This is a genomic window from Natrinema pallidum DSM 3751 (genome assembly GCF_000337615.1).
GTDB classification, from domain to species: domain Archaea; phylum Halobacteriota; class Halobacteria; order Halobacteriales; family Natrialbaceae; genus Natrinema; species Natrinema pallidum.
Window position 1 is genome coordinate 1 of the sequence record NZ_AOII01000089.1, and the last position, 57,037, is coordinate 57,037.

Consider the following 57,037-nt stretch of genomic DNA (forward strand, 5'->3'; position numbering starts at 1 on the left):
CCATCAGAGATGTGTATAAGAGACAGCAGTTGGATCGATCCCGAAGAGTTCGTCGACGAGCCCGGCGAACTCCTCGGCGTGGCGTTTCTCCCCGTTGGTAAACCCGACGTGCCCGGCAGCCGAAGAGATGTGGCCGTCACCCACGAGCAATCCCAAGAACCGACCGAACTGCTCGTCGATCGTGTCGGGAACGGCGATCGGGTCTCGCTGGACCAGTCCTCGATCTCCCCCCTGGAACTCCCCCAAGGCGTTCTCTACGGCTTCGGCCTTTCGTGCCCGGCCGACTCGTCGGTACCGCATGACCGTCCAGACCGAAACACCAGCTTCCTCGGCGACATCGTTCAGCGTGACGTTTTCGGGCGGCTGCCACTCGAGATCAACGTACGTCGATGGCCACGTTTCGTTCCCACCCGAGACTTCGATTTCGTCGCCGACCGACAGCTCGTCAAGGCGCGACCACGAGCCGTCCGGAAGCCGAATCCGGTGATTGTTCGACCCGGTCAGTTCGAAGCCGCGACGGGTCTCGATCGTCACGGTGTCGTGATCGTGAATGACGTTCGAGTCGTAGACCGCACGGGACGTTTCTCCGTCGGAGACGGTCATGTGGTTATCGACCACTTCACGCATCGAGACAAGTCCGTCGGCAGTGAATATTGGCGTGTCCGGATCGACACAGGCCCAGCCCTCGTTCATCACCTTCGTCATCTTCTGGGCGGCGAAGTAGTAGGCCTCCGCGCGCATCATATCGAGGATGTCGCGTTGCCACTCCTCCATCTCGACGCCCCGACCGGCTTCGTCGTCGTACTGCTTGCCGTGTTCGCGAACGAAGGCCAGCAGGTCCTTCTGTGGCTCCTCGGGGAAGGTCCCGGTAAGCTCCTCTTCCTCGAGTTGCTCGACCCACTCCTCGGTGAAGACTTCGCCTTTGATCTCGTCGGAGAGTTCGAGTTCGTCCAACTTCTCGGCGAGGTCCTCGTCGATCCCCTCGATCGCGGGTCCGTCGACGTCGAGCCGCCGGCTGAACACCTGATGCTGGTCGATATTGTCCTCGAGGGACAGGCAGTGGTCGATCCACTTCTCGACCTCGGCGCGGTCGATATCGGGGTCTGACATATACTCGTCGATCGCCCGCGCGTGACGCTCGAGCATGGCCGCGGCGTTGACCTGATCCTCGTCCGCGCGCCTGCTGGTAAACATGCCGAACCAGTCGTTGTTGGCGAAGAAGTCCGAGTGAGCCTCGACGTGGGTGATGACCGCCTTCTGGTCGGCGACCGTGTTGGACTCCTGCAGGAACGCGTGCGCGGGATTGTCGTTGTTGACGATCTCGAAGGCCTTCCCGCCCGCGTACTGCCCCTGCTTTTGTTGCTTGTCGTACTGCATCCCCCACCGCCAGTGAGGGTACCGGCTCTGGAACCCGCCGTAGGCGATGAGTTCGTTCATCTCGTCGTAGTCGATGATCCAGTACTTCACCGGATAGGGCTCGAGGCCGAGTTTCTCGGCGAGGGCCCGGGCCTCGTCGACCGGCTCCTCGAGTTCGCTGGCGATCGCCTGTTTGCGGAATCTGTCCGAATTACTCATTTGCAGTACCCTCCGTCGAGAGGATCTCGTAGATCGCGTCCGTCACGTCCGATTCGTCGTTGACGTACGCCACCGCGACATCGTCGGCGTCGGTACCGAAGTGACGCTCGAGTTCCTCGGCGTGGGTGGCGTTGATCGCGTTGCCGCTTGGCTGGGTCTCCACGTAGGCGTGGAGGTTCGCCGGGATTCCCTCCATCATCGGGACCACGCGCTCCTCGGTGTCGTTCGAGGAGTTCTCCGAGTCGCCCGCGGCGAAGACGTATCGGTTCCAGTCGGCCCAGGGGTAGTCCTCGAGCAACTCGGCGGCGAGCTCGTACGCGCTCGAGATTTTGGTGCCGCCGCCGCTGCGGATGCCGAAGAACTCGTCGCGGTCGACCGCCCAGGCGTCGGCGTCGTGGGCGATGTAGACGAACTCGGCGTTGTCGTACTTGCCCTGTAGGTACCAGTCCAGCGGGGTGAAGGTCCGCTCGACGAGTTCGCGTTTCTTCTCTCGCATCGAGCCGGAAACGTCGCGGATGTTGACGACGACGACGTTCTTCTCCTTCTCCTCGATGATTTCGGGGTGGCGGTAGCGTTCGTCCTCGCGGCGGAAGGGCACGTGTTTGATCCCCTCGCGGCGGATCTTCTGCTGGACGCTCTCGCGTTCGACGGTTGCCTCGACCTCCTCGATCGAGGCCCACTTCCCCCGCTCATCGTCGGGGATGTCCGCGTAGGCTTCTTCGATCCAGGCCATCGACACCGGCAGGTTCTCGCCGCGAGCCCACACGAAGACGTCGCGAGGTTCGATGTCCGCGACTTTACAGAGTTCCCGCAGGAACTCCTCGTCGAAGTCCATCGCGAGCTTGCGTTTGAGCCCCTCCTTGAACATCCGCTCGAAGTCGAGCGTGCTGTTGGGACCGGTCCGCGTGAGGTCGGTAAAGGGACCTTCCTTCTCCTCGACGACCGTCTTGCCCTTCGGATCGAGATCGAGCCCCAGTTCCTCGTCGAGTTCCGCGGCGAACTCCTCGGGGTCCATCTCGTAGTACTCGTGGTCGCCGCCGTCCTCGCCCGGCTCGCCGTCCTCGCCGTCGTCGTCACCCGGCTGCGGTTGTGGCTGGCCGACCGGTTGGCCGGTGTCGGGCGTGCCGTCCTCGCCTTGCCCGACGCCACCCTGATCGCGTTGATCGTACTCGAACTCCGGCAGCGAGACGATCTTGACCGGGATCTTGATCTCGCCCGGCCGGCTCTGGCCGAGGTCGCCGTACTGGATGAAGTCGGCCAGATCTTCGCGACGCTGTTCACCCACCTCCCGGAACCGCTCGAGGTCGTCTCTCAGTCCCATCTGTAGCTCACCTGTCCCATGACGTGTCTGCTGGTCAGTTCGGCCGACGCCTCGGAGTAGCCGAAGAGATCGACCATCGTATCGATCGTGCTCTCCTTGACGGCGGCCGTCTCGGTCCCGCTTGGCGGGTCGCTCCACTGGCGCGGGTCGAAGTCCCCGAAGGTCCGCTCGACGTCGTCCCAGTCGTGACTCTCGAGGACGGTCTTGATCACCGGGATCGCGGTGAGATCGACATCCTCAACGGCGAAGTCCTCGTCGCGGTGCTCCCAGGCGTGGCGGTTCAGCGACGTGATGACCTTCTCGCGCCGGAAGTTCCGGACGCTCTCGCGGGGCTGGTTCCCGTCGTACCCGCTCTCGGAGAACCGGCCGAGATGCTCGATCTCGAACAGCTTCATCGTCAGCGGATCGGGCTCGACGCGCTCCCCGCGGTCGTTGTACAGCGGCTCCTCGGTCTCCCAGGCGTAGACGTGTTCGACGTACTCGGCGACGGTCTCCTCGTCGACGCGTTTGTCGTGCATGATGGCCTCGATGACGTCGCTCTCCTGTTGATCGTAGATGTAGTTTTTCACGGGCACGACGCGGTTCTCGAACTCCGAGCGCTCGCCCGTCGAGAAGACCGGCGCGTCGATCAGCCCTTCGACCATGGCGTTTAACACGTCGCGGGGCATGACGATGTCCTCGACCGATGGCTCGGCGTGGTGGCGATCCCGATCGGTCTGGAGCAGTTCCGCGAGCGTGTCCCGCGTGTACGTGACCGGGATGCCGTGATCGCCGTCGTTGCCGTCGCCGTCGAAGTCGAACTCCGCTTTCTCCCGCCGGCTGTCGCCTTCCTGAAGGTAGCCCTGATCGTAGATCAAAGCCTTATCCACCAGATCGAGCCCGTTCGGGAGGTGTTCCTCGTCTAATCGCGTGACGACCGCGTACAGCGCGGCCGCTTCGATCGCGTGCGGCGCGAACTCCTGGACGCGCGTCTCGCCGTCGCGGTCCTTAACCGACATCGTCACCGGGGCACGAATCCGATCGGCGAGTTCGTCGTAGCTCTCGGCCTCCCAGACCGCCATCTCGTTTGTCAACTCGCGGCGAATGAGTTCCGTCTCGAGGCTCAGGTTCGTCAGATAACCGAAACGGTGTTTGTCCAACCGGCGTTTGAGTGCCTTCAGCGGGTCCATCCCGTTCCGATCCGCGTGCTGGTTGAGCTGGGCCTCGAGGTCGGGGTTCGAGATGATCAGGAGCTGGGAATCGACGTCCATCCCGACCCCCTTATCCAGTTTCACCGACTGCTCGTCGGGGACGTTCAGCAGCTTCTGGAGGAGATCGGCGTGCTGGGCTGCGTCCTCGACGATCGTCAGCACGCCGTTGCCCTGCGAGAGCACGCCGTCGTAGCTGAACGCCTGTGGGTTCTTCCGGCCCCGCGAGTCGAGTTCCTGGAGCATGCCGTGCATCCACGAGCCGACGAGGCGCTCCTTGGGCGGGCCGTCGTCCTCCGAGTGGAGGACCCCGACACCCTGGCCCGTATCGACGACGTAATTTTTCACGCGGAGGTGGCTCTCGTCGGTGATCGCCGAGAAGAGTTCCTCCTCGCCCGCCCGGCGGTAGCGCTCCTCCAAGAAGTCGTACGCTTCCCGGGAGAACGGATCGAGCTGTGCGTCGACCTGAATCGGTACGTGGTCGTCGAGGTCGGCGTTGAGTTGCTCGAGGAGATCGCCCCGCACCTCCGCGGGAAACACCGACAGCGGGTGGGCCTGGACGGGACTCTCGTACCAGTCCTGCTCGTCGGCGGCGCTGGTCTCGTCGCCGTAGCTCAGTCCGCGCTCGCCGCCCTCGGCGGTCGAGATGTTCCACTCGACGGTGTAGCGACGGCCCTCGGGCGTCTTCGAGTACTCGCGCAGGCCGTTGACCAGACAGCGTTTGAGTTCGGACTTGCCGGTCGCGGTCGGCCCCTCGAACCAGATGATCTTCTCGTCTTTCGCCCGGCCCGCGGCGATCGACCGCAGGTCGTCGACGAACCCGTTGAGTACCTCGGTGTTCCCGAGGATCGCGTGCTCACCGTCGTTGTACGGGTCGTCGAAGAAGCGATAGCGCTCCTTTTCCTCGCCCTCCTCGACGACCGTCCGGGTGCCCGCGGCCTCGATCGCCTCGAGCAGGTACTTCGAGGCATGGGAGGCGATCGACGGGTTCTCGAAGACCCGATCGACGTACGCCGCGAGGGACATCGGCTCCTCGTAGGTCTCCTCGAGCGCGCGGTCGGCCTCGGTGACGTAGTCGTGTCCGGTCATGTTAGTCGGCCTCGTGTCCGGTCATGTTAGTCGTCCATCTCCGCCTTGGCGACCTCCGCACCGGCGAACTCGAGCACCTCCTTGGCACCGCCCTCGGAGTAGCCCTGTTCGATCAGCGCATCGATCCACGCGGAGCGCTCGTCGTCGTCGAACTCGTTAGCGCTGACCAGCGCGGAGAAGTTGATATTGTGTTTCTTGTCCTCCCAGAGCTTGCGCTCGAGGGCGCGGCGCAGGCGCTCGTTGTCCTGGGGGTTGAACGCCTCGCCCTCGCGGGCGCGGCGGGAGACCCAATTGGAGACCTCCTGTCGGAAGTCCTCCTTGCGGTCCTCGGGAATGTCGAGTTTCTCCTCGACCGACCGGAGGAACGTCTCGTCGGGTTCCTGTTCGCGACCCGTGAGTTCGTCCTCGATCGTGTCGTCGTCGATGTAGGCCATCACGTGGTCCATGTACTTCTCGCCCTGGCGCTGGATCTCGTCGATATCGTAGGCTAGCGCGTGGCGGACGTCCTCGATGGCCCGCTCCTTGTACTCCTCGCGGACCGTCTCGAGGTAGCGGTAGTAGGTCTCGAAGTTGTCCTCCGGAATCGAGCCGTGGTGTTCCAAGTTCTCCTCGAAGAAGTTGAACACCGTCAGCGGCGAGAGGAACCCGCGCTGGCGGTGTTTGGAGTCCATGATGGCCTCGGCGATCTCGTCGCCGATGAACCGCGGTGAGATCCCGACCATGCCCTCGCCGATCTCGGCCTTTAGTTCGGCCTCTTCGCGGAGCTTCTTGGTGTCGATATCGTCGCCCTCGTCGATCTCGCCGTTGTAGGCCTTGGCCTTCGAGAGGAGTCCGACGGTCTCGGTGTCGGGCTCCTCGATGCGGGTTAAGACGCCGAAGAGTCCCGCCATCTCGAGGGTGTGTGGCTCGACGTTGATGTCGGGGACGTCGGCGTTTTGCAGCATCTTCTCGTAGATGCTAGCCTCGTCCTCGTAGGAAAGGACGTAGGGGAAGTCGATCCGCTTGGTGCGGTCGTTGAACGCCTCCATCTTCTCGTCGCCCTTCTTGTCCTTGTACTCGGGCATGTTCGTCCGGCCGACGATCACCTGGTCAATGTCGATCCGGGGGTTGTTCTTGGGCTTGATCGTCTGCTCCTGGGTCGCATGGAGGAAGTCGTAGAGGAACTCCCGCTGGAGTTTGAGCAGTTCCTCGCCGGAGAAGATACCGCGGTTCGCGTTACAGAAGGCTCCCGAGTAGTCGAACGCGCGCGGATCGCTCTCGCCGTAGATAGCGATTTTCGAGTAGTTGACGTCGCCGGTGAGTTCGGTCTCGTCCTGGTTCTTCTTGTCCTTGGGTTCGAAGGTCTCGAGGCCCTGTCGTTTGTTCTCGTCGGCGACGAACCGGACGATCTCGACGTGGTTCTCGAGGACCTGTTGGAGGTCGTCGTCGTAGTACGCCAGCAGCTTGTCCATGTAGAACTCGCTTTCAGGGTCGAGCGCCTGCTCGTTCTGAATGGTGTAGGGCGCGTCGAGGTTCTCGTTGAGATCGTCGATAACCCGCTGGCGCTGCTCTACGGGTAAGAGCACGAGCGGGTCCTGGTTCATCGGGGAGCGGACGGAGTCATCGGCCGGGTCCTGATCCTGAATCACGTCACAGAGGTTCGTCCACCGGAAGGTGTACATCCGGCCGTCGTCCCGCAGCGTGTAGTCCTCGAAGTACTTGCGGACCTGCTTGTCGAAGTGGGACTTCCCGGAGCCGACCGGCCCGAGCAGAAGCTTGATTCGCCGTTCGGGGCCCAGCCGGCGAGCACCCGACTTGACCTTGTTGACGAACTCGTGGATCGACTGGTGGATGACCTTCCCGTAGAAGGTGTTCTCGCCGTCGCCCAGCGGGTCCTCGCTGGCGAGTTGGTACTCGACCATCCCTTCGGTCTCGTCGTAGGTCGTGCCGTAGTAATCGAACATGTCCGCGACGCGCTGGTGGGCGTTGCGGGCCACCTTCGGGTCCTCGTAGACCACTTCCAGGTACCAGTCGAAGGACTTGGTTTCCCGAAGGTCTGCGGGCATCGATTCCTTGTAATCCGTACTGAGCTGCTCGAGTGTTTCGATGTCACCGGTCATGGTATCATTGCCAGTTGCGGGGTTCCCCCGTCTGCTGTGCAGTCGTCCGTGATCCGCGGACTGCCTGCGTGGACGTCGTTCGACCAGCCGTGGCGTCGTGTGGCCGAACCGTCGGAATCCGTCGCCTCGCGTCACCCGACGTGAGTGCGTCGTGCTCGTCGGACTCCTCGAGGGGGGGCTCGGGGAGCGCAACCCGTTCGTGGGCGGCGGCGATTTGCCATGTCATATGTCATCTACCACCACTCGACGTTGCGCGATGCCTCGTCAGGGGATCGGGCAACGCTGCACCGGGGACGGGCGCGGAGTGGATCGGCCCGGCAAACGGATACCGATAGTATTTAATGAGTGAGTAATCCAGCTACTTAACCTTAGCCCCAAAAGGTATTTGTCAGGACTTAATTCCGGGAGAATATTGCCAGCACGCTGTGTTGATGTTCGGTATCACACCCCACATTCGGCCCCATTCGATATAAGTTACCGGCCTGCAGCATCCACGTCGGCTCGCGCGCGCCCCATCCCCAACCGCCGTCGGACCAGCGGAACCCAGCGGCCACCCGACCGGCCCAGTGGCGACGGGGATTTACGGTGAGGGGACCTACCGACGGCCATGTCGGATACGGATGCGGATGGCGTGGGTGACCGCTCGCGGCTACCGGACGCATGGACCGTCTGGAGTCAGGGGGAGCAGGGACGGCTCGTTCTCGCGTACCGACCGGACGTGTTCAACGCCGCGGACTTTCCCGCACCCTGTCTGCCGACGCTGTATCTCACCCACGGCAAGCGAACCCGTCGACCCGGTGTCAACCCCGCGGACACCGCCGATTCCGAGGACTGGTTCGTCACGCTCTACCTCGAGCCGGACGTGTCGCTGAACGAGACGCTGCGATACCCCACCCGGGACGACGCCCTCGAACGAACGATCGCACTCGCCCGGCAGTTCGACGACGGCGAAATCGACTATCGAGGGCTCTACCAGGTCCCTCGAGAGACGTACTTCGAACGACTGGACGAACTCACCGGCGACGAAACCGACGGCTGAATCGGTCCGCCCGCATCGCCTGCCGATCCACACTCGAGTTCCCGGCGCTCGACGGGACGTGACGCTTAACCGCCAGTGGCGACTACCACGTCCCATGTCGACCGTTACGCTCATCGGCTCCCGGCTGGCCGAGCCGGGAACCGAGTTCGTCTACGAGGGGGAAGCCGACGCCTGTACCGGCTGTCCCTATCGCAGCCAGTGTCTCAACCTCCACCCGGGCACGAAGTACCGCGTCACGTCCGTCCGGGAGAACGCCCAGACCCTCGAGTGTGCCATGCACGACGGCGGGGTCCGCGCCGTCGAAGTCGAGCCAGCCGCGACGCGCGCGAACATCACGTCAAAGGGTGCCTTCGCCGGGAGCAAGACGAGCCTCCCCGGTCCCTGCCCGTACGTCGACTGTCCCAGCCACGAGTACTGCGAACCCGACGGCGTCGAGTTCGACGAGGAGTACCGCATTCGGGAAATCATCGGCGACCCCCCACACGAGGTCTGCCATCTCGACCGCTCGCTCGAACTCGTCGAACTCGAGACCGACGACTGACCTCGCGGTTCGCCGTCGTCCCCGCCGGCGCGGGGTGCCGTCGACGAGTCCCCCCTCGAGCGCTCGTTCCCCCCGCGCAACGCTTAACACGGCATTTAGTATCACAACACGTATGCAGGACGCAGACCGTGCGGCGGCGACCGGGAACGGCATCGAACGGCTGGGGAACCGAATCGCGAACGTCGTCGAGCGATGGATGCCGAGCCCGTTCCTGTTCGCGATCATCCTGTCCTACGTCGTCTTCGCGGTCGGGATACTCGTCGAAGGGCAGGGCCCGACGGAGATGATCCAACACTGGTACGACGGGTTCTGGGCTTTCCTCACCTTCGCGATGCAGATGGTGTTGATCATCATGACCGGGTTCGTGATCGCCTACCACCCGCAGGTCAACGACGCGCTCCAGCGACTGGCGGCGGTCCCGAACTCCAGCAAGCAGGCCGTCGTCCTGGTCGGGGTCGTTTCGATGGTTCTGGCCTGGGTTCACTGGGGGCTGAGCCTCGTCGTCGGCGCGATCTTCGCGCGTGAGATGGGGAAGGCCGCCTATCGGGAGGGACTCACGGTCCACTACCCGCTGCTTTGTGTGGCCGGCTACATGGGCCTGGGACTGACCTGGCACTGGGGCCTCTCCGGCTCGGCACCCCTGCTGCTCGCGACGTCGGGCAACGAATTCATCGAACTCGGCGTCATCGACGAGCCGGTTAGCACCGGCGCAACGGTCTTCAGCGGATACGCGCTCGCGCTCACCGCGCTATCGATTCTCTTCGCGGCGACCGTGCTCTCCCTGCTGACGCCCGCCGCGGAGCGGTCGCGGGAGATCACCGAGTACATCCCCGAGAGCGAACTGCTCGAGTCGACGGCCGGCAGCGCCGACGACGACGCGGCGGACGATCTGACGCCGGCGGAACCATCGGACGACGGCCGCGTTCCAGCCGAGCGGATCGACAACAGTCGGTTGCTGGGCGGTGTCATCGCGCTGACCGGGGTCGCGGTGATCGCCTGGGAGTTCGCGACCGGCGGACTGGACGCACTGGACCTGAACGTGCTGAACTTCGGGTTCCTGTTCGCCGGCCTGGCGCTCTACACGCGGCCGGCGCTCTACCGGGACCGGTTCGGCGACGCCGCGGACGCCGCCGCCGGAATCATCCTCCTGTTCCCGTTTTTCGCGGGCATTCAGGGCATGATGAGCGGCTCCGGGCTGGCGGAAACGATGGCCGAAGGACTATTGGCGGTCTCGACCACCGAGACGTTCCCGATAATCGCGTGGCTCACGGCCGCGGTCGTCAACCTCTTCGTCCACTCCGGCGGCGGCGAGTGGATCGTTCTCGGCCCGCCGGTTCTCGAGGCCGCACAGGAGGTCGGAGTGCCGGTCGGCCAGGCGACGATCGCCTACGCCGTCGGGGACGCACACACGAACCTGCTGAACCCGTTCTGGGCGCTGCCGCTGCTCGCGATCACGAACATTCGGGCACGGGAAATGTTCGGCTACGCCGTCACGATGTTGCTCGCGCTGATCCCGTTCCTGGCGGTCGTCTTGCTCCTGTTGCCGTACTGATCGGCGCGGACGACCGACCCCGCGGTTCGAAGACGGTCGACGCGTTACTGGGGCTCGAGTTCGCCGTCGTCGAGCCAGGAACCGGCCCAGCACTCGATCTCGCTGAAGACCGGTTCGAGGGACTCGCCCTTGTCGGTGAGGCTGTAGTAGGTCGCCACGGGGGCGTCCTCCTCGATGCGGCGTTCGACGAACCCCATCTCGCCGAGATCGTCGAGCACACGCGAGAGGGTGCGGGCGTTCGCGTCGGTCGATCGCTTGAGTTCGTTAAATCGCTGTTCGCCGTCCAGCAGTTCGTGGAGTACCTGTCTCTTATACACATCTCTGATGGCGCGANGATGTGTATAAGAGACAGACATCGATCTGTGTGTCCTACGTCGTGAACCGGTATAGTAGTTCCCATCCGAACCGGGTAACACTGTGTTATCAGGCTTCGGCAGGCCGCTCGAGTCGGCCCCAGTCGCGGACCGGTCGTCTCGAGATCGACGCTGACCGCGGCGGGGTACCGTCTCGGCCGTTCTCGAGCGCGATGGCTCGAGTTCGATCGATTACTCGGGTGAGAGAGGGGCGGAGCGTCGAACATCGGCGTCCGGCCACCGGCCGGCAGCGACGGCACCGCAGTGAAAGAGTCGATTCGCTTCGGATGGGACACCGCTGTACGCGGGTTCCGATGGCGCTTACTCGTGCCGCCCGCTTCGAATCGGTCAGTCGGCCCGACCCAGATCGTCCGCGAGCGCCTCCCGCCGAAGCCGTTCACCCTCCTCGGTGTCGACGGTCAACTCGGGTACCGTCGTCGGCGTGTTGTCCTCGTCGATCGCGACGTAGACGAAGTACGATTCGGTGGTCCGCTCGCGCTCGTGGGTCTGGAGGTTTTCCCGCTCGGCGATCAGACGGACTTTCACGCTCGAGGTGCCCGCATCGTACACGTAGGCGGTGATGTACGCCGTGTCGCCGACTGGGATCGGCCGCTCGAAGTTCATCTGATTGACCCGCGCGGTGACACACATCTCGCCGGCAAATCGCATCGCGCTCATCGCGCCCACTTCGTCCATCCACTTCATCACGTTGCCCCCGTGGGCCACGTCGAGCATGTTGGCGTGGTTCGGCTGGACCATCTCGCGGTTCTCGATAACCGTCTCCCGTAAGGCCGTCATTGGCCGGTATTACCCGACGGCACCAATCAGTCTTGCTTTCACCGGTCGGCGTCGGCTGACGGCCCCGATGGCTCGACGGCGAGACTGTATTGACATTTGATATTCCTTCGCGGTCCGATACTGGTAAAAGTCGCCGCCGAGTTGGGGGGTATAATGAGCGATGCAGGCGAGGCCGACGTGCCGGAGCCGCCAGCACCACCCGACGGCGACGGCGGCTCCGTCGAGGTCCTCGGCACGGCACACGTCTCGCAAGCGAGTGTCGACGAGGTCCGCGAGACGGTCGCCAGCGAGGACCCGGACGTCGTCGCCGTCGAACTGGATGAAGGGCGCTACCGCCAGATGCAGGGCGGGACGCCGGACGACATCGAAGCGGGAGACCTCCTCTCCGGCAACACCGTCTTCCAGTTTCTGGCCTACTGGATGCTATCGTACGTCCAGTCGCGGCTCGGCGATCAGTTCGACATCGAGCCCGGTGCCGACATGCGGGCCGCCATCGAGGCCGCCGAAACGAACGGCAGCGGCGTTGCCCTGGTCGATCGGGACATTCAGGTAACGATCCAGCGATTCTGGAGTCGGCTATCGGTCATGGAGAAACTGAAGATGGTCGGCGGGCTCGCGCTCGGCATCACCGACCCCCGCACGCTCGGGCTCACCGCGGGTGCCGTCACCGGCGCGTTGCTCGGCTTTCTCGTCGCCGTCTTTCTCGCCCCGATACTCGGCGTCGGCGACCTCCTGTTGGTCGGGCTCACCGATCCCACGACGCTTCAGTACATCGGCGGCGGCGCACTCGGCGCGCTCGGCGGCGCGTTCCTCGGTCTCCTCTTTTTACCCTCCTTCGAGTCCGCCGGCCGATACACCGGCGGCTACCTCTCCGGGTTTTCGACGCGGATCCTCGCGGGGATCGGACTCGGCATCGCTGGCTGTCTCACGCTGATCGCGACCGGAACCTTCGTCGGGCCGTTCTCGGCTGCGACCGTCGAAAGCGCCGGCGTCTCCGCGGTCCGGGGGACGGCCGGAACGCTGGCCGGCCTCGGTGTCGGCGTTACGCTCGGTGCCGTCCTCGGGCTCGCGCTCGACGGGCTCGGTGGTGACGTCGAGGAGATCGAGGAGGTCGACATCGAGGAGATGACCGACGGCAACGTCGTCGACGCGATGATGGAGGAGTTCCGCCAGTTCAGTCCGGGCGGCGCGAACGCCCTGATCGACGAACGGGACGCGTACATCGCGCACAACCTCCACGAACTCCGTGAACAGGGGTACGACGTTCTCGCCGTCGTCGGTGCCGGTCATAAGGCCGGCATCGAACGACACCTGCTGAATCCCGACGAGATCCCCACCCTCGAGTCGCTCTCCGGAACCGCCTCGAGCCGCCGATTCTCGCCGCTGAAAGTCGTCGGCTACCTCGTCATGGTCGGCTTCCTCGGGTTCTTCTTCCTGCTGATCATGGCCGGGGTCAGGAACACGTTCCTGCTGAAGTTGTTCGCCGCTTGGTTCCTGTTCAACGGGCTCTTCGCGTTCACGCTGGCGCGGCTGGCCGGCGCACGTTGGACCAGCGCGGGCGTCGGCGGCGCGGTCGCCTGGCTGACGAGCATCAACCCACTGCTCGCACCCGGCTGGTTCGCCGGCTACGTCGAACTCAAACATCGCCCGGTCAACGTGCGGGACATCCAGACGCTCAACGAGATCGTCGGCGACACCGAGCGACCGGTCGGCGAGGCACTCGAGGACATGTTTAACGTCCCGCTGTTCCGGCTGATAATGATCGTCGCGCTCACGAACATCGGCAGCATGATCGCGACGGGGCTGTTCCCGTTCGTGATCCTGCCGTGGCTGGCTCCCGATATCGGCGGCGTCGATGTGCTCATGGGGCAGTTGCTCCAGGGAGCCCAGAACAGTCTCGAGTTGATTCGGGGGCTGCTATCGTGAGCTATCGCACCGCTCGGCAGTCCGATCCCGAACTGCGCTTTAGCGACACGGAGATCCGCGATCTCGCGATCGCGTGGGTCACGCTCAGCATCGCGTTCGCGCTGTTGTTCGCACCGGTTCACCGCGGCAAAAGTATCGGCGCGTTCATCACGATGGTCGGGCTGAGCCTCGTGACCGTCGGCGTCGCGTTCCTCCTCCACGAGATCGCACACAAGGTCATCGCGACCGAACACGGCCAGATCGCCGAGTTCCGAGCCGACTACCAGATGCTGTTCCTGGCGGTCATGGGGGCGCTCGTCGGCTTCCTCTTTGCCGCACCCGGAGCCGTCTACCACCGTGGACAGGTGACCCAACGCGAGAACGGCCTGATCGCGCTCGCGGGCCCGGTGACGAACCTCCTGTTAGCGCTGCTGTTCCTCACGCTGGTGATCCTCCCCGAGCCGTTCGGGACGATCGGCCAGATGGGGATCTGGATCAACCTCTTCCTCGCAGCGTTCAATATGATCCCGTTCGGCCCGCTGGATGGCAAGTCCGTCCTCGAGTGGCACAAGGGGGTCTTCGCAATCGTCTTCGTCCCGACGGTGCTGCTCGCGGCGTACGTGATCGTGTTCGTCGGCCCATTCAGGTAACGCCGACCACTGCGGTCGCTCGCGCGGTCCCACGGGCGTCTCGAACGGACCGGTGACCTTTTGCTCGCGCCGGGAGGTGCTTCCAGTATGACCGACACGGACGACGAGAGAGGCGACGCGGAGGGACTCACCTACGCCGAGACCGGCGTCGACATCGACGCCAGCGAGGACGCGACGGCGGCGCTGCTCGAGGCCTTCGGCAGCGACCTCCGGACCGAGTACGCTGGGCTGCTCGATATCGGCGACCGGTATCTCGCGTTGGCGACCGACGGCGTCGGGACGAAACTGCTCGTCGCCGAAGCGATCGAGGACTTCTCGACGATCGGCATCGACTGCATCGCGATGAACGTCAACGATCTCGTCGCGGCGGGGGTCGAGCCGGTCGCGTTCGTCGACTACCTCGCGATCGACGAGCCGGACGAGGAACTGACCAACCAGATCGGCGAGGGGCTCGCGGTGGGACTCGAGCAGGCCGATCTCACCATGCTCGGCGGCGAAACGGCGGTCATGCCCGAGGTGGTGAAGGGGTTCGACCTCGCGGGAACCTGTGTCGGACTCGCCGGAAAGGACGACATTTTCGACGGCGACGCGCGAGTCGGCGACGCGCTCGTCGGGTTTCCGTCGAACGGGATCCACTCGAACGGGCTGACTCTCGCTCGCGAGGCGGTGACTCGGACCCACGACTACACGGACGAGTTCCCGCTAGACCCGGAGAAAACGATTGGTGAGGAACTGCTGCGACCGACCCGGATCTACACCGACTTGCTCGAGCCGATGCGCGATCACGACGTCCACGCGGCGGCTCACGTCACGGGCGGGGGGTGGACGAACCTGCTGCGGATGGGCGACCACAGGTACGATATCGAGGCACCACTCCCGGCCCAGCCGATCTTCGAGTTCGTCCAGGCGGAGGGGAGCGTGACCGACGCGGAGATGCATCGGACGTTCAATATGGGGACCGGGTTCGTCGTCGCGCTGCCCGAGGACCGGGCCGAGGAGTTGGCCGCGGTGACCGATGGCCAGGTCATTGGACGCGTCACGGAGGGCGAGACGGTCGAGATCCGTGGGCTCTCGCTGTCCTGAACCGAGCCGACGCGCCGGCTTTCTCGAGACGGCGCCGACAGCACGGCGACCGAGTCCGTCGGTCCGGTAGGATCGAACCGGCGGATGGTCGCCACTGGACCGACCGACACACCCATCGTACCCCCATCATGCGAGCAGGTGAACACCGAGGGACGGTTGCGACGATAGTGTGATGAAACGACCCAACGAAAGTTGTGTGGTAACATGGTTCGTAGCACCCGATAGCGGCGGGGTCGCATCGCGGACTCCGGAATAGCAGCCACGACTCGAGCATGAAAGGGATACGCTGTCCGAACTGCAAGGGGAACGCCGGAACCGAGATCGACGGGGAGCTGTTGGGGCCGGGGATCAACCGAACGTTCGAATGCGAACGCTGTGGCCACACGTGGGAACTCGTCGTCTAAGGCGACCGCTCACACCGTCGGTGCCGTTCACCGATTCGGATTGCTCTTCTCGGAGTTCCCGGTCGCCGTTCGAAGGACATCGTACTCCTCGTCGCCGTAGGCGATCAACTGGACGGTTGAGAGCGTCTCGGGCTCGTACCGCTCGAGTTCCGCGCCGATGATCTCGGCCCCCGCCGCGAGATCGAAGCCGGCGATCCCACAGCCCAGCGCCGGGAGGACGAGCGATTCGCAACCGAGTGCGTCCGCCCGCTCGAGCGCGTGTCGCGTCGCGTCTCGAATGCTATCCGCCGTCGCCTCGCCGCCATGCGGCATCGCTGCGGCGTGGATGACGTGGTCGGCCTCGAGGTCGTAGGCGTCGGTGACCGCGACCGCGCCGAGGTCGATCGGTCCCGTTGCCATCGCCTCCTCGGCGATCCCCTCGCCCGCACCGCGACGGAGCGCGCCGGCGACGCCGGACCCCATCCGAAGGCTGGTGTTGGCCGCGTTGACGAGCGCGTCGGCGGACTGTGCGGCGATGTCGCCTTGAACGATGTCGTACTGCATATGCGCCGCTTCCTGATCGACGCCAATGAAGCTGACTCCGGCGGATAGCGCCGTCGGCTCAGTCCGTTCTGACCCAGTCGTCCGGCACCGGCCGGGTCTCGATATCCGCGTTCGCGATCCCGTAGAACTTCTCGCGGCCGACCGGCGTGCGAAGTCGGAGGACGCAGGTGTAGTCGGTCACCTCGAAGGCAGTCACCGAGCGGGCGGACCGTTGATGGGCGAATCGGAAGAGCTGATCCGCGTCGGCGGTCACGCGGTTCCCGAGCGACCAACTGAGGGACTCGACGTGTCCCCGCTCGACACCAAAGAGGGACGCGATCAGTGGCCGACCGTGTCGGCCCAGTGTCCCCTGTGACCGGTTCTCGTGTGAACGCATACTGGAACGATATCACTGAGTCCCGAAAAAAGATACTATATTCGCATGAGCCGCGATCGCATGCTGGGTCGGTGAGCAGTGGCGAACCGGACGGCTCAGCGGTCGGTTCCGTGAACGATCGCAGCCACAGGAGATCAAGGGACGCCAACGGCATCTGTCCGGCCAGTGGTATCTCTGCCTTGCGCAGTCTTAGGTCGACCAAAACCTTTTTAGAATTAGGCTCACCTAACTTCACCTGATGGACGTACCCGCCCGCAGGGAGGAGCCCGAACTCGACGAGGAACTCGAGGAGCCGACGGCGGTCGTGAGCAGTCACGAGACCCGCCCCGGAAAGACCGTCTTTACCGAACGAAACAACAGCGATGGGTGGATCGCGACCGATCTCACCGTCGATCTCGAGCGGTAACTGCGTCGGTACTCGTGGCGCGTGAGTTCGCGACCGGAACCGGCCGCGAACGTCGCCGTCACGCGTGCTCGGCGACGAAAAACTGTCTGCCGTCTTCGATCGTCGACGGGCCCGTTCTGGACCCGCTCGCCGACGTCGCTCAGTGAGTCGCTTCCTCGAGCACCAGGGTATCGCCTTCGAGGTAGTGCTCGAAGTGGTGCCCGTCCTCCTCGAGTTCGACGAGGATCTCGCGCAGGATCTCGGCGGTCGCGTGGTCGCCGAGGTTCTCCGCGAGTTCGATGCTGCCGCGCATCGACTCGATGATGTCGCCGTAGATTTCGAGGTCGTTTTCGAACATCGTGCGGACGTCGTAGACGTCTTCGCCCTCGAACTCGACGGTCGCGCGCTCCTCCTGGTTCGACGGCCCGGAGACCGGGACGCCGCCGAGCGCCTGGGCGCGCTCGGCGATTTCGTCAGCGCCTTCCTCGACGTGTTCGTACGCCTCCTCCAGGAACTCGTGGAGGGGCAGGAACTCCGCACCCTCGACGACCCAGTGGTGTTTCTTCAACTGATGGTAGAGGACGTACGAGTTCGCCAGTTCCGTGTTCAGTGCGTCGACGATCTGCTCGGCTTTGTCCTGCTCGAGGCGAAGCGCGTTCTCCTCGACGCTGTCTGCCGATTGGCGGACGGTCTCTTGGGTGCTCATCCTATCTCTCAGTAGGTGCGCATTCCACTTAAAGACTTCCCCTGAGAAAACATTTCTTTGTCATACCTAAAGAGAAATTTCGTGATGTGGGGCTAAGCTTGCGCATCAACCATAGTGAACGTGTTGCCGAACGGCACCGTCAATATCGCCTTTGTTTTTTCGAGCCTGAGTAAACATTTTCAATGAGGGGGCCCAAGGAACTGGTATGGCAACGAGAATCGCACAGCGGCGGGAGCGCATCTACGTCGACGGCGAGTGGCTCGAGACCGACGCCGAGTTGTCGGTCTCGGACCTCGCCGAGGGCGGGACGTTCGCACACGTCGCCGCCGCAGGGCCGACTGAGGCCCGCACTGCACTGGCCGCTGCCCACGAGATCAAACCCGAGCTACGCCAGACGACCGTCGTCGAGCGGGCCGCATGGTGTGAGACGATCGCCGACCGACTCCGCGAACGCGAAGAGGAGATCGCCGAGGTCATCGTCCGGGAAGCCGGCAAACCGATCTCCTCGGCTCGCGGCGAGGTCGGCCAGGCCGCCGAACGCTTCGATCGAGCAGCCGAGGAAGCCCGCACCATCGTCAGCACCGGCGAGTACCGCGAGGGCTCGACCGAGGGCCACGAGGGCTGGCAGGCGATCGTCAAACACGAGCCGATCGGCGCGGTGCTGTGTATCACGCCGTACAACTACCCGCTGGCGACGACGGCGCTGCAAGTCGCACCCGCGCTCGCGGCCGGGAACAGCGTCCTGCTCAAGCCAGCCAGCAAGACACCCATCTCGGCGGCGATCCTCGCCGACGTCATCGACGACGTCGACGGGATTCCGGACGGCGCGTTCAACTTCGTCCCCGGCGACGCCAGCGAGATCGGCGACGTCCTCTCGGGCGACGACCGCGTCAACGCGATCGCGATGACCGGCTCCTCGGGCGCGGGCAAACACGTCGCCCGGGAGAGCGGGATGGTGAATCTGCACATGGAACTCGGCGGCAACGCCCCGGCGATCGTCTTCGACGACGCCGACCTCACCGACGTCGCGGGTAACTGCGCGAAGGGATCGTTCAAGTACGCCGGCCAGCGCTGCTCGGCGATCTCGCGCGTGCTCGCCCATGAATCGGTTCACGACGACCTCGTCGACCTGATCGACGGGCAGATGGACGCCTGGCAAGCCGGCGACCTCTTCGCGGAGGACACCGCCCTCGGCCCGCTGATCAGCGCCGATCAGGCCGATTGGGTCGAGACGCTCGTCGAAGACGCCGTCGAGAAGGGCGCGGAGATCGTTCGCGGCGGCGAACGACGTGCCCCCGACGGCGTTCCGGACGAACTCGCCGATCAGTTCTTCGAACCGACGCTGCTCGCGAACGTCCCCCACGACGCCCGCATCGTCGACGAAGAACAGTTCGGCCCCATCGCCGCGATCACGACCTTCGAGGACGAAGCCGAGGCCCTCGAGATCGCGAACGGCTCCGACCTCGCGCTCGACGCGGCGGTCTTCACGAACGACTACAAGCGCGCGATGCGGCTGGCCGAGCGCGTCGACGCCGGCGCGGTCCGAATCAACGGCGCGCCGAGCCACGGGCTGGGCGACGTTCCGTTCGGCGGCAACAAGGACTCGGGGATCGGCCGCGAGGGCCTCGACGCCTCGATCCACGCGATGATGCGCGAAAAGAGCATCATCCTGTAAGTCGGCAGCCACCACTGCCAGCCGTCCTGTCGGATCGGTCTCGAATCCATCTGCCCGTCCTCAGAAGGAATACGAGTGCGTCGCGACGACGGTCTCGGTCTCGGTCTCGGTCTCGCTCCCGACGGCGACGACGGTCAGTTCTCCCGACGCCCCCGCGTCGTACTCGAACGTCGTCGTCTCCCCGACATCGGTCATTTCGGCTTCGTTCCCGTTCTCATCGCTGATTTCGAGCCGCTCAACCCCACTTTTCGAGATATAAGCCACGGTCACCGTCCGATCCGACGAGTCGGAGTCGATGGACACTCCCGCCTGCGGTTGTGCCGGCTGACTCTCGTGTTGGGCGAACAAATCCAGGTACTCGTACTCCTCGGTCGGAACGGTTCGCGTTGCCACGCCGACGTTGCCGTCGATCTCGACCGTCACGTCGTCGAACCGCTCCGACATCCGCTCCTCGAAGTCGGCCATCCGATCGGCGTCGGGATAGACGGCGACCGCCGAGTTGGTCGATGTCTCGGCCCCGAACGACCACGAGAAGGCGGCACCGGTCCCGTCCGTATCGCCCTCGTATTCGCCCCAGAGGATCGTCCGGTCGCCGACGCGCTCGAGTAACTGCGCGAAGCGGTCGTGCTCGTCGGCGCGGCGACCAGTTCCCTCGACGCCCGCCGCGAGGATCGCATCGAGGGCCGCGCCGTCGGCAGGGCTCATGACGACCGTGTCCGCGGAGACCGCGACTGAGACACCGTCGCGCTCGAGGACTGCGAACTCGCCCGTCGACGACTTTCGGTCCGTGTCGACCGCGTCGCGATCGAACGAGCCGTCGACGACGACGTTTCCGGCGACCCCCTCGGACCCGAATCTGAGCACCGACTCCACCGCCGACTCGCCGTTGGCCACCCGCTTGACGACCTCGCTGCCGTCGGCATCCGGCATCGTTGGCACGTCTTCGATGACGCTCGGCCGCAACTCGCCCTCATGCTGTCGGACCTCGGCGAGGTCCCGGAAGTGAAAGAGCAGTTCCGTACTGCTCGAGGCCGGAACCCAGCGCTCGAGTGGCGACAGTTCGCTCCCGCCACTCTCGGCTGTGTTGGGTGCTTCGTCCGATTCGCCGGTCTGGTCGCGACCGTCGTTCGGGAGTTGATCGAGACAGCCCGCGGCGAACGCGGTGAGGCTCGCCCCCGTTGCGAGTAGCCCGCGACGAGAAGGGTGTTTCATACGGATATGTTGGGATTACAACCAGTGTCATATATAGATTGGTTGTCGACAGAACTACCGCCGTCGATGGTGGATACGTGACCATGTCTCGCGACGTGCTGGTCGTCGGCGAAACGCTCATCGACTGGGTCCCCGAGCGGCCGGGCCCGCTCGCAACCGTGGCCGGGTTCGAGCGCCGCCCCGGCGGAGCGCCGGCGAACGTCGCCGTCGCCCTCGAACGACTCGAGAACCCGCCGCTGTTCTGGACCCGCGTCGGCGACGACCCGTTCGGACGATACCTGGAAGGAACGCTCGCCGACCACGGACTCCCCGACCGGTTCGTCGAACGCGATGCCGCTGCGAAGACGGCCCTCGCGTTCGTCACCCACGACGAGAGCGGCGACCGCGAGTTTACGTTCTACCGGGACGGGACCGCCGACACACGCCTCGAGCCCGGCCGGATCGACGATGCGACCCTCTCGGACTGCGACTGGGTCCACGCCGGCGGCGTAACGCTTTCGAGCGGGCCGGCGCGCGAGGCGACGCTGGACGTGCTCGAGCGGGCCGCGGCCGCGGACTGTACGGTCTCGTTCGACCCCAACTTCCGGGCCGAGTTGTGGGCCGACGGCGAGACGTTCGCGCGCGTGGTCGGCGATGCGCTCGCACATGTCGATATGTGTTTCGCGACGGTCGCCGAACTCGAGGCGCTCGGGTTCAGCGGCGAGACCCCGACGGCGGTCGCTCGAGCGACGGTCGACGGGAGTGGGACCCACGCTGTCTTCGTCACACGCGGCGAGGAGGGTGCCCTCGCGGTCGCGGCCGACGACGCACCGTGGCCCGCGGCCGCGGTCGACCATCCCGGCTTCGCGGTCGAGACCGTCGATACGACGGGTGCCGGTGACGCCTTCGTCGCCGGCGCGATCACTGCCCTCCGAGAGGGCCGGGGGCTCGAGGACACAGTCGCGTTCGCGAACGCGGTCGCGGCGACGGCCACCACCGCCCCAGGTGCGATGACGGCGCTCCCGACTCGAGACGAAGTCGCTCCACTGCTCGCGGACGAGTCGGACTGACGGCGGCGAACGCGATCAGCTACGGAACGGTCGCGACGCCGAGCGGGCGCGCCGCTACCGACTCGAGGATCGGGTTGCCGACCTGGAAGCCACGAACCGGGACCTCGAGGCGGAGACCGAGCGGCTCCGCCGCGAACTCGCGGCCCGCGAGGGGTCGCCGTGGGGACGCCGGTTGCGCGGCGCGATCGCACGGGTTCGGACGCTGAACATCGGCGTCGTCGAGGAACGAAACGAGTAGCGCGCCCGACTGTCCGATGAGGGAGCCGCGGGACGATCGAACGGATCGGTGAGCGAGACGGCCACCGTGTCTTCGAGGGCGAACCGACGCGGATGACACCGGCTCCGTCACACGGCGGCGCTATCCCTGTGCGAGCGGATCGAAACTATCGACCGGAATGACGGAGTAATCGACGGTCAACGCGTCCTTGGTCGCCCTGATCTTTCCGACGAACGCCGAGATGTCCTCGAGTTCGCCTTCGAGGACGAACAGTTCCATGCAGTAGTGATCGCCGACGTGGCTGTGGAAGTTCGAAGCGACGAGGTGTTCGTGTTCGTGACGCAGGTGCATCATCCGCTCCTCGACGCTGGTGGTCTCGTAGTCGAACAACACGGTGACGATCCCCATCAGGTCCCGCTCCTCGAGTCGCGTGTCCTCGAACTCCCCGAGCAGGTTCCGCGAGGCTTCCCTGACGACTTCGCTCCGACCGGTATAGCCGTGTTCCTCGGCGAACTGATCGAGCCGCGCGAGGAGTTCGTCCGGCATCGAGACGCTGACGACTGCCATATAATAAAATCGCACCAGCATCTATTAAGGATTATCATCGCTGATCGCTCGGGTCGGCCCGCTGACCGATAGTCGCAACTGAAACGATTCACACACTGATCGCAACGCCGTCCTGCGATCAGGTGTGCAGTGACTGTCAGTTGCGATCAGAGACGTGATCCGCGGGCAGCAGATCCTCGAACGGTTGGGCGGCGAGCCACTCGCAGAGCCGGACGAGTTGGTCGCTTGCAGCCTCGAAGAGTTGCTCGCCCTTCTGGGCCGAGGCATCCGTCTGATCACCCAGGACGCCGTTGGCGGTGTTGTCGGCCGCGTCGTAGAACGTCCGCGAGCCGTGTTTGATCGTCCCCGCCGCCTCGACGCTCGGGACCCCGGTCTCCCTGGCCTCCTCGAGCCGGTCGTCGTGGACGAGATCCGGTTCGAGATACTGGATCATCGAGGTCTCCTTCGGCCCGCCGTGGGGGCCGTTCTGCTCGAAGAGTTCGTCGACGAGGGTCGGAATCGAGTCGTTCCACATCCATTCGATGGCGTACGCGACTTCGTCCTGCCGGAGCCGTGCCCCGACCTCCCGGAGGTGTGGCACGTTCCCGCCGTGAGCGTTCACGTAAATCACCCGATCGATGCCGTGAGCGGTGAGGTTCCGCGTCAGCGACGCCACGTACTCCCTGAACGCCGGTGGGTCGACCCACATCGTCCCGGGGAACTGGCGGTGGTGACCGCTGACGCCGATATCGATCGTCGGGGTACGGAGAAAACCCGTTCGGTCGGCCGCCTCGCTCGCGAACGCCTCCGCGATCAGGTGGTCGGTCGCCTCCGGCAGATGCGGCCCGTGCTGTTCCGTCGATCCGAGCGGCACGAGCGCGAGCGATTCCGATTCGAAGTACGTCTCGAGGGCCGGCCATGCCTCGTCGCCGAGATACATGGACATTTCTCGCGTGCGGAGCATCAATAGCGTAGTGCCGACGCGCGCGGCGTACGGTCGAAATACGCGGCCGCGGCGACGAGCGGCGACACCGACATCACACGCTCATCCCGGCCGGCGTCGCACCGACGAGACGCTACCCGGTAATACCGTCTTACCGGATCTCGTCGCCATCACACTGATCGGGGGTCCCGACCGGCGTTCCGTCGACATCCGGACGCACTGAAGCGGCATCCAACGGCGTGTTCGAGGCCAGGCGGAAGATCGACGTGTTCGGACGCGAGCGTACGTTCCCGCCCCGCTGTGATCCCGTCGAGAGCGATCCGCGGCTCGACGCCCCTGATCGATCTCGAGCGGTCGAGCCCGCCGCGTCCTGCCAGCGTTCGACACGACACTGCGGACCCATGAGTGAAACTGGACACGTTCGGCGAGCCGTCGACGGCGGTGCATCGAATTCGATTCCCCGCCGTCACCGACGCGGTTTCGAATTCGGTCACAATACGGGTTTATCGCTCGCCGGCTCGAGGATCGTCTCGGTCTCGAGGCCGAGTCCGCTCGTCGGTCCGTTCGGAACCCGTCTCGAGCGGTCACGGTACGGCCGTCGCACAATTCCCCGTAACGGACACTTCAACCGACCCGCGTTAGTCGGTCGAGAACGGTTGGTTTCATGACTAGTCGATACGGACTCAATTACAAAGCACGGACGATGCCAATCGGCGTCGTGTATGGTACCACCGTATCCTGCCCAGGCACAGGTGCCCGACTGGCTGCAAGATCCCGTCGCGGAACTGGTTACGTTCCTTCCGCGGTTGATCGGCGCGCTGATCATCCTCGCGATCGGATGGGGCATCGGCCGCGTCGCAGCGGGCGTCGTCCGACGGCTCGCCGACGGCATCGAACTCGATCGGATGGTCCTCGAGACGCCGCTCGGTCGCATACTCGGCGGGACCGAACGGGCGGTTTCGAACGCCTTCGGGACGCTGGCGAAGTGGTTCGTCTACGCGATCGCGATCCTCGCGGCCGCGAACGCGCTCGCGATCGCGACGCTGTCACAGTGGATCTCGACGGCGGTCTCGTACCTGCCGGCGTTCATCGCGGGGCTGCTCGTTATTACCTTCGGGTTCGTCGTCGCCGACTTCATCGGCGACACCATCGAGCGGACCCGCGCGGCGACCGAGACCGCGTACACGAGCTGGTTCGCCAACGGCGCGCGGATGTTCCTCTACTTCACCGCGATCGTCATCGGGCTCGACACGATGGGGATCGACGTCGGCATCCTCTACGTGTTCGCACGGGCGATCGCGTGGGGCCTCGGCGCGGCCATCGCCATCGGTGCCGGCGTCGCGTTCGGCTGGGGTGGCAAGGATTACGTCGCCGAAAACATCGACGGTTGGATGAACCGGACGAGCAACGTCGCGCCCAGCGAAGGGGAATCGACGACCGGCCGCTCCCGGAGCAGCGACCGCCCCGGAACGAATCCGAGCACCGACCGCGACCCCGGCTCCGAGCCCGGCCCCGGACCGAGCGACGACGACGACTGAATCCGGACCCTGATCGCAGTCACGGCCGCCCGCACCGCCGCGACGTCGCTGTCGGTCTCGCGCCGGTCAGTCGGCTGCGGCTCGCTCCGCGTCCGGCCCATCAGCATCACCGCGCGGGAAGAGCGGTTTGACGGGCACGATCACGTGGGCTTGCACGAGTCGCCCGTCGTTTCGTCGCCACTTTTGCAGATGGGCGACCGCGTGCGAGCCGTCGTACCCCTCTTCGATCCGCTCACAGATCTCGCCGAACTCGGCGTCATCGAACAAGGCAGCCGAGACCGGGTCCGTCTCGACCGCGACGCTCCCCCGTCTGGCGTAGACATCGAGACGGCCGTCGAACGCGTACTCGAGGGCTTCGATCCAGCCGTGGATCTCACCGACCGTCGGCCGGTCGGGTGCCGTCGGAAAGGTGATCGACGCCTGATACTGGTCGGGACGGTCCCGGACGTGTCGCTGCCAGAGCCGTCCCAGTCGCCGCGCAGCCCCGCCGCCAGGCACTGCCGATGCGATGCGGGTCGCTCGATCGGCCGCGGCCGAGACTCGTCGTCGGAGGGCCGTCACGGGGACGGTTCGATCGCGTTCCCTCATTCGTTCTCACGTTCGAGTTGCGGGCATCGGTAATACGTCCTTTGTTGTGACGCGACGCCGGCCGCCGCTCGAGACGCGCGACGCCGGCCGTCGACGATTCGCGAGCGTTTTGTACAATGGGTTGCTACCCGACGGCAGCATGCCTCGTACAGGGTCCAGTCCCTCGCGTTCGCTCCTTGCCGGTTCCGTCGCGATCGTCGCAACCGGTGTCGCGGTTAATCTCCTCTTTGACTCCCCGCTTCGAACACTGCCGGCGTTCGTGTTGGTCGCCCTCGGCGTCGCCGGCGTCACGAGCACCGCCAGAGAGCACGGGACGGCACGGCTTCGACGCACCGCGAAGCGATGGTGGCTGCTCGCGTTCGCGACCTTCCTTCCCTACGCGCTCGCGACGGCCCCCGACGGCGAATCAGCGGCCGCCGTCGGCGACGCGTTCGCCGGTCCGGCCGTCTCCCTCGCGCTCGAATCGCTCGCCGGCGCGACCGCCCTCTGTGCGGTGTCGATGACGGTCCTCTACGGGTTCGCCTGGTACGGCATCCATCCGGGCCGCCCGACGCCCGAGGAGCGCATCCTCGCCGACGGCGGCGACGAGTAGCCAGACTCGAGTACAAAATCGGCGTTGGACTTATCCGTTCGAGCGGCCTCCTACGCCCAATGACCGAACGGGCGGGACCGGCGGTGTCGGCCCCCTGGGACGACAGTGACAAGTCGGCGGCGCAGCAGTGGTACCGGACGGTCGTCGAGACGGTTGCGGGTGGGGTGTTCCAACTCGACGCGGACGGCCGCATCGTCGGCGTCGACGATACGCTCCTCGAGTTGACGGGCTACACCCGCGACGCGCTCTCCGGCGAGCACGTCACGACCCTCCTCGGTGACTCCGGCAGTGGAGCGCTCGAGGCAGGGTCCGCGACCGGCGTGACCGAACGCGAGGGAACGATCCGGACGGCCGACGGCACCGCGATTCCGTGCGAGCTACGGCTCGGCTCGGTCCCCGGCAGCGACGGCCGTCAGGGCTCGATCGGCGTCGTCACCGAACGTGGCCACGGACCTCGAGCGGCGTCGGACGCCGAATCGACCCGGCCCCAGCCGTTCGAATCGGTCACGACAGTGCTCGAGGAGGCCGACGTAGGCGTCTTCGTGCTCGACGAGGCGTTCGACGTCGCGTGGATCAACCAGGCTACCGAGCGGTACTTCGGACTCGACGCGGCGGACGTGGTCGGCCGTGACAAGGCGACCGTGATCGACGACACGATCCGCGACCGGGTCGGCGATCCCGACGCGTTCGCCGATGTCCTCGAGTCGACCTACGACGGCAACGGCGACGCCGAGCGCTTCGAGTGTCGAATCACACCCGGCGACGGCCGCGAGGAGCGCTGGCTCGAGCACCGGAGCAAACCGATTACAGCCGGCCCGTACGCGGGCGGCCGGGTCGAACTCTACTACGACGTGACCGAACAGCACCGGCGGGCCGCCCAGCTCAGACAGCTCCACGAGGCCGTCCGCGAGTGGCTGGGCACCGGAACGCGCGAGGCCGTCGCCGAACAGGCCTGCCAGTACCTCTCCGAGGTCCTGGACCTCGATCTCAACGGCGTTTTCCTCTCCGATGCCGCGGGGACGGGCCTCGAGCCAGTTGCCTGGTCCGAGCCCGAAGCGGCCCCGTTCGACGAACACCCGGCGTTCGCGGCGGGAGCGGAGATCGCCCGGCGCGTCTTCGACTCCGGCGAGCCGGTGATCGACGACGTGCCCGTCGACTCGGACGACCCCGCGGTGCCGATCCGAAGCGCGATCGGGCTGCCGATCGGGGACCACGGCGTCGTCGTCATCGGGTCCGAAACCGCCGATGCGTTCGACGAGGGCGACCGCTCGCTCGTGAAAGTCGCCGCGTCGAGTCTCGAGGCGACCGTCGACCGGATCAGCCACGAGCAGTCCCTCGAGCGCGAGCGCTCTCAGACCGAAACGCTCCTCCGGACTACGCCGGTCGCCATCTCGGTCGAGGACGCCGACGGCCAGACCGTGCTGGCGAACCGACACGCACAGGCGGCGCTCGGACTCGCCGACCGCAGGCCGCTCGGCGAGACGGAACTGCTCGCCGAAGGGGCCGTCGTCGACGCCGACGGCGACCCGGTCGGCCCCGATCGTGGCCCGTCGGCGCGCGTCAGGGAGACCGGCGAGCCGGTCTTCGACGAGGAACTCATGATCGAGGGACCGACGGGCGATCCGTCGTGGTTCTCCGTCACCGCCGTCCCCGTGTTCGGGACCGACGGCGACCTCGAGCGAGTTGTTTCGGCTGGCGAGGACATTACCGCGCTCAAAAAGCACGAGCGCCGCCTCGAGCGTCGCAAGCACGAACTCGAGACGGAATTGAGCGAAATCCTCGGACGCGTCTCGGACGCGTTCTACGCGCTCGACGACGACTGGCGGTTCACGCACGTCAACGACCGCGCCGGGGAACTGCTGGGATACGACCCGGCGGCCCTCGTCGGCGAGAACATCTGGGAGACGTTCCCCAGCGGAGCCCGATCCGACCTCCGCGAACGCTATCGGACGGCCATGGAGACACAGCAACCCGTTGCGTGGGAGCGGTACTCCAACTCGCTCGACATCTGGATGGAGATCAGGGCCTACCCCTCCGAAACGGGACTGTCGGTGTACTTCCAGGACATCACCGACCGGAAACGCCGCGAGCGTCACCTCGAGCAGTACGAGCGGATCATCGAGACCATCGAAGACGGAATCTACGTCCTCGACGAAGACGACCGGTTCACGATGGTCAACGAGGCGTACGTTTCGCTCACCGGGTACGATCGCGACGAGTTGCTCGGCAGCCACGCCTCGCTCGTCGCCGACGAACAGGTGATGTCCCTCGCCCGGCAAATCGCCGCCGAGAGCGATGATTCGACCATCGAGGCGTCGGTCGAGACGAAATCCGGCATCCAGGTCCCGGTGGAGGCGACGGTGACATCGATCGCGACCGCGGACACCGGCCCCGAGCGGATCGGCGTCGTTCGGGACATCACGGAACGACAGGAACGACAGCAGCGGCTCGAGGCGAGCGAGCAGCGCTACCGAACCCTCGCCGAGAACTTCCCGAACGGCATCGTCGCCCTCTTCGACGACGAACTGCGGTACACCGCCATCGGCGGTCAACTCCTCGGCGAAGTCGGGATCGATCGCGAGGCCGCGATCGGCAAGACGATCCACGAGCGCTATTCCGACGAGCTACTCGCCGAGGTCGAACCCCATTTCCGGGCCGCCCTCGACGGCGACGAGCGCACCTTCGAGGTGACCTATCAGAGCCGGGACCTCCGTGCCACTACCCTTCCCGTCCGAACGGGTGACGAGGTAACCGCCGGAATGCTGGTCATCCAGGACATCACCGAACGAACGGCGTACCGGCGCAAACTCGAGGAGTCGAACGAGCGCCTGGAACAGTTCGCCTACGCCGCCTCGCACGACTTACAGGAACCCCTGCGGATGGTCACCAGCTACCTCCAGTTGATCGAGGGCCGCTATGCCGACGATCTCGACGCGGACGGCCGGGAGTTCATCGACTACGCCGTCGACGGGGCCGAACGCATGCGGGAGATGATCAACGGCCTCCTCCAGTACTCCCGGGTGGAAACGAAGGGCGAGCCGCTGGAACCGGTCGCTCTCGATGCGGTTCTGGCGGACGTTCGCGAGGACCTCCAGTTCTGCATCGACGAACGGGACGCCGAGATCACGGCGGACCCCCTGCCCCGCGTCGCGGGCGATGCGAGCCAGCTTCGGCAAGTGCTCCAGAACCTGCTCTCGAACGCGATCGAGTACAGCGGTGACGAGCCGCCGCGGGTTCACGTCAGCGCCGAGCGGACCGGATGGAAGTGGGAGATTTCGGTCCGCGACGAGGGGATCGGGATCGACGCCGAGAATCAAGACCGGATCTTCCAGGTGTTCCAGCGCCTTCACAGCCACGAGGAACACGCGGGCACGGGCATCGGGCTCGCGCTCTGTCACCGGATCATCGAGCGCCACGGCGGCGAAATGTGGGTCGACTCCACGCCCGGCGAGGGTTCGACGTTCTCGTTTACCCTTCCGGCCGCCGAAACGGCGACGAACTGATCGCCGCCGACCGTCGGCGCGGCCGGCCAGCGGCCCCGTCAGTCCCCGATTCGGTCCCGGGTCCGAGCCCCGACTCGAGCGGCTCGCAGTCAGCCAACAGCTATATATTCGCCCACCGATTCAACCCGGCAAAGCGGTGCACGACGTGATTCCGACAAAACACGGCTCGGAACGGTCCTCGTTGGCTGCCGCGCTCGGCTGTTTCGCCGTCGCCGGCGTCGCGACCGTCGCCGTCGACCACATCGCTCTCACCATCGGCGCGACGGGACTCGCCGTCGGTGGCGTCGCGTGTCTCGCTCGCTACGCTCGCTCGGTCACGCGGAAACGCCTCGCTGCCACCGCGTTGGGGCTGTGGCTCTCGTTTCTGGGCGTCGCCGTGGCACACGCCGTTGGCCTCGAGCCCGTCGGCTCGAGCGTGCCGGGGCCTACGCGGGTGACGGTCGTGGGACTCACTGCGATCACGTGGGCGACGTTACTCGCCGCCGCCGGAGCGACGATCTTCCTCGGCTTCCGGGAGTACGGGGCCTCGACGCCGGCCGAGGAACTCGACGAACAGGTGTTCGATGGTGAGACGACCGATTACTCGACGCGATAACTCACCGCGATGCCCTCGCCGAGCGGCACGACGATCGTCTCGAAGGCCGGATCGGCCCGCACCGTCTCGAGGTAGTCGATGATGCCCTGCGTGTGTTCGGTGGTGTCCGTCGGGGTACCGCCCTCGGCCCATTCGAGGAGGGCATCGAACTCGATGACGCCGGCCGTGATCGCGTTGTCGGCGACGACGACGCCGCCGACCGGCACGTCCGACCGAACGGCCTCGAACGCGTCGGCGTAGGTACTCTTCCGATGATCGATCAGCACGACGTCGAACGGGCCGTCGTAGCGGTCGATCGTCGCCATCGCGTCGCCGAGTTCGTACCGCGCGATGTCGTCGTAGCCGCCCGCGGTCATGTACTCGCGAGCCAGTTCGAGTTCGTCGTCGTCGACCTCCGTGAGGACGATTTCGCCGTCGTCGGGGAGCGCGTCGGCGAACCAGTAGGCCGAGTAGCCGTAGCCCGACCCGAATTCGAAGACTCGCTCGGCGTCGTTCAAGCGGGCGACGAAGCGAAGGAAGGCTCCGACCTCGGGGCCGACGTGGGGGAACCCCGCGGCGGCGGCGTACTCGTCCATCTCGAGCAGCGTCTCGTCGGGGTCCGGGCCGACCGCGCGAACGAAGCGAGCGATCCCGTCTGGGAGAACGTCGGTCATACTCAAAGCTACGGTCGCCAGCACATAGGGTTCGGGGAGTCCGACGCGCCGGCAGTCCCGGTCGGCGGTTCGGTGACCGAGTGCCGCCGGGCCCGCTCAGTGACAGTACTATTTTCATACTCGGAGCCGTCATATCGACCGATATGCCCACCGACCACCCCCTCGCCGAATCGATCGACAACCTGGTGTACGAACCGGTGCAGGTCACGGACCACGGCGTCGATCTGACGGTCAGCGCCGTCTACGAGGTGGCCGCCCCCGGCCGTCTCGACTTCGGCGGCGACGAACTCACGGACGCCGACCTCGAGCCCGTCCCGACGGCACTCGAGTCACCCCACGACGAGTTCGGCTGGTGGCACCTCGACGGCGGCCAGTACGTCATCCAACACAACGAGTTCCTGACCGACCTTTCGGAACCGGTCCACCTCCAGCCGCGCAACGAACTGCTGGCTCGCGGCGGCTCGCATCCCTCGATGCGGGTCCGAGACCACCTGCCGTTGATCCCGCTGTCGGTGACCGACGGCGGACTCAAACTCAAGGAGAACGCGCGGGTATCGACGGTGGTACCGCTCGGAACCGCGTCCCGACAGGTCGAATAGGCCGGCCTCTCTCAGGTATCCGTCTCGGTCCGACTGGGTGGCGATGTGTTCGACGGCTACAACGGGTCGCTGAACACGACCCATCACGAGACTCACGAGCAGTAACACGACGACCGCGATCACCCACGACACACGGGAGAACTGCGCCACCGACAGAACGCGGTCGATTACCGGCCCTCGTACTCGGGCTCGCGGTCCTCGAAGAAGGCGTCGACGCCCTCCTCGTGGTCGGCGGTCTCGAAGACGATGCCCTGTGCCGTCGCCTCGTCGGTCAAGGCTTGCTCGAGGGATTTCTCCAGGCCCTCGCCGACGAGTCGGTTGGCGTGGCGAAGCGCGATCGGCGGACCGGAGACGATCGTGTCGACGAACTCGTCGACCCGGTCCTCGAGTTCGTCGCGTCCATAGACGTGGTTGACGAGGCCGAGTTCTTTCGCCCGATCGGCGTCGACGATGTCGCCGGTGAGGACGAGTTCCTTCGCGACGTTCTCGCCGACGACCCGGGGGAGCAGATAGGAGGTGCCCGCGTCGACGCTCAGGCCGACCTGCCGGAAGACGAAGCCGAAGACGGCGTCCTCACTGGCGAGTTGCATGTCACAGGCCAGCGCGAGGTTCGCGCCGGCACCCACCGCGGGGCCGTCGATCAACGCGACCGTCGGCACCGGGAACTCGATCAGCGTCCGCATCAGATCGTTCGTCGACCGCTCGAGTGCGCGGACCCGCTCGTCGGCGGGGACATCGTTCTCGATACCCTCGACCATCGATTCGATATCGCCGCCGGCCGAGAACGCGCCGCCCGCCCCCTCGAGAACGACACAGCGGGCGTCGCTCTCTTCGATCTCCGCGAGCGCCGCCGAGATGCCGTCGCTGATAGCCGTCGAGAGCGCGTTGCGCCGCTCGGGCTGGTTGAGCGTGATCGTCGCAACCCCCTCGGCATCGATCTCGAGGAGGACATCGTCACCGAGCGCCATTATGCGTCCCCCGCCTGTTCGCGGAGTTTGAACTTCTGGACCTTCCCGGTCGTCGTTCGGGGGAGTTCGTCGACGAATTCGACCTCACGCGGGTGTTTGTATTCCGCGAGGTTGGTCAGGCAGTAGTCGGTGATCTCGTCCGCCGTGACATCGCCGTCCGGCGTCCGGACGATGAAGGCTTTGACGGTCTCCCCGCGGCGGTCGTCCGGAATCCCGGCGACGGCGGCGTCGGCGACGTCTTCGTGTTCGAAAAGCAACTCCTCGACTTCGCGCGGATAGACGTTGTAGCCGCCGGTGACGATCATGTGCTTCTCGCGGTCGACGACGTAGAAGAAGCCGTCCTCGTCGTGGTAGCCGATGTCGCCGGTGTGGAACCAGCGTCGCCCGTCCGCCTCGGTGAACGCCGCCTCGTTGGCGTCGGGCAGGCCGTAGTAGCCTTTCATCACGTTCGGCCCGGCAACGACGATTTCGCCGGTGATCTCGTGGAGGTCGGCTTCCTCCTCATCGATTGGACCTTCCTCGACCGGTGGGACCGTACCGAAGTCGTCGTCGACGACTTTCGAGTCGACATCGGGAACGGTCTTCCCGATGCTACCGACCCGACGGCCCTCGATCGGGCTGTTGAAGTGCGTGATCGGACTGGTCTCCGTGAGCCCGTACCCCTCGTAGATCGTCGGCTCGTAGCGGTCCTCGAACTGACGCAGGACCTCGACCGGAATGCCCGAACCCCCGACGCCACAGAGCCGCACCGACGACAGATCGAACGTCTCGGCGTTCGGTTGATTGATCACGTCGTTGTACATGGCCGGCACCCCGTGCATGATCGTCAGTTCCTCGTCCTCGATCAGCGATACGGCCTCCTGTGCGTCCCATTCGGGCAGCGGGTAGTACGCGGCACCGTTGAACAGCGCCGTGTTCATCACGACGGTCATCCCGTAGATGTGGAACAGCGGGAGGACCCCCAGCTGTTTGTCGTCCGGTCGGATGCCGTCCGGAACGAGTTCCGACGCCGCGTTCGCGTTCGACGCGAGGTTGCCGTGCGTGAGCTGAACCCCCTTCGGTTGACCGGTCGTCCCCGACGTATACGGCTGGACCGCGTCCTCGTCGTCATCACGCTCGGCGATCTCCGGATCACCGGGCTCGAGGAACTCCTCGAGCGTGCTCGCACCCTCGGCTTCGCCGCCGACGCTTACGATGTGTTCGACGCTCGTCTCGTCCTGTACCGCCGTCACGAACGGGACGAGATCGGCCAGTGCGACGACGACCTTCGCCCCACTGTCGTCCAATAGGTGACCGATCTCGCGGGCCTTGTACTGGGGGTTCATCGGGACGACGACCCCACCGGCCCGAAGCGTCCCGTGGAACGCGATCAGGAAGGGCGGTACGTTCGGCAGATAGAGCGCGACGCGGTCGTCCTGGCCGAGCCCCCGTTCCTCGAGCGCGGTCGCGAAGGCCCCGGTTTGCCCCCAGAACTCCTCGTAACTCGTTTCGGCCCCCTGAAACCCGATCGCGGTGTTGTCGCCGTGTTCCGCGACGGCGTCCGCGACGTGAGTGACAAGATTTGTCATATCCCGTGCCATACGTTTGCGCGTGTCGTAAAAAAGATTTACATCGTTCGGGATATCCGGCAGGATTGCTTTCCAGCGATAATCGGTCTGATAGCTTCTCGAAGGGAGCAGCGGGGCGACACCGTTCGCAGCGGGTCGGCTACGACTCGAGGGTATTTACGACTGTGCCCCCTAATTCCGCCGTAGCATGTATCAGGACATCCTCGTTCCGACGGACGGGAGCGACGGCACTCGCCGATCGATCACGCACGGGTTGACGATCGCGGATCGCTTCGGCGCGACGGTCCATGCGCTGTCGATCGTACCGCAGGGGCCGCTCGGCACGCTGCAGACCGACGGCGCGATTGCGGCCGCCGAGCGGGCGGTCGACCGCGTCGAGGCCGAAGCGACGCGGGAGGGGGTCGACGCCGTGACGGCCGTCGAACGGGGCGTCCCCCACGAAGAGATTCTCGAGTACACCGACGAACACGACGTCGACATGATCGTCATGGGGACCCAGGGCCGAACCGGCCTCGATCGGGTCCTGGTCGGGAGCGTCACCGAACGAGTCGTCCGGATGGCGGACGTACCGGTCGTAACCGTTCGCTTGAGCGACGAAATCCGGATCGAAGACGCGGACGAGGCAGCACGGATCGCTCGAACGACGGCCGAACAGGAGGGGTACGACGGCGTGAGCGTTCGCGAGACGCCACACCGGACCAGTGCCTCCTGGATCGTCCCGCTCGAGACCGATTCGGGAGCACTCCACGTTCATGTCGACGCCCTGACGAGCGAGGCCCGCGTTGCGAAGGGACCGGAAACCGAATAGGGTCCGTCGGCGCTCGAGTGATCGCCCAAACGACTCGTCGCCGTGTCGTGGCTTCGATATCGATCGACACACCCCGGTTCGGAGGCGTCGAGTCCCGACGGTCCGTCGCGTCGTCGGTCGCGGAGAGCACGCCGTCCATTGCCCGGAAAACGGTCGCCCACGGGGGCGGTAGGTGGTGGTTTCGAGGGACCCCGCGGACAGTTATACGGGAGCGGTGCACGATGATAAAACTGCCCACATCGAGACCGCCAACACCCATCGACGGCCGATATCGACTCCTCCGTTCTGCTTCGCCGACAGTGACGATCGGGCGTGTCTCGACGGTCACCACGTCCGGGACTCAGTCCGGAATGACAGGCGCGCTACAAACAGTTTTTAGTGAAAGTCAGTCCATGATATCTTATGGCAAGCAAGGAGGGTGAGCGATTGATCGTCAGCGGGAATGGGATGGGATCGGGACGACTCACGCGCGTTTTCCACTCGTCCGGTTCGCCCGAGTCGGTAGTGCTCGTGGCGCTCGCGCTGCTGCTGTTCGCCGTCGTCGTCGCGGGGAACCTGCTCGGATTCTGGTAAGGGCCTCGGTCGAGCCACGTTCGCATTCCGGGCCCGCCCGCCTCGAGTCCGTTGTACTGTCACCGTCTCACGCTCGGCGAATCGTCGGCGGACCGCTGTCGAAATACCGCTCGGGCGAACGCCTAAATGAGGGTCTTTGGGCCAATATTTTATCTGTATAAGCTCCGATAGCAGTGCATGGGGTGTTCGAATGACTGACGACGATGGGGGCGGGAGACAGTATCCGAGCGGCCACTGTCAGCAGTGTGGCGAACCGCTCCGGCTCAGTCCGTGTCTCAACTGTGGCTGGACGAAACGGGCGCACGATGGTCGGTAGCCGTAGCCGGTCGTTCGGCCTCGGTGCTGATCGTGCGAGCGATCGGCGTCCGGGAATCGGTCCGGTCGGACGACGAATTCGATACCGATGAACTCGAGCGGATGGGGTCCCCTTTTCGAACGCATCCGCGCGATCTCTTCGACCGGCTTAAGCGCAGGGCTTCGTCGCCACGCCTCGAGATCGCGCGTGGCCCCCAGGGGGCTTGTCTCGTGACACGCCGGCGGGAACCACCTGTCAGCGACCGGCTTTGGCTCGGACGTCACCCGCGACAGCCGTGTCCTCGGCCGTCCCGGACTCGGTCGTGTGCGTATTGCCGATCGCTTTCGGCGGCAACCGCTACGGAGTGCCTTTTATTCCGCCGGGGGCGGGACGAACGTCCCACCGTCGGATACGTCCCGGAGTCATGTAGCTGTTTCGAACAGTCCGTTCCGGAGCTATAGTGGCCACTGCAAGTCACTGCATACCTGATCGAACGAGTGCTGTACGATCAGTGTGTCACTAGTTGCAGTTGTTCCTATAGATCGGACGCAGTTCGTTACCTCGGCAGTAGCCATCCGATGCGATTGTCTTTCGATATGTGGGCAGAGAATATCTGGACGGAACTCCCACGATCGGAGTGGACGCCGGAACACGAGGCCTATGCGGAATGAGGGCGCACGCAGCGAGCCGATACCCGACCGCCGCCCGACGCGTCGATGGACTCGAGATGACGGTCGAGTGGGCGACCGGGACAGCAGACGAGCTTAGTTCCGTGCGGAACGCTCACGAACCGCGACCTCACGGTCGGCGGTAATATACCCTCGAATCGATAGCGTCACCGAGTCCGGTGTCTCGGTCGTGTACTCCGTATCGAGTTCGAGGGAGAACGTCGCGTCGTCGCCGGCGGACACCTCACGCTCGAGGATGTGTGATTCGTCGTCGTCCGCGATGAGTTTCGTCGGCCAATACAGGGCTGCGAGAAACCGGCCGTCGGTCTCGGAGGTGTTCGTCACGGTCAGCGACACCGGAAGCGACTCTCCGCGGGACACCGTCTCCGCGACGGTCAGCGATACCAGTTCGAAGCTGGGAGCGGGCGCAGCCAACCGCTCCCGTCCCGCGTCGGTGAGCGGCCACGTGGTGTCGGGGTCCGCGTACCGAATCCGCGGGTTCGATGCCGAGAGCGGTGACGGGACCGTGAACGCGAGGTATGAGCTCTCGCCACCGCTGCGTCGACCGACCGGGCCGCCCCCGTGGTCCGCAAGCGTAAAATTCAGCCCGCCCCTGCCGTCGGGGAGTCCCGGGGTCCAGGACTCCGCACCCGTCTCGAACGTGAAGTTCGATGCCCGGAGGCCCTCGTCGGCCCGCACCGAGGCGACGATATATTGTGTCCCGTCTTCGGCATGGACGCCGCCCGATCCCATCATAGATTCGTACGTGACGGCCTTTCGAACGACGATATCGTCCACCGAAATCCCGGCGTCCGGAGATGACGATTGCGGCTTCTCGGTTCCGTTACCGGGTTCGTCGTCGCTCCGATTCGGGGTGCTCGAGTCACTGAGACAGCCACCCGTGAGGGTAGTAAGGGAGCCCCCGCCCGCGACGAGGAGTGTCCGTCGATCCATATCGGATACTCTCGGACACGGGATATATGACTTGGTCTGGGTTAAACGGTCGTTTGACCTATCATAGCAACTGACGGTCACTGTACAGCTGATCGCACGACGGCCGTACGAGCAGCGTGCGAATCGCTTCAGCTCTCACCGTTGATGATGTCCGCGATTCGCTGGCGATCGAACAACCGTTCGTCCTCGGGAATCGCCGGGTACGCTTCGCCGTCGACGTAGCCGGGCCACTCGCCGAATTGGTCGGGGAACAACTGCTTTGCGGTCATTTCCGTCTGGAAGAGGTTGAGAATCGGTCCCTGTCGACGTGCCCCCTGGGCGTAGACGTTACCTTCGCTCACGGCCGTGAGATGGCGTGTAGTGGTGTCTTCCTCCAGATTCGTCCGGATATCGTCGAGGTCGTGGTACGCCGTCATCGGGCCGAGGACGAGCAACACGTCCGGATCCGCTTCGAGGAGGAGTTCGTAGTCGAGCGTGATGTTGCGGCCGTCCTCGCCGTACCCGTCCCCGGTGGCGTCGGCCAGCGCGTCGGTGACGCCCATCGGCCGGGTGTGTGCGGCGTAGTAGCCCGGGTAGTTCATTTTGTAGCCCCACGCCTTTTTTTCGTCCGACGCGAACGTTACCAGTGCCGCGCTTGGCCGATCGCTCTCCGGCGGAAGGTTCGACTCGATCGTCTCCAGCATCGACTCGTGGACCGAGGCGAGCGCTTCGTACCGTTCGGTCTCCTGAAACACCTGCGCGATCTTGCCGAAAATGTCCCACAGCGTGTAGTATTCGTATTTGTCGGCCCAGCCCGCCGGCGGTTCCCGATGGGTGCCGCTGAGAGTGTTCCCGAACCACGGTCCGACGGTCTCGCCGATCTTGCTGATGTCGCTGTCGTCCCATCCGTTGGCCGTCGCGACCTTCGCAGGGTCAGCGATGTGAACGTCGCTATCCAGTTCGTACAGTTTTTCCTCCGTCGGCGGCCACGAGGAATACAGTCCCTCCCAGTCGACCGAGACTCCGTCGAGACGCTGCAGGAATTTCCGGTACAGCGACTGGTGGTATTCGGGGGCATGCATCGCGTTGATATCGTCACCCCGCCCGAGTGCCAACAACATGTCCGCGTGATGGCCCAGTATCGTGAAGATATCCTGTGGGATCTCCTCGAACGTAACCTCGCCCATGGGTGCCATTGTCACCGAGTAGCCACCATCCTCCGGCGTCGAATCGGAGTCGGACTGACTCACACACCCCGCGAGCAGTCCCCCGCCAACGACCGTGCCGCCGTACTTTACATACTCACGTCGCGTCGGTGTCTCGTGCTCAGTGGCGTCATTCACCATGTGTTTTAGGCCAGCCTAAACATATAAAACGATTCCGAATAGTCGGTCAGCCTAGATCAGTCAGTGTGGAGCGCCACAGCGCGGACAGATCGGCGGGCCGCCCCCGGACAGGTCGAGCCCGCAGTGCTGACACTCGGACCCGTCGGGCGACGTGATCGCCTCGACGGTGTCGTCCGTCCCGTCCCGGATCGACTCGACGGTCCCGAGGCCGGCTAGCGACTCGACGGACTCCTCGTCGTCCGCCAGCGACTGTCGGAGGAAACGCACGCGGTCGGTGAGGAACGCCGGCGGGTCGTCATCCCCGGAGTCGACCTTGCCGAGATCGGGGATCGAATCGATCGATGCGTCCGACCGGATGGCCACCGCGAACCCCTCCGCTGCTCGCCCCCTGACGTAGGGGTTCTCGTCGTCCAATCGCTCTCGTAGCTCACCCACCGCTTCGGACATCGTCTCGGGATACGCACACCCGACCGCGACAAGCGCCGTACAGAGATGATACCGGACGAGTTCGGGTTCGGCATCGAGATGCTCGGCCAGCGACGGGACCTGATGCCGGAGTCGACTCGAGTCACCGAGCGCCACGCACGCCAGCGCCTTCGCGAGTTTCTCCTTGACCTCCGGTTCGTCGAACGACAGCCCGATGCGAAGGTCCGCCAGGATCTCCGGGTCGCTGACCTCCTCGGGGAATTCGAGCGCGACGTAGCCGAGTGCTTCGGCACACCGCGCTCGGACGTAGTAGAACTCCTCGTCGTCGGCCAGTCGCTCCGCAAGCGAGTCGATAACAGGGCGGACGGCACCCGGTGCCGAGGCTGCGAGGGTGACGAACAGTTTGGCGCTGCTCAGTCTGATCGCACGGTCGTCGTCGATCAGAAACGTCACGAGCGGGGCAGCGAGTCCGTCGAACGCACCTGGACGTTCTTCGACGTCCGCTCGAGCCGCCCGCAATGCTCGCTTGCGAGCGTCCGCGTCTGCCGTACCGACCCGCGCCAGTTCTGCACCCACCGCTTCGTGATCTCCGTCATCGAGAAGGGCGGTCAAGCGGTCCGGTGTTGGCGGCTGGTTAGAGTCAGTCATCGGCGCTGTCAGTCTGTGACCGTGTTCGATGCCCGATCGTTTCAATCCAGTGACTCCGTGCTGGCGCGTCAACAGCAACAATACTCACGCGTTTTCCCCTCCCCTTTCTATTCGAAGTTGCGCCCACCACCGGCGACGCTCGCCGACCCGACTGGGGGTCCACACCGTCGTGTCCACCGACGAGGCTTCCGAATCGATTTCGGACCGAGTTAGTGTTGCTCGAGGGACGACTCGGGAGAACTAATCTTCCACTACAGACCCTCACTGCTTTTAATAAGATAGTAATATACATATACGGTAAAACTAGTTCTAGCAAAGATTTATTAGTAGTGGCGATATCTATCCGGTGTAGATATGACAAGTGATAACGCGGGTATCGATCGACGTAGCGTCCTTCGAAAGACCGGCATCGGACTCGCCAGCGTCGGCGGCGTCGCGATGGCAGCCGGAAGCGCTTCGGCGACCCATCTCTCCGTCGGCGACACCGTCAAGTACAGTCCCTGCAGTGACTGTGACGACTGCTATCAGATGATGGAGGACCCGCCGAACGGAGACTGGAGTCGGACCGGGCCCTACGCGTGCCGCGGGTGGGAAACGGAAGTGCTCAGCATCTACGAATCGTCGGGCGAGCAGTTCGTCGAACTCGATTTCGGCAAGGGACCCGGCTGGGAATCCGAACACGCCGTCGAAACGGTCTAATTCGGGCCGCGAATCAGTAGCATTCACTACGTTTTTGCAGGAACCAGTGCTCCTTCCCTCGATTACGGACGCGGACACGACAGGATCGACTCCGTGAGGGATTCGACTCGGCGAATCGGTTGCGATCCCGGACGTGTGACGCGTCGTCGAGCGATGCAAATCTCCTCGTCGTCCGCGGTTCAGTCGACCCGGACCGTTCGCTCACCGTGTTTCGGACGATCGATGACGGACTCGGAAGCCTCGATATCGTCGAGGCTCCGCAGAACGGGCCGGGTCATCGGTCGCGGTACTCGAGCAATGACACCTCCGTTCGACCGGCGGTAGAACGAGTTTTGACCCGTCGGGTCGGATCACTTGACTTCTTGGGACGAAAAAGGCGTATCAATCAGCAGTGGCTCTGAACTACGTATTCAAGCCAGGGGTGGGATTTGAACCCACGAAGTCTCGATTACAAGTCGAGTGCATGAACCGCCCATGCTCCCCTGGCGCACGCCGTGGGTTAGCCGTCCTCCTTTGAATGTGTATCGTTTTTCTCCCGGCTCTCGAGTGTCCGGCTCATCGTCACCCGGAACTCCGCGTACCCCTTGCGACGGTAAAACCGCCGGGCGGACTCGTTGTCGGCCATCACCTCGAGTAGCATCGTGTCGACGCCGCGATCGGCCAGCGACGCCTCGGCGGCTTCGAGCAGCGCCGTGCCGATGCCGCGGTTCCGATGGGCGGGTTCGACGTAGATATTCGACAGCATGCCGCGGGTCTCGTCGAGTTCGAGGGCACCGCGTTCGACCGAGACCGTGGCGAACCCGACGATCGATCCTTCGAGACGGGCGACGAACAGGCCATCGCTGACCTGATAGGCTCCGAGCGTCTCCCGCATGGTCTCGCGGTTCGCGTCGGCACGGACCGCCGACCCGTACTGGCGCTGATCGCGAGCGAGGCGGACCCAGCGGTCGGTGAGGGGTTGGATGTCGTCGCGAGACGCGCGTTCAATCGTCGGCTGCGGGTCGTTGGGGGGCATTCTCGAGTGCCGTCACGGCGGGAAGCGATTCGGCGGTGAGCATCCGCAACGCCGCGCCGCCGCCGGTGCTGACGTGGGAAAAGCCCTCGACGCCGAGCGTCCGCAGGGCGGCGGCCGTGTCGCCGCCGCCGACGATGCTCGTCGGGATGTCGGTCGCAGCGCCGTAGAGTTCCCGGGTGCCGGTCTGGAAGCGTTCGTCCTCGAAGACGCCGGCGGGGCCGTTGAGGATGACGGTCTCCGCGTCCGCGAGTATCCGTCGGTAGTAGTCCAGCGTCGACTCGCCGATGTCCATCGCAGCCTCGCCGTCGCCGGGGGGCAAGGCGTTGACGCCGAGTTCGTGGCGGTCGCCGTCCCGGGCGACGGCGACATCCCGCGGGAGTGCGATCCGATCGCCGTACGCGTCGAGCAGATCGGCGGCGCGGTCGATCTCGTCCCAGTAGCCCTGGTCGTAGATGAAATCGGAACTGGCGTCGCCGAGGTCGACGCCGTCGGCGATGAGAAAGACGTTGCCGACGACGCCCGCGGTGAGGACGTGATCGGCCAGCCCCTTCTCGAGGACGGACCAGGCGACATCGATCGAGTCGGAGACCTTCGCGCCGCCGAGGACGTAGACTCGGGGGGCGTCGGTCTCCTCGATCGAGCCCAGCACGTCGAGTTCGGATTCCATCACGCGGCCGGCGTAGCTGGGGAGGACGGACGGGAGCCCGACGAGGGAGGGCTGTGAGCGGTGGGCCGCGGCGAAGGCGTCGTTGACGTAGGCGTCCAAGACGGGTTCGAGGCCCGCGACGAGGTGGGTTCGAGCGGCCCGTTCGGGGTCGAACTCCATGTACTCCTCGCTGTAAAAGCGCGTGTTCTCGAGGACGACGCACCCGCCGTTCGAGAGGTCCCTGACGGCCTCTCGGGCGGCCTCGGAGAAGGTCGCATCGACGTAGTCGACGGGCCGGTCGAGCAGTGTCGAGAGGCGGTCGGCGTGGGAAGCAAGCGAGACGAAGTCGTCGCCGCCGGGCCGACCCTGATGGGCGAGGACGGCGACCTGACCGCCGCGTTCGAGCAGTTCCGACAGGGTATCGACGTGTGCGCGCAGTCGGGCATCGTCCGCGAGCGTGTCATCGTCGTCGATCGGACTATTGACGTCGACGCGAACACCGACGGTAGTCCCTTCGACGTCCAGGTCGTCGAGGGTCGCGATCATTATCGACCTGTCCACCGCGACACCCGAAAGGTCTTTCTATCGGAGGGATACGGATCGGGAGCCGCCGACACGACACCTGCCGAGTCGGGACCGGCAGTCGATTAGACCGTCCGACAGTCCGCACAGACGAGTTGGCCGTTGGCATCCCAGAGCGCGTCGGCGAGGGAGCCGCAAGCCTCGCAGATGCCCTGCGTGGTGTACTCGTCGCCACCGTTGGGGAGCAGTTGGGTATCGTCCTCCTCGGCAGTCCGGGTCGCTGCGGGATCGGCGGCTCCGCGGTCGCGATCGACCGGCGGCTCGCTCGAGCGTGAGGGCGTCATCGTCGCCTGGAACGAGCCCGCGGCGGCGATGACGTCTCGCTGGGTAACCAGGCCGACGATGCCGTCGGCGGCTTCGACGACGACGTTGCGGATGTTCTGGCGGGCCATCGTGGTCGCAACGTCGGTGAGCGACCGATCGGGATCGACCGTGATGACCGGCGTCGTCATCACGTCGCCGACGGTCGTCGCCGACGGATCGCGGTCGTCCGCGACGAGTCCGAGCACGTCCCACTCGGTCACGATGCCGACCGGCTCCGCACCCCGGACGACCAGCGCGCAACTCGTCCGTTCCTCGCGCATGAGTCGCACGACCTCGCGGACGGTGTCGGACTCGCTGACGCCGACGTAGTCGGACGTCAGGACATCCCTGACGGACAGTTCCGATTCCATATCTGAACGATACCCACGAACGGGCTAAAAGCTACTCCCGTCACACTTAAGCAAGCCGGCAGCGAAGTTCCCTAATTCACCGTTCTCAGGCCGTCTTCCACTCGAGTTCGACACGAGTGCCGTCGGCCCGACAGGTCTCGAGGGCGTGTTTCGCCGCGAAGCCGGCTTCGTGGGCGCTCGCCCCGCGACCGACGCCGACCTGCATCTCGACGTCGACGGCGTCCTCGACGTGGGCGGTGGCCTCCTCGTAGTCGGCCGCCGCGAGGTCGGGACAGACGACGATGACGTTGTCGCCGCCGACGAAAAAGGAGAGGCTGTCGTGGGTGTAGCGCATGTGGCGCATGAGTTCGGCGTACCCCTGCTCGATCTCGATGAAGGTGTCGAAGGCGTTGAGTTCGTCCGTGTAGTTGCCGGTCGCGTTGACCACGTCGAAGTGGGCGATCTGGACGTCGTCGTCGGTCCGGTACTCGTCGTCGATCGCCCGCCCCTCGAGACACTCGCGGCGGTTCTCGTCCTGTGCGCTGCCGGCCTCCTGCAAGCGGGCCGTGGCGTCGGACAGCGCCTGCACGGGGCTGGTCCCCGTCGCGACGCCGAGGCTGAGCGTGACGGGATACCGGTTGCCGATCGACTCCTGTAACAGCGCGTGGTCCTCGAGCGAGCAGCCGTTCGTCACCGCGATCATGTTGTCGAAGCGAGTGAAGAAGGCGTAGCCGCCGCGGTTACCGACGAACTGCGAGATTTCGGCGAACAGCCGGGACTGCATGGTCTGGAGGTCGGCCTCCCGACGCGGTTCCGGCGTCACGGTCCAGGGTCCGTAGTTGTCGATCTGAACGAGCGTTACCTGCGTGTTAGTCACTGTGGGCGTTCATTTCGAACGGCGTCGTATAAGCGATACGTAATCCAGATTCGTGATGGGGGCGGCGTTCAGGCGTGTTTCTTTTCGGGATCGCTGCCCTTCGGGTGGTACGTCCAGAAGTCGCCCGCACGCATCGCAGCGCCGACGGCCTTGTGCATGTCGAGCATCGTCTCGAACTCCGCGGGTTCGACGTACTCGAAGATTTCGCTCATCGGGACGACCGTCTCGTAGTTGATCCGGATCGGGTAGTCGCCGTACTCCGCGACGAACTCGTCGCGGTCCATCGGGAAGTCCTCCTCCTCGTCGACCTTGTCCGCGATGATCCGCATGTCGAACTTGCGCATCCCCTCGCTGCCCTCCTCGCCGTCGGGATCGACCGGCCAGTTGCTGCTCATACCCGGACGTGTGTAGGGGTCCCGCAAAAGGATTACTCCTCGTCGCCGGGCCGCGACCGGCCGACCAGGTCGACGCCGGTCAGTTCGAACCGCGCCCCGCCGTCGGCTCCCTCGGTAGCGGTCACCGTCCAGCCGTGAGCGTCGGCGATCCGATCGACGATCGCGAGCCCGAGCCCCGTCCCATCGCTCGAGTAGCCGCTTTCGAATATCCTGTCGCGCTCGGCGGCCGGGATGCCGGAGCCGTCGTCGGCGACGAAGAACCCGTCGGCCGCCGCCTCGTCGAGGTCGCCAACGGTGAGCGTGATAGCGGCGCTGTCGGGGTCGGCGTCCCGGCGAGCCCGTGCGTCGTCCGTCGAGCCGTGCTCGACGGCGTTGCTGATGAGGTTCTCGAGGAGTTGGGTAAGGCGGGCGCGGTCGGCCCGAACGACGGCGTCCGTTTCGATCTCGACCGCGGCGTCGTCTGTTTCGACGTGTCGCCAGCAGTCCGTGACGAGGTCCGCGAGGTCGACCGGCTCGGTGTCAGGGTCGGGATCGCGCTCGCGTGCGATCGTCAGCAGGGTTTCGATCAGGGCTGCCATCCGATCGTGGGCCCAGGCGATGGCCTCGAGATCGTCGTCGTCGCAGTCGCCGCTCTCGCGGACCCGCTCGAGGTGGCCCTGGGCGACGTTCAGCGGGTTCCGGAGGTCGTGGGAGACGATGCCGGCGAACCGGTCGAGGCGTTCGTTCTGCGCTTTGAGTTCGCGTTCGCGGGCTTTCCGGTCGGCGATGTTTCGCAGGACGCCGACGGTACCCCGGAAGCAGCCGTCCTCGTCCGGCGGCAGGGCCGCGATGTGATTCTCGTTGGGGTGGCGCTCGCCGTCTTTCGTGACTGTCTCCATTTCGAACGACGCGTGCTCGCGGTCATCGTTGCCCAATAGCGCCTCGATTTCCGACTCGGCGGTGTCGATATCGTCCTGGTCCATGATGACCGAGACGTGCTCGCCGACCAGTTCCTCGGGTCGGTGCCCCGTCGTCGACACGTCGTCGTTGATCGGAGGGATGATATCGGTGATGACACCCGCGGCGTCCAGCGAGTACACCTCGTCCGGAATCGTCTCGAGGATCGTCTCGTAGCGCTCGAGTTCGCGTTCGCGGGCCTTGCGTTCGGTGATGTCGCGAACGACGCCGGCGACGCCCCGGTAGCGGCCGTCCGCCAGGGGCAACAGCGAGACGTTGTCCTCACAGCGAATCCGCTCGCCGTCGCTCGTTTCGACGGTGATTTCGTAGGTCCGGTGGCGGGCGTCGGTGTCGTCGGAGAGCAGCGACCGGACGCAGTCCTCGCCGCGCTCCACGGACGGCTCGTCGAGGAGAAACGAGATGTGGCGGCCGACGATCTCGTCCTTCTCGTAGCCCGTCATCGCGGCGTAGGCATCATTGACGAACGCGTACCGCCCCTCCGAATCGACCGTGTAGACCGGATCACCCAGCGCGTCGATGATCGTCTCGTAGCGCTCGAGTTCGCGCTTGCGCTCCTCGCGGTCGGTCACGTCGCGGACCGTACAGATGAGGTCGCCGTTGTCGGTCGTCGACAGCGAGTGGGCCTCGACGAAGGTGGTGCCGTCGGCCCGGAGGCCAGTCGTTTCGCCGAACCAGTCGCCCTCGGCCATCACCGTCGGAATGATCTCCTCGCGGACGGTCGCGACATCCTCGTCCGGGTAGAGCCGCTCCCAGTGCGCGCCGATCAGGGTCGACGGCTCGTAGCCGTAGAGGTCGGCGTAGGCCTGATTCACGTAGACAAATCGGCCCTCGTCGTCGAGCAGGCTGATCCCCTCCCGTGCGGTTTCGACGGCGTGGAGCTGGCGCTTGCGGCGCGAGCGGGCGCGGATCGTGTCGACGGCCGCGACGAGGCGGTCCCGCAGCGTCGCGGCCCCCTCGCTTTTCGGCACGTAGTCCGTCACCCCCGCCCCGATCGCCTCGCTCGCGACGGCCTCCGAGCCCGCCCCGGGACACAGGACGAACGGCAGCGAGTCGTGGGCCGCTCGGACCGCGTCGAACAACGCCAGCCCGTCCATATCGGGCAGGTCGTACTCCGAGACGAGACAGTCGACATCGGCGTGCTCGAGCCGCTCGAGCGCGTCGCTGGCGCTGGTCGCGCTGAGCGTTTCGATGGGGGCGGCCGCTCGCTCGAGGCAGTCGGCGACCGCGGCCGTCCACGCCGAGTCGGCGTCGACGTGGAGGACGCGAATCGGGTCCATCGAGACACTCCCGCGCCGGGGTTCGTCTCGAATGCTCATGGCTCGTCTCTCGGGACCACGGGGATATAGGTTGGGGCCAGCCACGACCGCGTTCCAGCGCCTGTCGCGTCCGCTCCGTCGGAATTTCACACATTCGATCACGAACGACTGTCGCGTCGAACGGGGGTCGATCGGGGAGCCGTCGCCGGGTTCGGCGTCTCGAGTCCGACCGGCGGGCCGACGGATGGGCGAACGACCGACGGGATCGCGGCGCTCACGGTTCGAGGTCTCGAGTGGCTCCCGATGTGACGTGTTCTTGGCGTCCCCGTTCGCAGCGCGCTATCGGGGGTGCAACCGGTCGGCGTCGGTTCAGGCGGCGGGTTCGACAGAGAGGGTCCGAACGAACGCCTCGGGGTTCCGGACCAGTGAGAGCGAACGCGACGAGCCATCCGCACAGTCGATCCGGACGGTTCCGACGGCCCCGGACAGGAGGGGGCTCATGAACGTGGTGTCCGTCCGAACGTCCGTAATCTCGCGTCGGGGAAGCCGCCACTGCGGCGCGTCGAGCGTCGTATCGTACGCAATCACGGCGGCATCGTACACGCGGTACTCCACGGCTCCGTCCCTGAGAGACGCGATCGGGAGTTCCAACGCCGCGCGGGCGGCGACGAGGAGCACGACCGTCGCGACACCCGCGGGAAGGCCGAGCCAGAGACCAACCGCGACACTCGAGAACAGGATCACGAACCCGACCGGCGGGAGCAGCGCCAGCATCGCACCGAGGACGAGCGCGTCGAGGGCGATCCCGCGTCCGTCGGTGTGGACGACGGCGAGCGGCGCAGTCTCGGGTACGTCGATCGCAGTCTCGTCCCGCTGGGGGTCGGTCGGCCGGTCGTCGGGCGTGCGGAGGTCGAGGAAATCGTACCAGAGCTTCGTCGCGAGAATCAGGGCGACCGTCGCCGTGAGCCCGAGCCCGGTCCGGTCGGCCCCGAGACCCACGATCGGGACGAGAAAGGCGACGATGACGCCGGCGAGCCAGCGCCGACGGGAGAACGGCGACAGTGCCGTCCACGCGTTGTACCGGTCGGAGCGGATCGACTCGAGGAGCGTGGCCGCGTGCCTGCCCACGACGAGCGCGGTTGCGCCGCCGATGCCGACCAGCGTCCCCCGCTCAAGGGTGCCCGGGGGGCGAGCGAAGAGCATGATGAGAGCCCCGAGCGTCCCGAGCGCGAAGAGCAGCCACCCGCCGTTGAGCGCGAACGGCACGTTTCGCGGGAAGACCGGCGGGAGCCACTCGACAACGCGCACGCTCCCGCGCTTCTCGCGGAGGCGTTCGAGGGGGATGAAGAGCCCGTAGTAGTCATCGTCCACGGGGCGAACGGCAAACAGCGACTCGAGCGAACAGCGGCCGACGTAGACGACCGCCTCGAGCCAGTAGACGACCAGGAGCGGGAGCAGGTCCCAGCCGAACCAGCCGATGCCGACGGCCGGACTGAGCGTGGCTCCGATCGCCAGGACGGGCGGTAGCCGACGGCGGCGAGCAGGTCCCATAGTCGGTTCTCGACGGCGGAGAAACATAAACGGGCGAGAATAAGACCGCGAACAGGATGGCCCCGATCGACCCGTCCCCGAGGCGGACAGCCGCATCCGCAGCACGGGCCTCGAGCCCCGACGGGCCGTGAGCCACCACAGCGCGGGGGTGCTCGAGCGGCGGGGCACCCGGGCGGTGGGCGTCGCTTTCGCGCCGCTTGCAGTAGATATAAGTTCCAACGCGTCAACGGTTATACTGGAAGCCGGTCTCCAAAGGAAAGGGGACGTATCGAAACGTCCCGGGTGCTGGTACCACCCGAGACTTGGCTTCCGACTCCCCGTGAGGGACTCGGTTGCCATGCTTGCATACATTCTACCGGGATATAAACGTCCCGCACGACAGCGGAATCGCCCGACTGCAGGAGTGTCATCCCCGTTCGTTCGCTCGAGGTGTGCGACCCATGCGTAGCGGTCGCGACGGCGATTCGGACGGCGACTCGTCGCCGCCGGAGTGTCCGCGCTGCGGTGAACCGGTCGGATTCCTCACCGTCTCCGGTCCCATGACGGCCTCGGCCAGTCCGTGTGGCTGTACGGTGCCGCCAACCCTCATCCAACCCGACGGCTAGGGGCTCGCTCGAGCCCCGGCAGTCACCCGGCCGGTCGGCAGGAGCCTTCGGAACCACCATCACCACCACGTCGACATCGCAGTCGGTCGGCCGGGCTGTAATCGGGGCCTCGAGTAGGTGTTTTTCTTCATTCCCTGTATTCAAAAAATACTTGATATAAGGACAAGAGACTACATTCATAGGCACTATGGTCTCCAACAGTAATGGCCACTCAGTGGGAAGAACATACACGGGGGTGGACGTCCTCCTCGGTGTTATCTCAATACCGTTCACAGTAATTCTGACATCCGATCCGTCGATGATTTACTTGACTCCGGGTCTCGTGGCCGGTTTCCTGTCCGGGCTATACTACGGGACACACTCTGGGTCGGTGAAACGTGCCGGCCTTCGAACGGGGGCCATCGGTGGCTTACCGGTGGTCTGGTCCTCTGGGGATCTCGTCGTAGCAGAGCTTTCAGCACCGCTTGACATTCTGGCTCTTGCGATCGTGGTGGGAGTGCTGTGGTCTCTCTTCGTGATCGCATTCAGTGCGTTTCTGTCGACACTCTGCGCCATCGGTGGGGACTGGGTATCACACTTTGTCAGCAATTAGCCCAGGACGAACTGCGTTGCTCAGCAATCCACCCGAAAATGGCGACAGCGGATTCGCCCCTACCGGAACGTGTATACGGGTAGACATGTTACTGTGGAATATGTCAGAACTCCATAACAATCCGAGGGCTGGCCTGCTGACCCGACTCCCCTGGAGGATCAAAATCGGGTTTGCAGTGGTCAGTCTCGTGTATGCTGTCGCAGTCCTAACCGACACTATTCAAGACCCAGTTCCAAGCACCGTTTGGGCGGTTGTGTGGGGCGCAGTGGCTGTTGCCGCGATACTGCGAGCAGTGCGTTGGAACGGACTGCCGTTCGTCTCATAGCAAAACAGTTGCACTGTGCGTGCAATGCTGTTCGACAGGTGTCGCGATGCCCCCTGGGCCGATACAGCCACGCTCTGTACAGAACGACAGGAGACTACTGGAGATCAGTTCTCAACGGTGTCTTCAACGATCTCGATCTCCTCCTCGGTCAGCCCGTACAGTTCGTAGACGATTTCGTCGATCAACTCGTCCGTCTTTGTGATTTTCGCCTCGAGTTCCTCGGCTCGCTCCTTCGTCTCGAGGTAGCTCTCGAGGCCGTCCCGAACGTCATCAACGGCGGGCAGGGTGAGCTTTCGGAGCCGATCGACGGGCGAGTTGGTTTTGGTGGCGTTTTCGCGGAAGTTCGCGAAGCCGCCGGCCTCGTCGACGGCCACGGGAACGAAGGCCTCGATCAGGTCGGCCTCGGTTTCGGTGAGGTCCGAAATCTCGAGGGCCGGCAGGGGCTCGGTTTCGGTGTATCCCCACTGGTCGGTTTCGTACTCGTCTTCGTCTTCGTCTTCGGGCTTGTAGCGGGCTGTGAGGCGGATCTCGAGGGAAGTCGAGGACTCGCGGATGATTTCGACAGTGCCGATGCGGAGGTTGTCTCGGTCTTCAGTAGTGTCGGTGAGGATGGAGTCGGCTGCGCCAGTTGGGGGTTGGGTGAGGCCGCTGTCAGCAATAGTCTGGCCATCAGAGTAGGAACCGAGATGATCAAGGAGGGATATATTCAGTGACCTTTTTTTCCCAGACGCCTGCATTATATTCTCGACTTGATTTTCCAATTCTATTAATATGTCCGGCCTCTTAGACACGTCTTCGTGAATCGGTATTTTCCGAATATCATCAGGATAGATGCTGGAATAACTCCCCTGCAGAGTTCCTGTTGCTAAAAATTGTGAAAAATAATACGTTATCAGATTTGAATTGAAAATCCCACAAATAGAGATTAGGCTATAATTATCTGTATCCGATAGCGGCTCAAAGTTCTTCGGTGACTGATTTTCTAGAACCTCATCAGTCCACCTAAGTATATTTGTTACATTATCATTATTATAGTAGCCAGATTTATCAAAGCAGGCTTCAATTCGGTTGTCTGCCCCACTAACCCTTGGAACCACTATCTTATCCGACTCAAATAATTCTGGAAACTTTGACCGATGGAAGTGATCTTTCTTTGATTCATAGTCGATATATTCTCCATCCCAATCAATTAGATATCGAGATATATCACTCCCTTCAATATATTTCTTGTATCCTTCTTGAGGATCCGTAGATATCACGTCATCTTTTTTGAAGTTCAGATCACTATCGGAAGCAGCGTGTGCAACCACTCCAACATTAACACAACAAATACGTCCTGCAGAAATGCTCTCATTGTCAACTTTTCTCTTGAGATCAATATCTGTAGTAGCTAATGATGGCCGGAGCGAATAATTAGAGTATTCTGAGAAATTAGCTTGGGGAATTTCTGCTGTAGTGGTGAATTCAGGATCGTTAAACTCTACTAGATCTGTTCTTCCATTCACTCTTTTTTCGGGAGTCACTACATAAATGAGATACTGTCGGTCAACCTCTCTAAATACTTGATGTTCTCCAAAGTGTATTAGTTGATGAATTGTCCAATCGTCCACCATCTTTTCTCTCAATCTTGCCCCGTATTTTTCGGTTCCAAGTGAAGTGGGTGTGATGAACGAGTGACGACCATTATTCTTCACTAGTGTAGCTGCTCGATAAGAAAAGGGGACAAATAGATCCCAATGTCCAGAGGTTACTTCAGGAGTACGTGTTTACCCCGAGGTCTCGACAGCCGGCACAGCGTGAGCCCGTGAGAGCATCTCATTGCTGCTGATGACTCGACGAAGCTCTTCGTANGTACGTGTTTACCCCGAGGTCTCGACAGCCGGCACAGCGTGAGCCCGTGAGAGCATCTCATTGCTGCTGATGACTCGACGAAGCTCTTCGTATGGATTGCGTCCCTGCTGGCGCCACGTCGCCAGCAGGGACAAGACCGTCTCGTGAACGAACATTCCTCGGTCATTGCGGAGCGTTCCGATGATTTTCCGGAGAACCACTGGCTCACGAAGCGCGTTCTCTGCGGCATTGTTTGTCGGAGAGACCGCTGGCTCACCGACGAAGGTGAGCCAGTGGTCAAGACCTCCTTCGATCTTCCCCAGCAGTGTTGCCACTGGTCCGTCGGGTACTGACCGTTCAATCAGCGATTCAAGCTCTCTTCGCGCCACACGCTGGAGGTCTGCTCTCTCACGGACGGTCAAGTCGCTCTCCAGCCGGGCCTGGAGAGCGACGTACACCNTCTGCCTGCTTTTCCGCGGCGTCTTCAGCCTCTCGAAGAATATGCGCCCAACACCGCTGGAGGTTGCTGCTGAAAGCTGGGTACGCCGTCCACCCGTCACAGATGACCGTTCCCGCGAAGTCCTCGCCGAGGACTTCCGCGGGAACATCACTCCCGCGACTCTCTCTCACCGCGTATAACGTATGCTGAGCGGTCTTGAACGTCCAGATCCACGCCTGCTCACCGTCACGTTTGATGCCTGTTTCATCGATGTGGACCACATCGGCATCTTGGATCTCTCGACGGATCTGCTCGTACTCACAGCGACCGGCGCGCGCAGCGCGCTCGGTCGCGTGCCACGCGGATGCACCCGAGAGTTCGAGTCCGTGTAGTTGCTCGAAGCGGTCAGCGACCTTCCGGTAAGGAAGGCGGTGATCGTACCGTGACAGAGCTGATTGAGCGATGACGTTCACCCCGAACTGCCCCTCATCGGGGCAGTCGGAGTGAGCCGCAACTGTCTCTGTTCCACAGGAATCGCACTGGTAGTAGTGGCGGTTGTACCGAGNGAACTGCCCCTCATCGGGGCAGTCGGAGTGAGCCGCAACTGTCTCTGTTCCACAGGAATCGCACTGGTAGTAGTGGCGGTTGTACCGAGTGATTTCTGGGGGCTGCGGATCAGGAATCTCCTCGACGAGTCGGGGGCTGACGCCCACCGACTCGTCGAAGTGGTCGCCACACTCAGGACAACAGTCACAGGTGACTTCGATTTCTTCGTCAGGATCGGGCGGAGAACGCCACTCTGGGGCGTGACCGTCCTTCCGACCGGGAGTGCCGCCGTCAGTTCGGACATCGTCGTCTTCGTCATCTTGCGAGGTCGGGGACTCGTCAGTCCCCGACCGTCGCTTACTCGGCGGTGTATGTGGATTCTCGTATTTGCGAAGACGTGTTTCGAGTTCTTCGATTCGTTCGTCCTTCTGCTCGAGTTTCTCCTCCAACTCGTCGATTCGCTCTTCCATTTGGAGAAACCGTGAGAGAAGTTCGTCTTTGCTGAGGTCATCCCTATCCACTATGACCACCTCAGCGTTACCTCAGCAGGGTCACCGGGATGGTCTCCGAGCGGAGACCATCCCTGAAGAAGTTCAATTAGCCCTTGCTGAGGGTGCATATCTCCCCGATTGGCCGCCTGCTACGAGACAGTGGCGAAATTTACTGGGGCTAAACACGTACNAATTAGCCCTTGCTGAGGGTGCATATCTCCCCGATTGGCCGCCTGCTACGAGACAGTGGCGAAATTTACTGGGGCTAAACACGTACCTTCAGGATAAAGTGACTCAAGCGTAGAGACAATTTGTTCGTTACTCTCTGTAAGTTCCCAGTTCGAAATCCACGGCGGATTCCCGATCACCGCATCAAACCCAGCATCCGCCCGCTTCTCCCCATCGTCGTTAAAGAACACCTCGGGATACTCCAACTCCCAGTGGAAAAAGGCCTCGTCGCCGCTCATCGCCTGCGCGGTCTGGAACCACGGCTCCTCGCTCAGTTCGGCCCACGCCTCGTCGTCGTCGATCGCCCGCGCCAGCCGCTCGTAGGCCCCCTCGGGCACGTCCAGATCGAACCGCTCGGCAGTGTGGACGTTCGCCACCTCGAACAGCCGCTGGTAGAACGCGTCGGCCCGCACCTCGTCGTAGATCTCCTCCATCGACTTGACGTCCTCGAGCGACTCGTTGTCGATCTCGAGCAACTCCTGCATCCGCTCCATGACGTGTTCGAGGGTGTCCTGCCGGACCCGCGCCAGCGCCTGCTGCAGCGTCAACTGCCCGTCGCCGTCGGCCGCGTCGCTCGAGAGGACCTCGGTTACGTCCGACCCCACCAGCGAGTTGCCCGCCTTGAGGTGGTGATCGAGGAAGGCCAGCGGCTGGTCCGCGGCGAGCGTCTCGAGCCACATCGAGAGCTTCGCGAGTTCGACCGCCATCCCGTTCAAGTCGACGCCGTAGATACACTCCTTGGCCACGTCCCGGCGCACCCGCTGCTCGTCGAAGGCCGTCGCCTCCTCAAGTTCGCGCACCTCCTCCATGACCTCGTTGGCCAGGTACTCCGTCGCCCGCGTCAGGAAGTGCCCGCTCCCCATCGCCGGATCCAGCAACTTCAGGTCCGTCACCCGCCGGTAGAAGGCTCCGAGGTATTCGTGGGTACCGGGCTCGAAGCCCTGTGACTCGAGGTCGTCCTTGATCTCCGCGACCAGCGGCCCGACCGTCTCCTCGACGATATAGGTCACCACGTAGTCCGGCGTGTAGTACGCCCCCGTGGCCTTCCGCTCGCCCTCGTCGTTGACGACGTAGAGCCCGCCCTCGTCGACGGTTTCGACCGCCGCCGCCACGGACACCTCCGTCGCCGGCTTCCAGACCTGTCCACCGTCCTCTGCCACCGCCGCGTACGCCTCCGGCGCGATCCGGAACTGGTGCTCGAGCAGCCCCTCGTAGACGCTCCCCAGATGGCGCGTATCGAGGTCGGCGTAGTCAGCCAACACGTACCGCCCCTCGTCGTTCTCCGTCGTCGAAATCCGATAGATGACCTCCGCGAGATGGCGGTTGCTGACCTCGTGCTCGGCCAGGAACTCGTGGCTTTCCCGATTGAACAACCCGCCGTTGTACGGCGGAATGCCGAGCGATTCCTCGCCCTCGTCGATCAGGCGAAACAGGTCCTCGAGCCGGCTCCACATCGTCGTCGAGTGCTCGCTGTAGGCGTCGTCGAATCCGGCGTCGACCTCGCCGATCTCCTCGTGAATCTCGAGGCGCAGTTCGTCGAGGCTGAAGTTCTCCTCGTACTCCGCGACCGCGTCCCCGCCTTCCGGATGGATCAATCCCCGCGACTCGGCGTAGAGGACGAACATCAACCGATAGAGCAACACGAGCGATTGCTCCTTGAGTTCCCCGAGCCCCGCGTCGTCGTCCGGCTCGATCGCCAGGTCGTTCGTCTCGGCGAAGCCACGGCCCAGCACCCGCAGCGCCGTGAAGACGTTGTCCTGTAGGTCTTCGCCGAGTTCCTGGGCGACCGTCTCGCTCTCCGACCAGACCGAATCGAGAAACGTCGTGCCCCCCGACTCGCGGAACGCCGCCGGCCGGAAGAACGTATAGAAGTACTTGAACGCCTCGAGATCCCCGCGCTCGAGCAGTTCCGGCAGATCGATCTCGTAGTAGGTCTGGGTCTCGTAGTCGTTCGTCCCGTAGAGTCGCCACTTGCGGCCGTTGGTCAACACGCCCCACTGAATCCGCTCGGGCGTCCGCTCGAGGTAGTGTTTGATCTGATGGGAGGCGTTCCGATACGGCCGCTGGTCGCTAAACCGGGTCGTGAAGTCGGCGTCCCACTGCTTGGCTTCGACCAGTCCGACACCCCGCTCGAACAGGTCGGTCGTGTCCTCGGAACTCAGGTAGACCTCCGCCGCGTCACGGCGCGCCTCGGTGTTCTCGAACAGCAACACGTCGACGTACCCCCCGCCCTCGGGCAGCGTCGTCTCGACGTTCGTCCCGAACCCCAACACCTCGAGCACCTCGTCGATCCAGTTGTCGATCAGCGGGTCCTCCTTGTAGCCGTCGACCAGCCCCGACTCGAGATCGTACAGCGACTGCAGGTCGTCCATGGCCGCCTGTGCGTCGTCGTCGCAATCCCACTCCTCGCGGTCCTGAATCCGCTCGTCGAGATAGTAGCCGGAGAAGAGATTCGAGTTCGTGTACGGGCGGTCCGAGAGCGTCGCCTGACTCATGCCTGTCTCCTTGAATTGTCACACCAAGAATCCACTGGTAACAGGGATACTCGAAACAGGCACCAACAGCGCAGTCGTCACCGGAATGACGATCGGCAGGCGGTCGCTCCGGCAAACAGTTACAGCAGCCCGTCTCAGTCGTCGGCCGTCTCCTCCGCCCGTTCGCCGAGCACCTCCGCACGGTGCTCGTCGAGCAGCGGGGCACGACCGCGGGGCTCGGGGTCAGTCTCGCTCATCTTGATCGGGGTGCCCGCGATCTCGACGTCCCTGTCGGCACCGGGCTGTTCGACCGGCACGAGCATGTCCCGGGCGTGGACGTGCGGGTCGTCGAAAATCTCGTCGGTGGTCTGGACCGGCGCGGCCGGCACCCGCCCCTCGAGACGCCCGACGAGTTCGTCGTTGGACAACTCGAGCGCCCACTCGGCCAGGTCCTCGCGAAGCGCCCCGCGGTGCTCGAGTCGGTCGGCGGTCGTGGGGTACTCCTCGGCGAGGTCCGGGCGGTCCATCACGTCACAGAGTTCGGCCCAGTGGTTGTTGTTGAACGCGGCGATGACGGCGTAGCCGTCGGCGGTCTCGAAGGCGTTGTACGGAAACAGCGTGGGGTGGGAGTTGCCCCGGCGGGTGGGAGCCTCGCCGGTGTAGGACTGCTGGTAGATGGCGCGTTCGGTGAAGCTGAGCATCGAGTCGTACATGGCGGTGTCGACGTACTGGCCCTCGCCGGTCTGCTCGCGGTGGTTCACGGCGGCGAGAACGCCGATACAGTTCAGCGTGGCGGTAAAGAGATCGCCGACGCCGGGGCCGGTCTTGGTCGGCGGGCCGTCGGGTTGGCCGGTGGTTTCCATGACGCCGCCCAGCGCCTGCGCGATGAGGTCGAAGGAGGGCTGGCCCTGGCGGTGCGTCTCGCCGGTCCGCGGGTCGCCGAAGCCCCGAATCGAGGAGTAGATGAGCTCCTCGTTGTACTCCGTGAGAGTCTCGTAGCCCAGATCGTACTTCTCCATCGTGCCGGTGCGGTAGTTCTCGATGACGATGTCGGCCTCTTCGACGAGCGAGAGGAAATCCGCGCGGTCCTCGTCGTCGCCTAAGTCCAACTCGATGCTCCTCTTGCCGCGGTTGACGCTCTGGAAGTAGCCGCCGTAGGCCTCCTCGTCGGGATCGTCGACGAACGGCGGGTTCGACCGGATCATGTCCCCGCCAGGGCGTTCGATCTTGACCACGTCCGCGCCCATATCCGCGAGCAGCATCGTGCAGTACGGCCCGGCCAGCACCTGGGTCAGATCAAGCACGCGAAGGTTCGAGAGTGCTCCCA

General features: G+C 64.4%; 48 protein-coding genes, 1 tRNA gene and 4 pseudogenes (1 of these 53 cut by a window edge). 20 read left to right on the plus strand and 33 right to left on the minus strand.

The annotated features are described in order from the left end of the window. Positions 1–3: 3 nt before the first annotated feature. Genes C487_RS22075 through C487_RS15255 form a run of 5 tightly spaced genes read right to left on the minus strand, consistent with a single transcriptional unit; the run spans position 4 to position 7,497 of the window. On the minus strand, positions 4–1,575 hold the full coding sequence (locus tag C487_RS22075) for a SpoVR family protein (protein WP_006186704.1): 1,572 nt from the start codon (positions 1,573–1,575) through the stop codon (positions 4–6). After that, entirely contained in the window at positions 1,568–2,896 is a 1,329-nt protein-coding gene (locus C487_RS15240) for a YeaH/YhbH family protein (protein ID WP_006186705.1), read from the minus strand. The genes C487_RS22075 and C487_RS15240 overlap by 8 nt, the downstream gene beginning before the upstream one ends. Continuing rightward, entirely contained in the window at positions 2,887–5,172 is a 2,286-nt protein-coding gene (locus C487_RS15245; RefSeq protein WP_006186706.1) for a PrkA family serine protein kinase, read from the minus strand. The genes C487_RS15240 and C487_RS15245 overlap by 10 nt, the downstream gene beginning before the upstream one ends. Positions 5,173–5,198: 26 nt before the next feature. Beyond that, the gene (locus C487_RS15250; RefSeq protein ID WP_006186707.1) at positions 5,199–7,271 is read right to left on the minus strand and encodes a PrkA family serine protein kinase; all 2,073 of its coding nucleotides are present in this window, start codon (positions 7,269–7,271) and stop codon (positions 5,199–5,201) included. A gap of 4 nt (positions 7,272–7,275) precedes the next feature. Continuing rightward, the gene (locus tag C487_RS15255; RefSeq protein WP_006186708.1) at positions 7,276–7,497 is read right to left on the minus strand and encodes a hypothetical protein; all 222 of its coding nucleotides are present in this window, start codon (positions 7,495–7,497) and stop codon (positions 7,276–7,278) included. Between the two features lie 381 nt (positions 7,498–7,878). On the opposite strand from C487_RS15255, the gene C487_RS15260 reads away from it, so the two are divergent. The 3 genes from C487_RS15260 to C487_RS15270 all read left to right on the plus strand — a co-directional run bounded on the left by C487_RS15260 (position 7,879) and on the right by C487_RS15270 (position 10,403). Further along, a complete protein-coding gene (locus tag C487_RS15260; RefSeq protein ID WP_006186709.1) occupies positions 7,879–8,310 on the plus strand; it encodes a DUF5820 family protein in 432 nt (143 codons plus the stop codon). Between the two features lie 94 nt (positions 8,311–8,404). Then, positions 8,405–8,851: a UPF0179 family protein gene (locus C487_RS15265; protein WP_006186710.1), complete on the plus strand. Its 447-nt coding sequence runs from the start codon at positions 8,405–8,407 to the stop codon at positions 8,849–8,851. Between the two features lie 112 nt (positions 8,852–8,963). Then, positions 8,964–10,403 carry a short-chain fatty acid transporter gene (locus C487_RS15270; protein ID WP_006186711.1) on the plus strand — a complete coding sequence of 480 codons (1,440 nt, stop codon included), beginning with the start codon at positions 8,964–8,966 and terminating at the stop codon, positions 10,401–10,403. 44 nt (positions 10,404–10,447) lie between these two features. On the opposite strand, the gene C487_RS15275 is transcribed toward C487_RS15270, so the two are convergent. Together C487_RS15275 and C487_RS15280 are read right to left on the minus strand one after the other, a co-directional pair. Next, the gene (locus C487_RS15275; protein ID WP_006186712.1) at positions 10,448–10,720 is read right to left on the minus strand and encodes a winged helix-turn-helix transcriptional regulator; all 273 of its coding nucleotides are present in this window, start codon (positions 10,718–10,720) and stop codon (positions 10,448–10,450) included. Positions 10,721–11,104: 384 nt separating this feature from the next. Then, positions 11,105–11,554, minus strand: a complete 450-nt coding sequence (locus tag C487_RS15280; protein ID WP_006186713.1) for an acyl-CoA thioesterase — start codon at positions 11,552–11,554, stop codon at positions 11,105–11,107. A 153-nt stretch (positions 11,555–11,707) separates the two neighbouring features. Here C487_RS15280 and C487_RS15285 point away from each other — a divergent pair, with 153 nt between their 5' ends. From C487_RS15285 to C487_RS21565, 4 genes are all read left to right on the plus strand, one after another. Then, positions 11,708–13,480 carry a TraB/GumN family protein gene (locus tag C487_RS15285; protein WP_006186714.1) on the plus strand — a complete coding sequence of 591 codons (1,773 nt, stop codon included), beginning with the start codon at positions 11,708–11,710 and terminating at the stop codon, positions 13,478–13,480. After that, positions 13,477–14,109, plus strand: a complete 633-nt coding sequence (locus C487_RS15290) for a zinc metalloprotease (protein WP_006186715.1) — start codon at positions 13,477–13,479, stop codon at positions 14,107–14,109. Before C487_RS15285 ends, C487_RS15290 begins: the two co-directional genes overlap by 4 nt. An 87-nt stretch (positions 14,110–14,196) precedes the next feature. Further along, entirely contained in the window at positions 14,197–15,192 is a 996-nt protein-coding gene (gene purM / locus C487_RS15295; RefSeq protein WP_006186716.1) for a phosphoribosylformylglycinamidine cyclo-ligase, read from the plus strand. A gap of 272 nt (positions 15,193–15,464) precedes the next feature. Next, on the plus strand, positions 15,465–15,596 hold the full coding sequence (locus C487_RS21565; protein WP_006186717.1) for a zinc ribbon domain-containing protein: 132 nt from the start codon (positions 15,465–15,467) through the stop codon (positions 15,594–15,596). A 27-nt stretch (positions 15,597–15,623) separates the two neighbouring features. Here C487_RS21565 and C487_RS15300 read toward each other — a convergent pair whose 3' ends face one another. After that, positions 15,624–16,139 (minus strand): macro domain-containing protein, encoded by a 516-nt coding sequence (locus C487_RS15300; RefSeq protein ID WP_006186718.1) that lies wholly within the window; start codon positions 16,137–16,139, stop codon positions 15,624–15,626. 58 nt (positions 16,140–16,197) lie between these two features. Next, a complete protein-coding gene (locus tag C487_RS15305; RefSeq protein ID WP_006186719.1) occupies positions 16,198–16,515 on the minus strand; it encodes a hypothetical protein in 318 nt (105 codons plus the stop codon). A gap of 238 nt (positions 16,516–16,753) precedes the next feature. Here C487_RS15305 and C487_RS21100 point away from each other — a divergent pair, with 238 nt between their 5' ends. Beyond that, positions 16,754–16,921: a hypothetical protein gene (locus C487_RS21100; RefSeq protein ID WP_006186720.1), complete on the plus strand. Its 168-nt coding sequence runs from the start codon at positions 16,754–16,756 to the stop codon at positions 16,919–16,921. 139 nt (positions 16,922–17,060) lie between these two features. On the opposite strand, the gene dpsA is transcribed toward C487_RS21100, so the two are convergent. Next, entirely contained in the window at positions 17,061–17,606 is a 546-nt protein-coding gene (dpsA, locus tag C487_RS15310; protein WP_006186721.1) for a DNA starvation/stationary phase protection protein DpsA, read from the minus strand. A 205-nt stretch (positions 17,607–17,811) separates the two neighbouring features. Between dpsA and C487_RS15315 the strand changes: the two genes are divergently transcribed. Then, entirely contained in the window at positions 17,812–19,281 is a 1,470-nt protein-coding gene (locus C487_RS15315) for an aldehyde dehydrogenase family protein (protein ID WP_006186722.1), read from the plus strand. A gap of 60 nt (positions 19,282–19,341) precedes the next feature. Here the strand turns inward: C487_RS15315 and C487_RS15320 are convergent, their stop codons facing one another. Next, on the minus strand, positions 19,342–20,493 hold the full coding sequence (locus C487_RS15320) for a hypothetical protein (protein ID WP_006186723.1): 1,152 nt from the start codon (positions 20,491–20,493) through the stop codon (positions 19,342–19,344). 83 nt (positions 20,494–20,576) lie between these two features. On the opposite strand from C487_RS15320, the gene C487_RS15325 reads away from it, so the two are divergent. Then, positions 20,577–21,542 carry a sugar kinase gene (locus tag C487_RS15325; RefSeq protein ID WP_006186724.1) on the plus strand — a complete coding sequence of 322 codons (966 nt, stop codon included), beginning with the start codon at positions 20,577–20,579 and terminating at the stop codon, positions 21,540–21,542. Between the two features lie 358 nt (positions 21,543–21,900). Here C487_RS15325 and C487_RS15335 read toward each other — a convergent pair whose 3' ends face one another. After that, entirely contained in the window at positions 21,901–22,326 is a 426-nt protein-coding gene (locus tag C487_RS15335; protein WP_006186726.1) for a CopG family ribbon-helix-helix protein, read from the minus strand. Between the two features lie 136 nt (positions 22,327–22,462). Next, positions 22,463–23,245 carry a creatininase family protein gene (locus C487_RS15340; protein WP_006186727.1) on the minus strand — a complete coding sequence of 261 codons (783 nt, stop codon included), beginning with the start codon at positions 23,243–23,245 and terminating at the stop codon, positions 22,463–22,465. A 725-nt stretch (positions 23,246–23,970) separates the two neighbouring features. On the opposite strand from C487_RS15340, the gene C487_RS15350 reads away from it, so the two are divergent. Next, complete coding sequence (locus C487_RS15350) at positions 23,971–24,786, plus strand: mechanosensitive ion channel family protein (protein WP_049908194.1); 816 nt, start codon at positions 23,971–23,973, stop codon at positions 24,784–24,786. 66 nt (positions 24,787–24,852) lie between these two features. Here C487_RS15350 and C487_RS15355 read toward each other — a convergent pair whose 3' ends face one another. Beyond that, positions 24,853–25,374, minus strand: a complete 522-nt coding sequence (locus C487_RS15355; RefSeq protein WP_006186730.1) for a hypothetical protein — start codon at positions 25,372–25,374, stop codon at positions 24,853–24,855. Between the two features lie 139 nt (positions 25,375–25,513). Between C487_RS15355 and C487_RS15360 the strand changes: the two genes are divergently transcribed. The 3 genes from C487_RS15360 (at position 25,514) to C487_RS15370 (ending at position 30,064) form a co-directional block, all read left to right on the plus strand. Beyond that, positions 25,514–25,966 carry a hypothetical protein gene (locus C487_RS15360; RefSeq protein WP_049908197.1) on the plus strand — a complete coding sequence of 151 codons (453 nt, stop codon included), beginning with the start codon at positions 25,514–25,516 and terminating at the stop codon, positions 25,964–25,966. Positions 25,967–26,025: 59 nt separating this feature from the next. Next, entirely contained in the window at positions 26,026–29,469 is a 3,444-nt protein-coding gene (locus C487_RS15365; RefSeq protein ID WP_006186732.1) for a PAS domain S-box protein, read from the plus strand. A 136-nt stretch (positions 29,470–29,605) separates the two neighbouring features. Next, complete coding sequence (locus C487_RS15370; protein ID WP_006186733.1) at positions 29,606–30,064, plus strand: hypothetical protein; 459 nt, start codon at positions 29,606–29,608, stop codon at positions 30,062–30,064. Here the strand turns inward: C487_RS15370 and C487_RS15375 are convergent. After that, positions 30,049–30,717, minus strand: coding sequence for an O-methyltransferase (locus C487_RS15375; protein ID WP_006186734.1), 669 nt, complete (start codon positions 30,715–30,717; stop codon positions 30,049–30,051). The genes C487_RS15370 and C487_RS15375 overlap by 16 nt on opposite strands. Before the next feature lie 143 nt (positions 30,718–30,860). Here C487_RS15375 and C487_RS15380 point away from each other — a divergent pair, with 143 nt between their 5' ends. Beyond that, positions 30,861–31,316, plus strand: coding sequence for a dCTP deaminase/dUTPase family protein (locus C487_RS15380; RefSeq protein WP_006186735.1), 456 nt, complete (start codon positions 30,861–30,863; stop codon positions 31,314–31,316). A 167-nt stretch (positions 31,317–31,483) separates the two neighbouring features. Here the strand turns inward: C487_RS15380 and C487_RS15385 are convergent, their stop codons facing one another. Beyond that, positions 31,484–32,284 (minus strand): enoyl-CoA hydratase/isomerase family protein, encoded by an 801-nt coding sequence (locus C487_RS15385; RefSeq protein ID WP_006186736.1) that lies wholly within the window; start codon positions 32,282–32,284, stop codon positions 31,484–31,486. Continuing rightward, the gene (locus C487_RS15390; RefSeq protein WP_006186737.1) at positions 32,284–33,852 is read right to left on the minus strand and encodes a long-chain-fatty-acid--CoA ligase; all 1,569 of its coding nucleotides are present in this window, start codon (positions 33,850–33,852) and stop codon (positions 32,284–32,286) included. The genes C487_RS15385 and C487_RS15390 overlap by 1 nt, the downstream gene beginning before the upstream one ends. Before the next feature lie 187 nt (positions 33,853–34,039). Between C487_RS15390 and C487_RS15395 the strand changes: the two genes are divergently transcribed. Further along, entirely contained in the window at positions 34,040–34,660 is a 621-nt protein-coding gene (locus C487_RS15395) for a universal stress protein (RefSeq protein WP_006186738.1), read from the plus strand. Between the two features lie 402 nt (positions 34,661–35,062). Continuing rightward, positions 35,063–35,233, plus strand: coding sequence for a hypothetical protein (locus C487_RS20845; protein ID WP_162471318.1), 171 nt, complete (start codon positions 35,063–35,065; stop codon positions 35,231–35,233). 1,059 nt (positions 35,234–36,292) lie between these two features. On the opposite strand, the gene C487_RS15405 is transcribed toward C487_RS20845, so the two are convergent. From C487_RS15405 to C487_RS15415, 3 genes are all read right to left on the minus strand, one after another. Beyond that, positions 36,293–37,150: a hypothetical protein gene (locus C487_RS15405; protein ID WP_006186741.1), complete on the minus strand. Its 858-nt coding sequence runs from the start codon at positions 37,148–37,150 to the stop codon at positions 36,293–36,295. 128 nt (positions 37,151–37,278) lie between these two features. Then, on the minus strand, positions 37,279–38,475 hold the full coding sequence (locus C487_RS15410; protein WP_193787933.1) for an ABC transporter substrate-binding protein: 1,197 nt from the start codon (positions 38,473–38,475) through the stop codon (positions 37,279–37,281). 60 nt (positions 38,476–38,535) lie between these two features. After that, the gene (locus C487_RS15415; RefSeq protein WP_049908195.1) at positions 38,536–39,549 is read right to left on the minus strand and encodes a HEAT repeat domain-containing protein; all 1,014 of its coding nucleotides are present in this window, start codon (positions 39,547–39,549) and stop codon (positions 38,536–38,538) included. Between the two features lie 354 nt (positions 39,550–39,903). Here C487_RS15415 and C487_RS15420 point away from each other — a divergent pair, with 354 nt between their 5' ends. Beyond that, a complete protein-coding gene (locus C487_RS15420) occupies positions 39,904–40,248 on the plus strand; it encodes a hypothetical protein (RefSeq protein ID WP_006186744.1) in 345 nt (114 codons plus the stop codon). Between the two features lie 413 nt (positions 40,249–40,661). On the opposite strand, the gene C487_RS15425 is transcribed toward C487_RS15420, so the two are convergent. The 8 genes from C487_RS15425 to C487_RS15460 form a co-directional block, all read right to left on the minus strand. Beyond that, positions 40,662–40,735 (minus strand) — tRNA-Thr (locus C487_RS15425). Between the two features lie 12 nt (positions 40,736–40,747). Beyond that, on the minus strand, positions 40,748–41,263 hold the full coding sequence (locus tag C487_RS15430) for a GNAT family N-acetyltransferase (RefSeq protein WP_006186745.1): 516 nt from the start codon (positions 41,261–41,263) through the stop codon (positions 40,748–40,750). Next, positions 41,232–42,455: a phosphoglycerate kinase gene (locus tag C487_RS15435; protein ID WP_006186746.1), complete on the minus strand. Its 1,224-nt coding sequence runs from the start codon at positions 42,453–42,455 to the stop codon at positions 41,232–41,234. The genes C487_RS15430 and C487_RS15435 overlap by 32 nt, the downstream gene beginning before the upstream one ends. Positions 42,456–42,556: 101 nt before the next feature. Beyond that, positions 42,557–43,165 (minus strand): CBS domain-containing protein, encoded by a 609-nt coding sequence (locus C487_RS15440; RefSeq protein ID WP_006186747.1) that lies wholly within the window; start codon positions 43,163–43,165, stop codon positions 42,557–42,559. 85 nt (positions 43,166–43,250) lie between these two features. Beyond that, entirely contained in the window at positions 43,251–44,021 is a 771-nt protein-coding gene (locus C487_RS15445) for a GTP cyclohydrolase III (RefSeq protein WP_006186748.1), read from the minus strand. A 68-nt stretch (positions 44,022–44,089) separates the two neighbouring features. Further along, positions 44,090–44,416, minus strand: a complete 327-nt coding sequence (locus tag C487_RS15450) for a DUF5785 family protein (protein ID WP_006186749.1) — start codon at positions 44,414–44,416, stop codon at positions 44,090–44,092. Positions 44,417–44,448: 32 nt separating this feature from the next. Continuing rightward, a complete protein-coding gene (locus C487_RS15455) occupies positions 44,449–46,689 on the minus strand; it encodes a PAS domain S-box protein (RefSeq protein WP_083864632.1) in 2,241 nt (746 codons plus the stop codon). A 309-nt stretch (positions 46,690–46,998) separates the two neighbouring features. After that, entirely contained in the window at positions 46,999–48,180 is a 1,182-nt protein-coding gene (locus C487_RS15460) for a DUF6498-containing protein (RefSeq protein ID WP_006186751.1), read from the minus strand. A gap of 440 nt (positions 48,181–48,620) precedes the next feature. Between C487_RS15460 and C487_RS21105 the strand changes: the two genes are divergently transcribed. Next, on the plus strand, positions 48,621–48,785 hold the full coding sequence (locus C487_RS21105; RefSeq protein ID WP_006186752.1) for a hypothetical protein: 165 nt from the start codon (positions 48,621–48,623) through the stop codon (positions 48,783–48,785). Positions 48,786–49,020: 235 nt separating this feature from the next. Continuing rightward, positions 49,021–49,377, plus strand: coding sequence for a DUF5518 domain-containing protein (locus C487_RS15465; RefSeq protein ID WP_152422522.1), 357 nt, complete (start codon positions 49,021–49,023; stop codon positions 49,375–49,377). Between the two features lie 429 nt (positions 49,378–49,806). Here C487_RS15465 and C487_RS19765 read toward each other — a convergent pair. The 5 genes and pseudogenes from C487_RS19765 to mct form a co-directional block, all read right to left on the minus strand. Continuing rightward, positions 49,807–51,132: pseudogene (locus C487_RS19765) on the minus strand (TaqI-like C-terminal specificity domain-containing protein); the annotation flags it as partial. A 186-nt stretch (positions 51,133–51,318) separates the two neighbouring features. Then, positions 51,319–51,396, minus strand: a pseudogene (locus tag C487_RS22080) (hypothetical protein); the annotation flags it as partial. 165 nt (positions 51,397–51,561) lie between these two features. Next, a pseudogene (gene tnpC, locus C487_RS15475) lies at positions 51,562–52,987 on the minus strand (IS66 family transposase). A 362-nt stretch (positions 52,988–53,349) separates the two neighbouring features. Continuing rightward, positions 53,350–55,731 (minus strand): annotated as a pseudogene (locus C487_RS15480) (Eco57I restriction-modification methylase domain-containing protein); the annotation flags it as partial. Between the two features lie 134 nt (positions 55,732–55,865). Next, positions 55,866–57,037, minus strand: partial view of a succinyl-CoA:mesaconate CoA-transferase gene (gene mct / locus C487_RS15485; RefSeq protein ID WP_006186757.1) — the 3' portion only. The gene runs 1 nt beyond the window's last position; only the last 1,172 of its 1,173 coding nucleotides appear in the window; the start codon is cut by the window's right edge — 2 of its three bases fall inside, at positions 57,036–57,037; the stop codon is at positions 55,866–55,868.

Bases quoted from the DNA above. Each gene is read 5' to 3' on its own strand.
- C487_RS15450 (WP_006186749.1), bottom strand. From the start codon at position 44,416: ATGAGCAGCAACTGGCCGGTCGATCCCGACGGCGAGGAGGGCAGCGAG.
- C487_RS15255 (WP_006186708.1), bottom strand. From the start codon at position 7,497: ATGACATGGCAAATCGCCGCCGCCCACGAACGGGTTGCGCTCCCCGAG.
- purM (WP_006186716.1), top strand. From the start codon at position 14,197: ATGACCGACACGGACGACGAGAGAGGCGACGCGGAGGGACTCACCTAC.
- C487_RS15390 (WP_006186737.1), bottom strand. From the start codon at position 33,852: ATGACAAATCTTGTCACTCACGTCGCGGACGCCGTCGCGGAACACGGC.
- C487_RS15455 (WP_083864632.1), bottom strand. From the start codon at position 46,689: ATGAGCATTCGAGACGAACCCCGGCGCGGGAGTGTCTCGATGGACCCG.
- C487_RS15420 (WP_006186744.1), top strand. From the start codon at position 39,904: ATGACAAGTGATAACGCGGGTATCGATCGACGTAGCGTCCTTCGAAAG.
- C487_RS21100 (WP_006186720.1), top strand. From the start codon at position 16,754: ATGGACGTACCCGCCCGCAGGGAGGAGCCCGAACTCGACGAGGAACTC.
- C487_RS15410 (WP_193787933.1), bottom strand. From the start codon at position 38,475: ATGGTGAATGACGCCACTGAGCACGAGACACCGACGCGACGTGAGTAT.
- C487_RS15405 (WP_006186741.1), bottom strand. From the start codon at position 37,150: ATGGATCGACGGACACTCCTCGTCGCGGGCGGGGGCTCCCTTACTACC.
- C487_RS15375 (WP_006186734.1), bottom strand. From the start codon at position 30,717: ATGACCGACGTTCTCCCAGACGGGATCGCTCGCTTCGTTCGCGCGGTC.
- C487_RS15325 (WP_006186724.1), top strand. From the start codon at position 20,577: ATGTCTCGCGACGTGCTGGTCGTCGGCGAAACGCTCATCGACTGGGTC.
- C487_RS15380 (WP_006186735.1), top strand. From the start codon at position 30,861: ATGCCCACCGACCACCCCCTCGCCGAATCGATCGACAACCTGGTGTAC.
- C487_RS15415 (WP_049908195.1), bottom strand. From the start codon at position 39,549: ATGACTGACTCTAACCAGCCGCCAACACCGGACCGCTTGACCGCCCTT.
- C487_RS15260 (WP_006186709.1), top strand. From the start codon at position 7,879: ATGTCGGATACGGATGCGGATGGCGTGGGTGACCGCTCGCGGCTACCG.
- C487_RS15305 (WP_006186719.1), bottom strand. From the start codon at position 16,515: ATGCGTTCACACGAGAACCGGTCACAGGGGACACTGGGCCGACACGGT.
- C487_RS15285 (WP_006186714.1), top strand. From the start codon at position 11,708: ATGAGCGATGCAGGCGAGGCCGACGTGCCGGAGCCGCCAGCACCACCC.
- C487_RS15300 (WP_006186718.1), bottom strand. From the start codon at position 16,139: ATGCAGTACGACATCGTTCAAGGCGACATCGCCGCACAGTCCGCCGAC.
- C487_RS15315 (WP_006186722.1), top strand. From the start codon at position 17,812: ATGGCAACGAGAATCGCACAGCGGCGGGAGCGCATCTACGTCGACGGC.
- C487_RS21105 (WP_006186752.1), top strand. From the start codon at position 48,621: ATGCGTAGCGGTCGCGACGGCGATTCGGACGGCGACTCGTCGCCGCCG.
- C487_RS15245 (WP_006186706.1), bottom strand. From the start codon at position 5,172: ATGACCGGACACGACTACGTCACCGAGGCCGACCGCGCGCTCGAGGAG.
- C487_RS15395 (WP_006186738.1), top strand. From the start codon at position 34,040: ATGTATCAGGACATCCTCGTTCCGACGGACGGGAGCGACGGCACTCGC.
- C487_RS21565 (WP_006186717.1), top strand. From the start codon at position 15,465: ATGAAAGGGATACGCTGTCCGAACTGCAAGGGGAACGCCGGAACCGAG.
- C487_RS15355 (WP_006186730.1), bottom strand. From the start codon at position 25,374: ATGAGGGAACGCGATCGAACCGTCCCCGTGACGGCCCTCCGACGACGA.
- C487_RS20845 (WP_162471318.1), top strand. From the start codon at position 35,063: ATGGCAAGCAAGGAGGGTGAGCGATTGATCGTCAGCGGGAATGGGATG.
- C487_RS15340 (WP_006186727.1), bottom strand. From the start codon at position 23,245: ATGTATCTCGGCGACGAGGCATGGCCGGCCCTCGAGACGTACTTCGAA.
- C487_RS15435 (WP_006186746.1), bottom strand. From the start codon at position 42,455: ATGATCGCGACCCTCGACGACCTGGACGTCGAAGGGACTACCGTCGGT.
- C487_RS15365 (WP_006186732.1), top strand. From the start codon at position 26,026: ATGACCGAACGGGCGGGACCGGCGGTGTCGGCCCCCTGGGACGACAGT.
- C487_RS22075 (WP_006186704.1), bottom strand. From the start codon at position 1,575: ATGAGTAATTCGGACAGATTCCGCAAACAGGCGATCGCCAGCGAACTC.
- C487_RS15265 (WP_006186710.1), top strand. From the start codon at position 8,405: ATGTCGACCGTTACGCTCATCGGCTCCCGGCTGGCCGAGCCGGGAACC.
- C487_RS15350 (WP_049908194.1), top strand. From the start codon at position 23,971: ATGGTACCACCGTATCCTGCCCAGGCACAGGTGCCCGACTGGCTGCAA.
- C487_RS15335 (WP_006186726.1), bottom strand. From the start codon at position 22,326: ATGGCAGTCGTCAGCGTCTCGATGCCGGACGAACTCCTCGCGCGGCTC.
- C487_RS15250 (WP_006186707.1), bottom strand. From the start codon at position 7,271: ATGACCGGTGACATCGAAACACTCGAGCAGCTCAGTACGGATTACAAG.
- C487_RS15280 (WP_006186713.1), bottom strand. From the start codon at position 11,554: ATGACGGCCTTACGGGAGACGGTTATCGAGAACCGCGAGATGGTCCAG.
- C487_RS15440 (WP_006186747.1), bottom strand. From the start codon at position 43,165: ATGGAATCGGAACTGTCCGTCAGGGATGTCCTGACGTCCGACTACGTC.
- C487_RS15360 (WP_049908197.1), top strand. From the start codon at position 25,514: ATGCCTCGTACAGGGTCCAGTCCCTCGCGTTCGCTCCTTGCCGGTTCC.
- C487_RS15320 (WP_006186723.1), bottom strand. From the start codon at position 20,493: ATGAAACACCCTTCTCGTCGCGGGCTACTCGCAACGGGGGCGAGCCTC.
- dpsA (WP_006186721.1), bottom strand. From the start codon at position 17,606: ATGAGCACCCAAGAGACCGTCCGCCAATCGGCAGACAGCGTCGAGGAG.
- C487_RS15460 (WP_006186751.1), bottom strand. From the start codon at position 48,180: ATGGGACCTGCTCGCCGCCGTCGGCTACCGCCCGTCCTGGCGATCGGA.
- C487_RS15270 (WP_006186711.1), top strand. From the start codon at position 8,964: ATGCAGGACGCAGACCGTGCGGCGGCGACCGGGAACGGCATCGAACGG.
- C487_RS15240 (WP_006186705.1), bottom strand. From the start codon at position 2,896: ATGGGACTGAGAGACGACCTCGAGCGGTTCCGGGAGGTGGGTGAACAG.
- C487_RS15385 (WP_006186736.1), bottom strand. From the start codon at position 32,284: ATGGCGCTCGGTGACGATGTCCTCCTCGAGATCGATGCCGAGGGGGTT.
- C487_RS15430 (WP_006186745.1), bottom strand. From the start codon at position 41,263: ATGCCCCCCAACGACCCGCAGCCGACGATTGAACGCGCGTCTCGCGAC.